This window comes from Algoriphagus boritolerans DSM 17298 = JCM 18970, assembly GCF_900108085.1.
In the GTDB taxonomy this organism is placed as follows: Bacteria; Bacteroidota; Bacteroidia; order Cytophagales; family Cyclobacteriaceae; genus Algoriphagus; species Algoriphagus boritolerans.
Genome location: NZ_FNVR01000028.1, coordinates 1 through 55605, shown reverse-complemented (window position 1 = coordinate 55605; position 55605 = coordinate 1). Strand labels below are relative to the sequence as shown.

48 protein-coding genes and 1 pseudogene are annotated in these 55605 nt (G+C 43.1%); 32 read left to right on the top strand and 17 right to left on the bottom strand.

What is annotated here, in order from left to right:
- A pseudogene (locus C4S61_RS17900) lies at positions 1–209 on the bottom strand (IS5/IS1182 family transposase); the annotation flags it as partial.
- A gap of 196 nt (positions 210–405) precedes the next feature.
- Positions 406–546 carry a hypothetical protein gene (locus tag C4S61_RS21910; RefSeq protein ID WP_160111269.1) on the bottom strand — a complete coding sequence of 47 codons (141 nt, stop codon included), beginning with the start codon at positions 544–546 and terminating at the stop codon, positions 406–408.
- A gap of 272 nt (positions 547–818) precedes the next feature.
- On the opposite strand from C4S61_RS21910, the gene C4S61_RS17895 reads away from it, so the two are divergent.
- The 4 genes from C4S61_RS17895 to C4S61_RS17880 all read left to right on the top strand — a co-directional run bounded on the left by C4S61_RS17895 (position 819) and on the right by C4S61_RS17880 (position 3151).
- The gene (locus C4S61_RS17895) at positions 819–1265 is read left to right on the top strand and encodes a DUF4440 domain-containing protein (RefSeq protein ID WP_103926168.1); all 447 of its coding nucleotides are present in this window, start codon (positions 819–821) and stop codon (positions 1263–1265) included.
- 67 nt (positions 1266–1332) lie between these two features.
- Positions 1333–1707, top strand: a complete 375-nt coding sequence (locus C4S61_RS17890; protein WP_103926167.1) for a hypothetical protein — start codon at positions 1333–1335, stop codon at positions 1705–1707.
- A 112-nt stretch (positions 1708–1819) separates the two neighbouring features.
- Entirely contained in the window at positions 1820–2524 is a 705-nt protein-coding gene (locus tag C4S61_RS17885; RefSeq protein ID WP_103926166.1) for an NUDIX hydrolase, read from the top strand.
- 3 nt (positions 2525–2527) lie between these two features.
- Complete coding sequence (locus C4S61_RS17880; protein WP_103926165.1) at positions 2528–3151, top strand: carboxylesterase family protein; 624 nt, start codon at positions 2528–2530, stop codon at positions 3149–3151.
- An 80-nt stretch (positions 3152–3231) separates the two neighbouring features.
- Here the strand turns inward: C4S61_RS17880 and scpA are convergent, their stop codons facing one another.
- The gene (gene scpA, locus C4S61_RS17875) at positions 3232–5355 is read right to left on the bottom strand and encodes a methylmalonyl-CoA mutase (RefSeq protein ID WP_103926164.1); all 2124 of its coding nucleotides are present in this window, start codon (positions 5353–5355) and stop codon (positions 3232–3234) included.
- A complete protein-coding gene (locus C4S61_RS17870) occupies positions 5352–6746 on the bottom strand; it encodes a methylmalonyl-CoA mutase family protein (RefSeq protein WP_103926163.1) in 1395 nt (464 codons plus the stop codon). The genes scpA and C4S61_RS17870 overlap by 4 nt, the downstream gene beginning before the upstream one ends.
- A 366-nt stretch (positions 6747–7112) precedes the next feature.
- Here C4S61_RS17870 and dnaA point away from each other — a divergent pair, with 366 nt between their 5' ends.
- Entirely contained in the window at positions 7113–8528 is a 1416-nt protein-coding gene (gene dnaA / locus C4S61_RS17865; protein ID WP_103926162.1) for a chromosomal replication initiator protein DnaA, read from the top strand.
- A gap of 53 nt (positions 8529–8581) precedes the next feature.
- Here dnaA and C4S61_RS17860 read toward each other — a convergent pair whose 3' ends face one another.
- Positions 8582–9121 carry a hypothetical protein gene (locus C4S61_RS17860; RefSeq protein ID WP_103926161.1) on the bottom strand — a complete coding sequence of 180 codons (540 nt, stop codon included), beginning with the start codon at positions 9119–9121 and terminating at the stop codon, positions 8582–8584.
- A 439-nt stretch (positions 9122–9560) separates the two neighbouring features.
- On the opposite strand from C4S61_RS17860, the gene purN reads away from it, so the two are divergent.
- From purN to C4S61_RS17820, 8 genes are all read left to right on the top strand, one after another.
- Entirely contained in the window at positions 9561–10118 is a 558-nt protein-coding gene (gene purN / locus C4S61_RS17855) for a phosphoribosylglycinamide formyltransferase (protein WP_103926160.1), read from the top strand.
- A gap of 365 nt (positions 10119–10483) precedes the next feature.
- A complete protein-coding gene (locus C4S61_RS17850; RefSeq protein ID WP_103926159.1) occupies positions 10484–11284 on the top strand; it encodes a hypothetical protein in 801 nt (266 codons plus the stop codon).
- Positions 11285–11473: 189 nt separating this feature from the next.
- Positions 11474–13000 (top strand): bifunctional phosphoribosylaminoimidazolecarboxamide formyltransferase/IMP cyclohydrolase, encoded by a 1527-nt coding sequence (gene purH / locus C4S61_RS17845; protein ID WP_103926158.1) that lies wholly within the window; start codon positions 11474–11476, stop codon positions 12998–13000.
- A 336-nt stretch (positions 13001–13336) separates the two neighbouring features.
- Positions 13337–14830 (top strand): cysteine--tRNA ligase, encoded by a 1494-nt coding sequence (gene cysS, locus C4S61_RS17840; RefSeq protein WP_103926157.1) that lies wholly within the window; start codon positions 13337–13339, stop codon positions 14828–14830.
- Positions 14820–15800, top strand: a complete 981-nt coding sequence (locus C4S61_RS17835; protein WP_103926156.1) for a M28 family peptidase — start codon at positions 14820–14822, stop codon at positions 15798–15800. Before cysS ends, C4S61_RS17835 begins: the two co-directional genes overlap by 11 nt.
- 74 nt (positions 15801–15874) lie before the next feature.
- Positions 15875–16906, top strand: a complete 1032-nt coding sequence (locus C4S61_RS17830) for a LacI family DNA-binding transcriptional regulator (RefSeq protein WP_103926155.1) — start codon at positions 15875–15877, stop codon at positions 16904–16906.
- A 101-nt stretch (positions 16907–17007) separates the two neighbouring features.
- A complete protein-coding gene (locus tag C4S61_RS17825; RefSeq protein ID WP_103926154.1) occupies positions 17008–18153 on the top strand; it encodes a galactokinase in 1146 nt (381 codons plus the stop codon).
- A 116-nt stretch (positions 18154–18269) separates the two neighbouring features.
- A complete protein-coding gene (locus tag C4S61_RS17820; protein WP_103926153.1) occupies positions 18270–21719 on the top strand; it encodes a ThuA domain-containing protein in 3450 nt (1149 codons plus the stop codon).
- Between the two features lie 431 nt (positions 21720–22150).
- Here the strand turns inward: C4S61_RS17820 and C4S61_RS17815 are convergent, their stop codons facing one another.
- Together C4S61_RS17815 and C4S61_RS17810 are read right to left on the bottom strand one after the other, a co-directional pair.
- A complete protein-coding gene (locus tag C4S61_RS17815) occupies positions 22151–22894 on the bottom strand; it encodes an NIPSNAP family protein (protein ID WP_103926152.1) in 744 nt (247 codons plus the stop codon).
- Positions 22895–23065: 171 nt separating this feature from the next.
- Entirely contained in the window at positions 23066–23425 is a 360-nt protein-coding gene (locus C4S61_RS17810) for a transmembrane 220 family protein (protein WP_103926151.1), read from the bottom strand.
- Between the two features lie 135 nt (positions 23426–23560).
- Here C4S61_RS17810 and C4S61_RS17805 point away from each other — a divergent pair, with 135 nt between their 5' ends.
- The 3 genes from C4S61_RS17805 (at position 23561) to C4S61_RS17795 (ending at position 24928) form a co-directional block, all read left to right on the top strand.
- Entirely contained in the window at positions 23561–24115 is a 555-nt protein-coding gene (locus C4S61_RS17805) for a GNAT family N-acetyltransferase (RefSeq protein WP_103926171.1), read from the top strand.
- A gap of 176 nt (positions 24116–24291) precedes the next feature.
- Positions 24292–24576 carry a nucleotidyltransferase family protein gene (locus C4S61_RS17800; RefSeq protein WP_200820616.1) on the top strand — a complete coding sequence of 95 codons (285 nt, stop codon included), beginning with the start codon at positions 24292–24294 and terminating at the stop codon, positions 24574–24576.
- Position 24577: 1 nt separating this feature from the next.
- Positions 24578–24928, top strand: a complete 351-nt coding sequence (locus C4S61_RS17795; RefSeq protein ID WP_103926149.1) for a HepT-like ribonuclease domain-containing protein — start codon at positions 24578–24580, stop codon at positions 24926–24928.
- A 15-nt stretch (positions 24929–24943) separates the two neighbouring features.
- Here the strand turns inward: C4S61_RS17795 and C4S61_RS17790 are convergent, their stop codons facing one another.
- Entirely contained in the window at positions 24944–26383 is a 1440-nt protein-coding gene (locus C4S61_RS17790) for an arylsulfatase (protein ID WP_103926148.1), read from the bottom strand.
- Between the two features lie 498 nt (positions 26384–26881).
- Here C4S61_RS17790 and C4S61_RS17785 point away from each other — a divergent pair, with 498 nt between their 5' ends.
- The 3 genes from C4S61_RS17785 to C4S61_RS17770 all read left to right on the top strand — a co-directional run bounded on the left by C4S61_RS17785 (position 26882) and on the right by C4S61_RS17770 (position 29918).
- Complete coding sequence (locus tag C4S61_RS17785) at positions 26882–27106, top strand: hypothetical protein (RefSeq protein WP_103926147.1); 225 nt, start codon at positions 26882–26884, stop codon at positions 27104–27106.
- A gap of 2 nt (positions 27107–27108) precedes the next feature.
- Positions 27109–27720 (top strand): hypothetical protein, encoded by a 612-nt coding sequence (locus C4S61_RS17780; RefSeq protein ID WP_103926146.1) that lies wholly within the window; start codon positions 27109–27111, stop codon positions 27718–27720.
- 878 nt (positions 27721–28598) lie between these two features.
- Positions 28599–29918, top strand: coding sequence for a Gfo/Idh/MocA family protein (locus tag C4S61_RS17770; RefSeq protein WP_103926144.1), 1320 nt, complete (start codon positions 28599–28601; stop codon positions 29916–29918).
- Between the two features lie 418 nt (positions 29919–30336).
- Here C4S61_RS17770 and C4S61_RS17765 read toward each other — a convergent pair whose 3' ends face one another.
- Entirely contained in the window at positions 30337–31344 is a 1008-nt protein-coding gene (locus C4S61_RS17765) for an SMP-30/gluconolactonase/LRE family protein (protein WP_103926143.1), read from the bottom strand.
- 86 nt (positions 31345–31430) lie between these two features.
- On the opposite strand from C4S61_RS17765, the gene C4S61_RS17760 reads away from it, so the two are divergent.
- Positions 31431–31964 (top strand): DUF4143 domain-containing protein, encoded by a 534-nt coding sequence (locus tag C4S61_RS17760; protein WP_103926142.1) that lies wholly within the window; start codon positions 31431–31433, stop codon positions 31962–31964.
- Between the two features lies 1 nt (position 31965).
- Here the strand turns inward: C4S61_RS17760 and C4S61_RS17755 are convergent, their stop codons facing one another.
- The 3 genes from C4S61_RS17755 to C4S61_RS17745 form a co-directional block, all read right to left on the bottom strand.
- The gene (locus C4S61_RS17755; protein WP_103926141.1) at positions 31966–33207 is read right to left on the bottom strand and encodes a TIM barrel protein; all 1242 of its coding nucleotides are present in this window, start codon (positions 33205–33207) and stop codon (positions 31966–31968) included.
- A gap of 118 nt (positions 33208–33325) precedes the next feature.
- A complete protein-coding gene (locus C4S61_RS17750) occupies positions 33326–33508 on the bottom strand; it encodes a hypothetical protein (RefSeq protein ID WP_103926140.1) in 183 nt (60 codons plus the stop codon).
- Complete coding sequence (locus C4S61_RS17745; RefSeq protein ID WP_103926139.1) at positions 33505–34908, bottom strand: purine-cytosine permease family protein; 1404 nt, start codon at positions 34906–34908, stop codon at positions 33505–33507. The genes C4S61_RS17750 and C4S61_RS17745 overlap by 4 nt, the downstream gene beginning before the upstream one ends.
- Positions 34909–35175: 267 nt before the next feature.
- On the opposite strand from C4S61_RS17745, the gene C4S61_RS17740 reads away from it, so the two are divergent.
- The 6 genes from C4S61_RS17740 (at position 35176) to C4S61_RS17715 (ending at position 42624) form a co-directional block, all read left to right on the top strand.
- The gene (locus tag C4S61_RS17740; protein WP_235010086.1) at positions 35176–37296 is read left to right on the top strand and encodes a bifunctional aldolase/short-chain dehydrogenase; all 2121 of its coding nucleotides are present in this window, start codon (positions 35176–35178) and stop codon (positions 37294–37296) included.
- A 44-nt stretch (positions 37297–37340) separates the two neighbouring features.
- Positions 37341–38378 (top strand): GntR family transcriptional regulator, encoded by a 1038-nt coding sequence (locus tag C4S61_RS17735; protein ID WP_103926138.1) that lies wholly within the window; start codon positions 37341–37343, stop codon positions 38376–38378.
- Between the two features lie 230 nt (positions 38379–38608).
- Positions 38609–39943, top strand: coding sequence for an FGGY-family carbohydrate kinase (locus C4S61_RS17730; protein WP_103926137.1), 1335 nt, complete (start codon positions 38609–38611; stop codon positions 39941–39943).
- Between the two features lie 10 nt (positions 39944–39953).
- Positions 39954–40712, top strand: a complete 759-nt coding sequence (locus C4S61_RS17725; RefSeq protein WP_103926169.1) for a (Fe-S)-binding protein — start codon at positions 39954–39956, stop codon at positions 40710–40712.
- A complete protein-coding gene (locus tag C4S61_RS17720; RefSeq protein ID WP_103926136.1) occupies positions 40709–42067 on the top strand; it encodes a lactate utilization protein B in 1359 nt (452 codons plus the stop codon). The genes C4S61_RS17725 and C4S61_RS17720 overlap by 4 nt, the downstream gene beginning before the upstream one ends.
- On the top strand, positions 42064–42624 hold the full coding sequence (locus tag C4S61_RS17715) for a LutC/YkgG family protein (RefSeq protein WP_103926135.1): 561 nt from the start codon (positions 42064–42066) through the stop codon (positions 42622–42624). The genes C4S61_RS17720 and C4S61_RS17715 overlap by 4 nt, the downstream gene beginning before the upstream one ends.
- A gap of 2 nt (positions 42625–42626) precedes the next feature.
- On the opposite strand, the gene C4S61_RS17710 is transcribed toward C4S61_RS17715, so the two are convergent.
- Positions 42627–43007 (bottom strand): VOC family protein, encoded by a 381-nt coding sequence (locus C4S61_RS17710; protein WP_103926134.1) that lies wholly within the window; start codon positions 43005–43007, stop codon positions 42627–42629.
- Between the two features lie 113 nt (positions 43008–43120).
- Entirely contained in the window at positions 43121–44161 is a 1041-nt protein-coding gene (locus C4S61_RS17705) for a 6-bladed beta-propeller (RefSeq protein ID WP_103926133.1), read from the bottom strand.
- 149 nt (positions 44162–44310) lie between these two features.
- Here C4S61_RS17705 and C4S61_RS17700 point away from each other — a divergent pair, with 149 nt between their 5' ends.
- From C4S61_RS17700 to trhA, 6 genes are all read left to right on the top strand, one after another.
- Positions 44311–45138, top strand: coding sequence for a sugar phosphate isomerase/epimerase family protein (locus C4S61_RS17700; RefSeq protein ID WP_103926132.1), 828 nt, complete (start codon positions 44311–44313; stop codon positions 45136–45138).
- A gap of 121 nt (positions 45139–45259) precedes the next feature.
- On the top strand, positions 45260–45853 hold the full coding sequence (locus C4S61_RS17695; protein WP_103926131.1) for a DUF2911 domain-containing protein: 594 nt from the start codon (positions 45260–45262) through the stop codon (positions 45851–45853).
- 103 nt (positions 45854–45956) lie between these two features.
- Positions 45957–46811 (top strand): sulfurtransferase, encoded by an 855-nt coding sequence (locus tag C4S61_RS17690; RefSeq protein ID WP_103926130.1) that lies wholly within the window; start codon positions 45957–45959, stop codon positions 46809–46811.
- Positions 46812–46910: 99 nt separating this feature from the next.
- The gene (locus C4S61_RS17685; protein ID WP_103926129.1) at positions 46911–48014 is read left to right on the top strand and encodes an acyltransferase family protein; all 1104 of its coding nucleotides are present in this window, start codon (positions 46911–46913) and stop codon (positions 48012–48014) included.
- A 310-nt stretch (positions 48015–48324) separates the two neighbouring features.
- Positions 48325–52143: an AlbA family DNA-binding domain-containing protein gene (locus tag C4S61_RS17680; RefSeq protein ID WP_103926128.1), complete on the top strand. Its 3819-nt coding sequence runs from the start codon at positions 48325–48327 to the stop codon at positions 52141–52143.
- A gap of 46 nt (positions 52144–52189) precedes the next feature.
- On the top strand, positions 52190–52822 hold the full coding sequence (gene trhA / locus C4S61_RS17675; RefSeq protein WP_103926127.1) for a PAQR family membrane homeostasis protein TrhA: 633 nt from the start codon (positions 52190–52192) through the stop codon (positions 52820–52822).
- 94 nt (positions 52823–52916) lie between these two features.
- Here trhA and C4S61_RS17670 read toward each other — a convergent pair whose 3' ends face one another.
- The 3 genes from C4S61_RS17670 to C4S61_RS21905 form a co-directional block, all read right to left on the bottom strand.
- Positions 52917–53942, bottom strand: a complete 1026-nt coding sequence (locus C4S61_RS17670; protein ID WP_103926126.1) for a proline iminopeptidase-family hydrolase — start codon at positions 53940–53942, stop codon at positions 52917–52919.
- A gap of 158 nt (positions 53943–54100) precedes the next feature.
- Positions 54101–54577 (bottom strand): hypothetical protein, encoded by a 477-nt coding sequence (locus tag C4S61_RS17665; RefSeq protein ID WP_146064436.1) that lies wholly within the window; start codon positions 54575–54577, stop codon positions 54101–54103.
- Positions 54562–55605: hypothetical protein (locus C4S61_RS21905; protein WP_200820615.1), on the bottom strand; the 1044-nt coding region annotated here is incomplete at its 5' end. The genes C4S61_RS21905 and C4S61_RS17665, both read right to left, overlap by 16 nt.

Genomic DNA, 55605 nt, shown 5'->3' with positions numbered 1-55605 from the left:
ATGGTTTTAAGCAACAGGTACTTAAACATCCGAACAGGGCTTTGAGCCATACGTCCGTTATTAGTACAGTATTTATTAACCAGCTCTTGGTAAACAAAACTAAAATCTATGATGTCATTAATCTTTCGAAGAAGATTGTCCTTTGGCACTATCAAATCATAAATGGAGCCATACTCACTGAACTTAATCTTTTGTTGATGTAACAGCATGAAATTGAGTATTTTATACACAAAAAGATACAAAAAAAGGTGTAGAAAAGTAATTTTCTTACACCTTTTTTTACTAACAATTAACCATTAAAGGACTTTTTCAGTGGCCTCTCTGAGACGGGTGGTTTTTTTATATTACTCGAATAGGAGAATCAGTGGCAATCTGCGTGTTTTTCTGCGTTGATCTGCGGGAGATCTAGCATATCCACTCCAAAAAGTTATCCTTTGACACCGCATTCCACTTCGCATCAGGATAGGCCTTGGCAAAAGCAGCAGGTACCTTTGGCTTTCCAATCTGATTTAGGATCTTTTTTGCAACAAACCGTGGAATCTCCATATTACTGAACCTCAATTTTGACGAATTATTCAAGGAATAAATCCCTTTGACCGGCGCGATTTACATTAATTACGTCAATCAAGCAGCTTAATTTACATTTATTGCGACGGTAAACCATCCTAATTGACATTTTATGAGTAGGCAATCGCTAAAGTCAAAAAGTTGAACACTTCTACTTTCTCATTTTTGGGATTATGAAACGACGGTAAACCAATCATAAAAGGATTACTTGAATTTTCATTAACTTTCTTCCTTATCAATCCTCAAAAAAAATGAGAACCCTAATCCTCTTTCTTTTTTTGATTCCTTCTTTAGCATTTACTCAAGTAAGTGATGACCAAAAAGAATCAGCTCAAAAGATCACCCAATTAATCAGCCATTACTCGGAAGCCAGAGAAGCCCAAGACACCGTTTTACTCAAACGTATTTTGACCGAAGACATTGACCAATTGGTCTCAAGCGGAGAATGGAGAAATGGCTTGGAGGAGTCAATAAAAGGAATGCAAAACAGCACCCAATCCAATCCGGGTAGTCGTAGGCTTAAAGTAGAAAAAATCAAGTTTCTATCGGAAGAAATTGCCCTGGCGGACTGCCGCTACATTATTACTTCACCTGATGGGACCGAAAGAAACATGTGGAGTAGTTTTGTTTTGATTGAAAAAGCAGGAAAATGGAAAATCGCTGCAATTCGAAACATGAATCCTGCTTCTTCACGTTAATTTCCTGCTAATATTTTGAAGCGTTTCAAGTCTCGGATTCGTTAATGTATCAAAACAAAAAACGCTTATGAAGTGGATCAGCATCATCGTTTTAGCGGGACTAATGTCTTCCTGTCAACTCTTTGGAGAGGAAGGCAAAAGCTATCGCCTCGATGAATTGGAGCAACTGGAGAAAGATATCATCCAGCTATCGGAATCGGTTTCCTGCACCAATTCCGCAGAATGGAACTCAACTGCCATGGGCAGTAAGGCCTGCGGTGGACCCACTCGATATATTGCTTATCATCGCAGTGTGGAGTCATCTTTTTTAGATTTAGTAGCGCAATACACCACTTTACAGCAAGCGTACAATGAAAAATTCAATGTGGTGTCGGATTGCATGTTGATCGTTGCCCCAAAGTCAGTCACTTGCGAAGGCGGTAAACCTATCCTGGTGTACTGAATAAAAATATTTTCGTAGACTCGTGAACTTGATATTCTATTGTTTCAATTTGAGACAATTCTAATTGCTTCTACCGAAAATTCCTACTTACTTCGAACAGAATAACCCCAAAATGGCATTACCCGACACATCGCAATACATTCCCCATCTCGCTTACGATTCGGTCGTTTTCGGTTTTTCTAAAGGCAAACTAAAAATTCTACTCATGGAATACCATGCCACAGGATGGTATGCGCTTCCCGGTGGGTTTGTAAGAAAAGCCGAAAACCTGGAAGATGCCGTCAAAAGAGGCTTATTTGAACGGACTGGTCTGAAGGAAATCTATTTGAAGCAGTTTCACACTTTTGGTGACAGGTCACGTTACCAGCCCAAGGTGATGAAAACTATCCTCGAGGCCAACGGCCACGCTATTCCAGAAAACTATTGGATGCTTGATCGTTTTTTTTCCGTTGCCTACTACGCACTCATCGACCATGAAAAAGTAACATTGACCCCTGACAACCTCTCGGATTCCATTGCTTGGTATGAAATAGATCGATTGCCTAAACTGATTTTCGATCATGATAAAATTGTCCAAAAAGCCCTTCAAACCCTTAGGGAAAACTTGGATCGCAACTTGATCGGGGGAAATCTACTTCCTGATCGATTTACTATGAATGAGCTGCAAGCTGTGTATGAGGCAATTTTAGGAGAAAAGCTGCGAAGAACCAGCTTTCAGCGCAAGATGCTCAGTTTGGATATCCTCGACCGGCACGAAAAACTCTATACCGGAAAAAGTCACAAAGCCCCTTTTCTTTACAGCTTTAAATTAACCTAACCCATGTTCAAAAGTCCGTCTGGAGTGAGACAGGCTTTTGAGGAGGGTAAATTCGCTGATGTCCCCCTGCTGACAGGATGGAATGCTGATGATCAGGTATCCGGAAATCAAGCCACATCTCCGGCTGAATTTATTGCCAATGCCAAAAAACAATACGGAGGCCGCGCCGGAGAGTACTTGAAGCTTTTCCCTGCAGGAAATGAAGCAGAACTACAGGAGACCTTGAAAACTATCGGAGTCCTTGGCTTTGGCTTTCAAAATTATACTTGGGCTCGAATGCAAACCGAAAAAGGTCAAAATGATGCTTACCTCTATTACTTCACACGAGTTCCTCCCGGTGAGCCAAATTATGGAGCCTTTCATTCGGCAGAATTCAGCTGTGCACTCCATACGCTGAGAAAATGGAACAGACCTTTTGAGCAGGCTGATTATGATTTGGAAAAAACCATGTCTGACTACTGGGTAAACTTTGTGAAAACAGGAAACCCAAACGGCGATGGTCTACCTGAATGGCCGGTATTTGATCCGGCAAACCCACTTGTCCTTGAACTCGGCGCGGAAGTCAAAACACGGGCTTTACCTTATTGGGAGCAAATGAAGCTTATGGAAGAATTGCAAAAAAAATGATTCCTGAACTGATACAGGAAGATGATATGGCTTGCATCAACTAATTAGAATTCCCTGATTCATTTGATTAATTCATTTGATTAAAAGTCTCGCATCAGCCTTTCCAAAATCTGAATAGCAGCCTCCGAAAGCACAGTGCCCGGGCCGAAAACAGCCGAAACACCTGCTTCAAATAGAAAATCATAATCCTTCTGAGGAATCACTCCTCCTGCCACTACCATGATATCCGGACGACCGAGTTCTCGCAAAGCATTAATCAACTGAGGCACCAACGTCTTATGCCCGGCGGCAAGAGAAGATGCCCCTACAATGTGAACATCGTTTTCTATTGCCTGCTCGGCCACTTCCTGTGGTGTCTGAAATAATGGCCCGATATCCACATCAAAGCCCAAATCTGCGAAACCCGTAGCGATAACTTTCGCACCGCGGTCATGTCCATCCTGCCCCATTTTCGCCACCAAAATACGGGGGCGACGGCCCTCCAACTCGGCGAAGCGGTCTGATAATTCCTGAGCTTTTTTGAATGAATCCTGATTTTTCACTTCTGCTGCATATACTCCTGAGATGGCTTGGGTTTGGGCTTTGTGGCGTCCAAAGACTCGCTCCATCGCATCGGAGATTTCTCCCAAAGTAGCCCTTTTTCGCGCTGCTTCCACCGCCAAAGCCAGTAAATTGACTCCGCCTAACTTTGCAGCTTCTGTGATCGCTTCTAAGCTTTTATCTACTTCTTCCTGATTTCGTTTTGATTTCACTTGCTGCAATCGAGCAATTTGAGAATCTCTGACGGCTTGATTGTCCACATCACGGACTTCGATCTCACTCTTTTCATTTACCTGATAGCGATTTACCCCGACGATGATATCCCGCCCGCTGTCAATTCTAGCCTGCTTTTTTGCTGCCGCTTCTTCGATTCTAAGTTTTGGAAGTCCTGTTTCGATGGCTTTTGCCATTCCACCCAGTCCTTCCACTTCCTCGATCAGCGTCCAGGCTCTTTGCACCAGCTGATCTGTCAAATACTCAACATAATAAGAACCACCCCATGGATCTACCACTTGTGTGATCCCTGTCTCTTCCTGCAGTACCAATTGGGTGTTTCTGGCGATTCGAGCTGAAAAATCCGTAGGCAGGGCTATCGCCTCATCCAGGGAATTGGTGTGGAGCGATTGGGTATGACCCATAGCCGCAGCCAAAGCCTCGATGGCTGTCCGAGTGACATTGTTAAACGGATCCTGCTCGGTCAGCGACCAACCGGAAGTCTGGCAGTGAGTTCGTAAAGCAAGTGACTTGGGATCTTTTGGATTAAACTGCTTGACAATCTTTGCCCAGAGTAGCCTTCCTGCACGCATTTTGGCGATTTCCATGAAATAGTTCATTCCAATAGCCCAGAAAAAAGAAAGTCTTGGCGCAAAATCATCAATATCCAAACCTGCTTTAATTCCGGTTCTAAGGTATTCAAGACCATCCGCGAGGGTATAGGCCAACTCCAAATCCGCCGTAGCTCCAGCCTCTTGCATGTGATAGCCTGAGATCGATATGGAATTGAACTTGGGCATCTTTTGGGAGGTGAATTCAAAAATATCCGCGATCAACTTCATACTGGGCTGAGGAGGATAGATATAGGTATTACGCACCATAAACTCCTTCAAAATGTCATTTTGGATCGTGCCTGATAGTTGCTCCGGCTTCACTCCCTGCTCCTCGGCTGCCACGATGAAAAATGCCAAAATAGGAATTACAGCACCATTCATAGTCATGGAAACTGACATCTGATCCAATGGAATCTGGTCAAAAAGGATCTTCATATCCTCTACTGTATCGATGGCAACTCCGGCCTTTCCCACATCACCCTGCACGCGGGGATGGTCGGAATCATAGCCTCGGTGCGTCGCCAAATCAAATGCAACGGAAAGCCCCTTTTGTCCTCCGGCAAGATTTTTTCGGTAGAAGGCATTGGACTCCTCGGCGGTAGAAAAACCAGCATATTGACGAATCGTCCAAGGACGCTGTACGTACATCGTGCTATAAGGGCCGCGAAGAAATGGGGGAATTCCGGCTGCGTAGGCAAGGTGATGCAGTTTTTCAATTTCCCCCGAGTCAAATCGATCAGGAATTGGTATCTGCTCAGGAGACTCCCAAATCGTTTGTTTTATCTGGTCTTTTGGACCGTAGACGCTGGTTTTCCAAAATTTAAAGTCAGGTCTCATGCTTGGTTTTGATTTTGAAGCTCTACCAAATAGGAAACCCTGCTTGGTTTCAATTCCTTCATTTCTTCTTCGAAAGGAATAAAATCCAGGTCATTTTTTAGGCTTGAAGAAGCAGAAAATCTATTCACTCCAATCTTGGTAGCTTTTCCGATCAGCACCTCATTTTGTTTTTTCATCCGAGCTTCCCTTACTTTATCCTGGATTTGATTTTTTTCAAATGCAGCCTTCCAGCCTCCCTTTTCTTCCAAAACCTGAATTCCCTCCTTAGTTTTTTTCATAATTTCAGAAACTAAAAAATCCAAGTAATACGATCCTGCTGTGGGATCAGCGACTTTGTCTAAGTAGGATTCATGGATCAAGATCGAAGAAACGTTTCTAGCGATCCGAAGCTCCAATTCATTTGCTTTATCCTGCTGAATCGGCACAACCCATAGTCCATTTGCACCGCCCATTACCGCCGCCATTGCCTCATAGGTTTGGCGGATGAGATTGGTATTCGCGTCCAAAGTGGATTTGGACCAATCGGATGTCTTGGAGAGAATAAAACTATCCCGAGGACTTCGGTCAATTCCATATTGAAAAGCAAGCTCGGAAGCAAAAAACCGAATGGCTTTTAATTTGGCGATTTCAGGAAAATGCAAATCACCTACCGCCGTGAAAATTCCGCTTTTCTCAAAAATAACTTTAGGTTCAATCCCAGATTGATCAATCAATTCGATGATCTCTCCAAACCCAAAAATCAATTCATCGAGTCCAGAGGCGCCAGCTTCGGCATATCGACTAAAGTTAAATTGAAAGGAATGAAAATTTTTCGATTTAGGACTTGAAGCAATGACAGCTTTCAAAATTTGAATTGCCTGGTCCAAACTTTTCTCCCCACTAAAAAGAAGATCCATCGGCGACCAGAGCATACCTCCATTGATCTCCATTTCATTTATGCCCGTACTTTCAGTCCAAGTAAGAAAGGACTTCATAGCAAGCAAGGGATCTCCGAGCGGCTTGACCAAAATAGAGATGTATTCAGCTTGAACACCTTTTAAAAGGTGGTCCAGTTTTTCATTTCCATCCAAATACAGAATTAACCCACTTGCTCCGTTTTCCAAAGCATTCAGCACCTCTTTATTGGATGTTTTAGGGTAAACTGCAGAAAAATTCACCCAATTTCTGGAAGGAAAGCCTGAAAAATCAGAAGCCTTTTCAAAACAATTCTTCGGAATTTCAGGAAGATGAGCCAAATCTTCCTTGGTATAAAAAGGCTCGATTTCAATTTCCTCCCAAAGCTTGGTAGTCAAACTTTGTTTAAAATCCTTCCCTTTCAAATCCTTTTTTGCCTGATTTATCCAAGCCGCTTTATTGGTAGGTGAAAAGTCTTCAAAAAGATCGCTGTTCATTTTTGGGTTTATTAAATCCTCATTTGGGATAGGGCCAAAAATAAGAAATGACCGGTAAATTGTCAGTTAGAAATTGATTTCAATATTAATTGCCAACCATTAATTCTAAACCGCTAACTATCAATTACTAAACAGAAATTCTGTATTTTATCAAAACATCATCTGAAAATTCAGGTAAAAAAAATAACAGTGAGTCATTCAATTTGGAATGAAATTTTCGCAGAATATTATTCTGTTACCGACAATAATTCTTTAAAAATTGACTTTTTCAAGCCCATTTGGATTTTTTATTTAAGTTAATTTTCCACAAATTTGACCCCCTTGCAACTGTCAAGGATCCCAGGATTATAATCTAATCATTTCTAAATGAGTTTGGAAGCTAGCGCCGTATGGAATGAGTGTTTGCGTGTGATAGAACAACACGTCAACGAGCAGAGCTTTTCGACTTGGTTTAAGCCAATCAACCCGATCAAGCTGGAAGGTTCCAGTTTGACAATTCAGGTTCCTAGCCAATTTTTTTACGAATGGTTGGAGGATAACTACGTGCAAGTGCTAAAACTTGCCATCAAAAACACCTTGGGTCAAAATGGCCGATTGGAGTATGCTGTAGTAATAGACAAAGGCAATTCCAACAATCAGCCCTATGTGGTTTCTTTTCCGCAGGGGAATGCATCCGGCAAAAAAAACAATCCTCAGGCAGAAGTAAAAACACCCTTTGAGATGCAGTCACTGAATGCGGACATGCTGACGCAAAGCAACCTCAATCCATCCTATTCCTTTAGCACCTACATTGAGGGAGATTGCAACAGACTCGCACGATCTGCAGGATTCGCTGTGGCTACCAAGCCCGGCATTACTTCTTTTAATCCGCTGATGGTCTACGGAGGTGTAGGCTTGGGAAAAACTCACCTCGTTCAGGCAATCGGAAATGAAATAAAGAATGGTCCTGATGACAAATTTGTGCTTTATGTATCGTCTGAAAAATTTGTAAATCAATTTATGGATTCCATCAAAGACGGTAACGTAAAGAGCTTCACCAATTTCTACATGCAAGTGGATGTCCTGATCATCGATGACATTCAGTTTTTGGCCGGCAAAGACCGGACACAGGAGATGTTTTTCCACATCTTCAACCACCTGCATCAGAACAAAAAGCAGATTATCATGACCTCAGACTGTCCTCCCAGGGATCTGAAAGGACTTGAGGAGCGATTGCTTTCCCGATTCAAATGGGGGCTGACAGCAGACTTGCAAATGCCCGATTTCGAAACCCGGGTGGCTATCGTTCGCCGCAAAATGCAATCTGAGGGAATCTTCATTCCGGATGACGTGGTGGAATATTTGGCTTACTCAGTGGACACCAATGTCCGGGAACTGGAAGGAATTCTGATTTCCCTGATCGCTCACGCTTCTCTGAATCGTGTCGAGATCAACCTCGAGCTGGCCAAAACAGTGATCAAAAACTTCATCAAAGACATCGAAACGGAAGTCGGCATTGATTTTATCCAAAAAGCCGTTTCAGAATACTTCGGGATTCAGCTGGAAGATCTGAAAGCCAAAACCCGTAAAAAAGAGATCGTAATCGCCCGTCAGGTAGCAATGTATTTTTCAAAAGAATTCACCAACCATTCACTCAAGTCGATCGGTTATCATTTTGGTGGTCGGGATCACAGTACAGTGATCCATGCCGTGCAGACAGTGAACGACATGATTGAAACTGACTCCGGATTTAAGCATTCGGTCGGTGAACTCAAGAAGAAATTCAAAATGAGATCTTATTGATCTGGATCTTTCTCCCTTTTTAAATAAGTTCAAACGCGGGGTCTGCTACCGACCTAGTCCTTCCCACTCCCCTTAAACTGATCTTCTTTATAAGCAAAAAGCACATTGAAGGTCGTCAAGGAACCGTAGCATCGCGTAATGTATTGCTGTAGGTTCACCCGATCCTCATCGTCAAGTTTGGGGTGATTGTTGATATTTTGCTCGAGCACCCGGAGCTTTTCCCTCACCATGACGATCTTGTGAAAGAAGGTCTCCACCGGTATTTCCTTGGTTTGAAGATTTTTATCGGATGGTTCAATCACCAGTGTCCCTCCCATCCATTTCCCTCCCAAAGGAACCAAAGGTGCACGTTCTGAGGTAGCAATCAATGCTTCGCGTATCGCACGCTCCACATCTTTCATGGTAAGCATAGGAAAGTCGGGAACTTTTGCCTCCACGACCGAGAAGCCTTCGTAATCCCGAGCAAGGGTTTTGACTTCCTCTGTATTGGAAAAATAAATTTTAAAATACGTCTCATCCACAGAGACTATGACTCCGGTTCCAAATTTAGGATGACCGATTCGGCTGCCCACTCCTAGTTCGCTTGCTGACATGACTTTTTAAAAAAGGTTGATTTCCTGCCAAAATAAAAAGAAAGCTCGGAATCTATGAGGTGTTGAATTCAAACTTTAAACAGAAAAAAGAATCTGTAACTTTTCCTGACCTCAAGCATGACACTTTGCCCTGAATGAAACAAATTTTTCCGGAATTGAGGGCAATTTTTCGCAGCTCAAATTACTGGGAGGCATTAAGCGGGTACCGATGATTTTAAGCATCCCGCTGGTGACCATTTCCCGAATCTGGAACGGTTCACCGGATGTGCTTTCAGTTCTAGACACCAGTCCCCAAAATCTTGTTTCAAATCTCCTGGATCTTACTTCAGACCAGTTGCCTCAAATTTTTTGTCTCTTGATCCAAAATTCTTGATACTTGCACCTTGATACTAGATACCCACATCTTGTTACTCGCTTCTAGCCTCTTTTCTCTTAAAAAATGATCAAACTAGCCATCCTCGCCTCCGGTAGCGGCTCCAATGCCGAAAAGATCATGGAACATTTTCAAGGTTCCACCAAAGCTGAAATTGCCTTGATTGCTTCCAACAAGGCCAATGCCTTTGTGTTGGAGCGTGCCAAAAAGTTTGGGGTTCCTACTTTTACTTTCACACGAAAAGAAATGGATGCGGGAGTGCTTTTGGCCAAACTTCAGGAAGAAAAAATCGATTGGGTGATTTTGGCTGGCTTTTTACTCAAAATCCCGGAAGATCTTATTCGGGCATTTCCAGACCGAATGGTCAATATCCACCCGGCACTTTTACCGAAATATGGAGGAAAAGGCATGTACGGACACCATGTCCACGAAGCCGTAAAAGCCGCAGGAGATACGGAAACCGGCATTACCATCCACTTAGTCAATGAGCATTATGATGAGGGGAAAATCATCTTCCAAGCCGCGACAAAAGTAACCCAAGACGACACTCCTGATACAATCGCCCAAAAAGTCCATGTTTTGGAACATCGGTATTTCCCAGAGGTCATTGCTGGTTTGATTTGATCTCCAAGGCCATCGCTTTCAGCGTTCTGACCTTTGGAATTGCTAAGCTGTAATTTTTAGCAGTCCGATCAGGGGACTTAGGTTTGTTTGTTTCAACTAAGCAGAATTCTTCTTAAACTGATTTCTCGGGAGTCTCCCGGGTTAGATTTATCTACTAAAGTAATTTTTTAAATCGTCTAACTTTTAATCTTAATTCCCAGAAAGGTCAATTAAAATCTAAGAATTTTCACTTTTTATCAAAAAATACCCTGTAGAGGGTATTGCTATAAGTTTCGGTAGATATTATTTTAGTGAAAATTTTAATTGTCCAGCGGGACTAAATCAAAAATAGATCTTTTAAACGCGGTTTTTCAGTATATAAAATAATGTCTCAGCTTTTTATAGTCCTTTTAGGCCTGCTCGTACTGGGCATTGCTCTCTACATCTCTTTGCGAAAGAAAACATCGAGAAAACCCGTGGAACCGGAAGAGTTAAAGCAATCCTTAGAGCCTGAAAAAGATGAAGTTACTGAAGTCGGAGAAACAAAACCTACCTACATCCTGGAGGAAGCAATCCACCTTGCCCTGGAAGACGGAAAGCTATCCAAGGGAGAAGAGGTCATGCTCAGGAAGAAGGCTATGCTTGTAGGTAAAGATCCCGACATACTGATTCAACAACTTCGCGAAGATCTTTTCGGTTTAGAAGAAGACGAATGCAAAGAAGTTGACCCCGATTTCAATCCTGGACTCATTTTCGAGAAGTACGTGGTGCAGAAGTTTAATCCACAATTTTTTCGTCTGGATCATTGGGCAGGAGAAAGGTTTATTGCAGATCGCTATACCAGTACAGTTCTCAATCCCGATATTCAGGTGACGATCAATACCGCAGCAGGCAGTTTTCCTCTGGCTATAGAATGTAAATGGCGTAGCCGACAGAAAGGGGATTACATCTGGTTTGCGGAGGATAGTCAGCTTAAAGAATATCAGCGATTTGCGAAAGAGACCGGAAGGCCAACCTTTATCGTGCTTGGCCTAGGCGGTCATCCAGGAGGCCCTGAAGATGTTTACCTTATTCCTGTCAATGCCTTCAGGCGCGGAACCCAACACCACGCAAGCCTCACCCATTACCGTAAGCCCAACCCTGAACAGGGCTTTTTCTACGATGTGGAAAGCGGAGGGTTGATGTGATTCCATTTAAGAAAAAGGCATTCTTTTTAGGTGATCGATTATCAGAATGATTAGCTTGTCTCGCTCAAAAAATCCACAACCTTCGGTATAAATTCACCTTGTTGGGCAAATCGCGAATCTTACTTTTCCTACCTCCTCATTTTTCCTACCTTTGTGCCATCCAAAGATTTCATCCAAATCCATTCCTAAATGGCCATCAAAAAAATACAATCTGCCCTCATATCTGTCTATTACAAGGACAACCTCGAGCCTATCATCGCCTTGTTAAAACAACATGGCGTAAAGCTCTACTCTACGGGAGGAACCCAGAAATTTATCGAAGAGCAAGGCGCTGAAGTCATCCCTGTTGAAGAATTGACCAGCTATCCTTCCATTTTCGGAGGAAGAGTGAAGACCCTCCACCCGAAAATCTTCGGGGGAATTCTCCAACGAAGGGACCACGACGGGGATCGAGGACAGGCAATTGAATATGATATTCCTGCTATAGATCTCGTCATTGTCGATTTGTATCCGTTCGAAGAAACTGTAGCTTCTGGCGCGTCTGAGACGGATATTATTGAGAAAATCGACATTGGAGGAATCTCCCTCATTCGTGCAGCCGCGAAAAATTTCAAAGACGTGGTCATCATCGCTTCCAGAGCACAATACGGCGAACTTGAGGCCAAGCTTTCTGAGCAAGACGGAGGCACCACTATGGAGGACCGAAGGTATTTTGCTGCTCAGGCTTTCCAAATTTCTTCCAATTACGACACGCATATTTTCAACTATTTCAACAAAAAAGAGAATATTCCTGCTCTGAAAGTTTCAGAAACCAAAGCCAAAGCCCTCCGATATGGAGAAAACCCACACCAAGCGGCACATTTTTTTGGGGATATGGAGGCACTTTTTGACCAATTGAACGGTAAGGAACTTTCCTACAACAACCTGGTGGACGTGGATGCAGCCGTAAATCTGATCGCTGAATTTCAAGGAAATACAGCTTTTGCAATTCTAAAACACACCAATGCCTGCGGTGTCGCTTTAGCTCCGACCGTACAGGAAGCTTACAAAAAAGCATTTGAAGCGGACACTACTTCAGCTTTTGGAGGAGTTTTAGTCACCAATCAAACGGTGGATTTGGCAGCTGCAGAAGAAATGCATTCCCTGTTTTTTGAGGTATTGATCGCGCCACAGTATACAGAGGACGCCTTGAATCTACTGAAAGGCAAGAAAAACAGAATTCTTCTTCGTCAGAAAATGGACCTGCCAGGCACCAAAATGATCAAAACCTTGCTGAATGGGATCATCGAGCAGGACAAAGATTTGGCTACTGAGACCAAGGATGACTTCAAAGTAGTAACCAAAGTTTCCCCTACTGAGAAAGAATTGGACGCTTTGGTTTTTGCAGCCAAAGTCTGTAAACACACCAAGTCTAACACGATCATCCTGAGCAACGACACCCAACTCTTCTCCAGTGGTGTGGGACAAACTTCCAGAGTGGATGCCTTACGCCAGGCCATTGCTAAAGCAAGGGAATTTGGTTTTGACTTGAAAGGTGCCGTCATGGCCTCGGACGCCTTCTTCCCATTCCCCGATTGCGTAGAAATCGCATATAAAGCAGGAATTACAGCTGTCGTCCAGCCAGGCGGATCGATCAAAGATCAAGACAGTATTGCCTTCTGCGATGCGCACGGCATGAGCATGGTGATGACTGGCGTGAGACATTTTAAGCATTGAAAAAAAAGCAAGGCACTAGAAACAAGATGCTAGACTTAAGACCTCCGGTTCGAATTGGAATCGGAGGTTTTCCGTTTTTTTAACATTAAGAAATTCATGGAATTAAGAAGAAATGGACAGGACTTCTACAGAAATCCTCTTCAATGACCTTTGTTTCTCAGCGTTTAGAAAAATTTGGACTTTTGCAAAGTTAGAAATAGCGCCTTTGGAAAACTTAAGTTCTCCTCTGCTTGAATTCTTTTCATTTCCCCGCCTGAATCCTCTAATTTGCACCCTTAAATCAAAATCGGATTAATCCCATACTTGGTACCTTGTACTTCGTATTCCGTACATTCTATGAAATCGCATCAACTCAAACTCTATAATACACTTTCCCGACAAAAGGAAGATTTTGCACCACTCAGTCCTCCGTTTGTCGGAATGTACGTCTGCGGACCGACTGTTTATGGGGATGCTCACTTAGGCCACGGCCGACCTGCTATTACATTTGACACGGTGAATCGCTATTTGACTCATTTGGGTTATCGGGTTCGCTATGTTCGGAACATCACCGATGTAGGGCACCTTCAAGGCGATGCAGATGAAGGGGAAGATAAAATAGCTAAAAAGGCCAAGTTGGAAAAGTTGGAACCGATGGAAGTAGCCCAACAGTATACAGACACCTACCATCGGGACATGGCTTTGCTCAATACCTGGAAGCCGAACATCGAACCCCGCGCTACAGGTCATATTCCCGAGCAAATCGCCTTGGTCGAAGCCATTTTGAATGAAGGTTTGGCCTATGAAGTGAATGGTTCGGTCTATTTCGATGTGTTGAAATACAATAAAAGCTACCAATATGGAAAACTTTCCGGGCGAGTTCTGGACGAACTGATGAGTGGAAGCCGGGATTTGGACGGACAGGGAGAAAAACGAAATGCTGTAGATTTCGCCCTTTGGAAAAATGCCTCGCCAGAGCACCTGATGAAATGGGATTCTCCTTGGGGCGTGGGTTTTCCGGGCTGGCACCTCGAGTGTACAGCTATGAGTTCAAAATATCTGGGAACCCAGTTTGACATTCACGGTGGGGGTATGGACCTGATGTTCCCGCATCATGAGTGCGAAATCGCACAGGCCAACGCCTGCAATCACCACGATCCCGCCAAATACTGGATGCACAATAACATGATCACGATCAACGGTCAGAAGATGGGCAAATCATTGGGGAATTTCATCAACCTGCAGGAGCTTTTCACCGGAAACCATAAACTTCTGGAGCAAGCCTACAGCCCTATGACGATCCGATACTTCATGTTGACGGCTCATTATCGGTCTACCTTGGACTTCTCCAATGATGCACTAAAAGCTGCGAAAAAAGGATACAAGAAGCTTATCAATGGACTCCGGATCGCCAGAGCAATTGCGTTTGTGCCAAATCCGGAAGCTGAACAAGATCAGGAGCAAATCCAACAGGTCGAGCAAAGCATTGCTGCGGCCTATCGTGCGATGGATGACGATTTCAACACTGCGCAGGCGATCGGTCACTTGTTTAATTTATTGAAAAAGATCAACTCCATCTTCACCGGACAGCTTCAGTCAGCTGCACTGGGAGAGGAAGTCTTTTCAAAAATGAAAGAAACTTTCATCACTTTCGTAGTGGACATTTTGGGTTTGATCGAAGAAAAAGGCGAAGTACAAAACGCCATGCTGGATTTGTTGTTAAAACTCTATTCGGAAGCAAAAACAGCAAGAAATTATGCCAAGGTGGATGAAATCCGTGCGAGCCTCAAAGAAATGGGGTTCGTAGTCAAAGACATGAAGGATAAAATTGATTGGGCATATGAAGAATAGATTATGGCTGATTACATTGCTTATTTTCACCTGGGCGTGTAATGGCGAAAAAGCCACAGAAACAGTCGTAGAAGAGGTAATCAGTAAGCCCTACCCCACTTTCAATGCAGATTCAGCCTATGCTTTTGTCCAAAAACAAGTGAACTTCGGTCCTCGTGTCCCTGGAACCAAAGGCCATTCAGACACCAAAGCCTGGATGATTTCGAAGCTCCAAAGCTTTGGATGGAGCGTGCAAACGCAGGATTTTCAGGCAAAAACCTACGATGGTTTGACTTGGGACCTGAGCAACATCATCGCCTCCTACAATCCACAAGCTACTAAAAGAATCCTCCTCGCAGCACATTGGGATACTCGCAGAATTGCCGACAAAGACACGGAGCGACTGAACGAACCGATCGATGGGGCAAACGACGGAGGATCCGGCGTTGGGGTTTTGCTGGAAATTGCACGAACGATCTCCTCGCAAGAACTAAAACCAGATGTGGGTATTGACATCATTCTCTTTGACGGAGAGGATGATGGAGAACCAGAAAACACCAAGATCAGAAATAACGCGCAGGAGTTTTGGTGGTGCCACGGTTCCCGGTATTGGTCCAAAAACAAGCACATTCCTAATTATTCGGCCTTCTATGGGATTTTGGTGGATTTGGTCGGGGGGAAAAATGCCAAATTCTATCGGGAGGGGTACTCCAGACAGTATGCCGCCGGCATTGTGAGTAAAGTATGGGGAAATGCTTCCAAGATCGGTCATTCGGACTTTTTTATCCAAAAAGATGCCCCTGAGATACTCGACGATCATGCCTTTGTCAATGTCAATGCAGGAATCCCGATGATTGACATCATCGAGTTTTCGCCTGACTTCGGATTCAGCCATTATCATCATACCCACCAGGATAATATGGATCTCATAGACGTCCGAACCCTAAGGGCTGTTGGGGAGACGGTTTTATTTACAGTTTATCAAGAATAGCGTTTTTTATAAAGTTTTTTGCAAATTGTACCAGTGCAGACGATTGCAGATTACAAATTAGGAAAAACAACAGTATGAAGAGAGGCCATCAGATTACCATGAAGGAGATCGCCAAGAAACTTGGCGTGTCTGTTTCTACCATTTCACGAGCGCTCAAGGACTCACCGGAACTCCATCCTGAGACCAAGCGCAAGATTGTGGAAATGGCCAAGGAGATGAATTACCAGCCTAATTTGCTGGCGCAAAGTCTTCGAATCAGCCGATCTAAAACACTTGGAGTTATTGTACCGGAAATCACCTCCCACTTTTTTGCCTCCTGCATCAGCGGCATTCAGGATTATGCCAATAAGCGGGGTTACAATGTGATGATTTGTCAGTCAAACGAGTCCATCGATCAGGAAAAAGCAAACATCCGAACACTCGTCTCGAGCCAAGTAGACGGACTATTGATTTCGCTTAGCCGTGAGACCAACAAGTTTGACCATCTCTATGAACTCTATAACCGGGAGATCAATTTCGTTCTTTTCGACCGGGTACACGAAGAGATACCTGTTTCTAAGGTCACCTTCAATGATGTAGGAGGAGCCTATCAGGTCACCCATCATTTATTGGAGGGGAATAACCGCCGCATCGTCTATGTCTCAGGACCAGAAGACCTATATATTTCCAAAAAGCGAAAAGAAGGCTATCTCAAAGCTTTAGCTGAATATGGGATTGAAAATGACCCTTTGTTGATTAAAATATCAGATTTGACCTTGGAAGATAATGTCAGAGTGGCCCGGGAAATCACCGAAATGGATCCACGACCTGATGCTGTTTTTTGCATGATCGATCCCGTCGCAGTGGATGTATTGACTGAATGGAAATCCATGGGCATCAAAATCCCGGAGGATATGGCCTTGGCTGGGTTCACCAACAATCCCACATCTGCTGTTATCGAGCCGCCCCTTACCACCGTGGCCCAACCCGGCTATGAAATGGGTAAACTCGCCGTAACTCACCTATTGGATCAATTGGATGGCTTGGCTTCGGAAGATCCGATTTCCATTGTACTGGAGACTACTTTGGTACCGAGAAAGTCCTCCCAGCATTTTCAGGTGAAATGAATTGATAATTGTAAGTAGTAAAAAGTAAGGGGTCAGTAGTTAACTATCACTACTTACAAAGTAAAGCTTACCACACACTTCCGCACAAACAAATCCCACCCATGCTTGATAACATCACCCAAACTTTCCAGTCCCACTTTTCCACTACTCCCCTCATTGCTTTTGCTCCAGGTAGGATCAATCTGATCGGAGAGCATACAGATTACCAGGAGGGATTTGTGTTTCCTGCCGCTGTAGAAAAGGGAATTTGGGTTGCAATTCAAACAAACGACTTAGACGTCTGCCAGCTTTATTCTTTGGACTTTGATCAGGAATTCAAATTTGAATTAGATGCATTCTCTCCGAAAAAAGGACATTGGGCAACCTATGTTATGGGAATGGTCGCTTTGCTGAAGCAGGCTGGGTATTCCATTTCGGGATTTGATATGGTCATTGGGGGAAATATCCCTGTAGGTTCGGGACTTTCCTCCTCAGCCGCATTGTCTGTTGCCATTGGAACTGCGATTTCGGGACTTTTCGATTTTAAGATTTCCAAAAAATCCATTGCACTTTACGCACAAAAATCCGAGCATCTTTTTGCAGGTGTAAAATGCGGAATAATGGACCCGTATGCTTCTGCATTTGGAAAAAAAGATAGGGCACTGCTTCTCGACTGTCGATCCAATACTCACGTGGAAATCCCTGTTGAGCTTGGAGATTATTCGCTGATTTTGGTCAATTCCAAGGTAAAGCACTCCCTTGCAGATTCAGCTTATAACCAACGAAGGGAAGCATGCGAAGAAAGTGTACGTATTCTTCAGGAGAGTTTCCCCGGTATAGTTACCCTTCGGGATATTCCTGACACTGAATTGGGAAAAATAGGAAGTATCCTCCCCGCAGCGCTTTTCCCCAAAGCTAAACATGTCATCACAGAATGCGGTCGCGTTCATGATGCTGCAAAGGCACTAAAAACAGGTGATTTAACCGGTTTTGGAATTCTCCTAAAAGCATCCCATCAAAGTTTGAGTAACGATTTTGAAGTTAGTTGTACCGAATTGGATTTCCTGGCAGAAAAATCATGGGATCTGAAGGGAGTCCTTGGTTCCCGAATGATGGGAGGAGGTTTCGGTGGCTGCACTATTAATCTAGTCAAAAACTCAGAATTAGATTCCTTCAAATCCCAAATTGGCGATTCCTATTTAGACAAGTTTGGAATCAAAACGGAATTTATTCCGGTCAGGATCAGTGACGGTGCCCAGCTTGTTTGACATCTGCCACCTTTCGTCGATAGAATCAGGCTGTTGGTCTATTAAAAACCCCTATTTTCAGGCCTTTAGCCCGCATTTCGCGGAATTTCCCTAATTTCCCCAAAATTTCAAAACCTATGCATTTACCCAAAAACCTACGTAGTTTATTGCTACTGGTATTATTGTTATTGATCGGAATGGGCCTTTCGTCTTGTAGTAAAAAGCGAGAAGGTGATCCAAAAGTCCTGATTTTCAGTAAAACAGCCGGATTCTACCACGAATCAATTCCTGACGGAATTGCCGCAATTCAAAAATTGGGAGCTGAAAATGGCTTCCAGGTCGATACTACCAAAAATGCGGAAAACATCAACGAAGAAAATCTGGCGCAATATGCCGCCGTAATCTTCCTCAGCACTACCGGAGATGTATTAAACAACTACCAGGAGGCAGACTTCGAGCGATACATTCAGTCAGGAGGAGGATACCTTGGAATTCATGCCGCAGCAGACACAGAGTATGATTGGAGCTGGTACAATAAATTGGTCGGAGGCTATTTCTCAGATCATCCGGGCATCAACGACCCACATCCCAATGTGCAGCCAGGAAAAATCACAAAAACAGGCGAAAAACATCCTTCAGTAGACTTTTTGCCTGAAAACTGGGAAAGAACGGACGAATGGTATAGCTACAAGGATGTAAATCCCGATACAAAAAAACTTCTGATGCTGGACGAAGCTTCCTATCAAGGTGGAATGGATATGGGTGAACACCCGATTGCTTGGTATCATGAGTACGATGGAGGACGCGCTTATTATACAGGGGGTGGACATACCAAAGAATCATATCAGGAAGCTGAATTTCTTCAGCATTTATTAGCTGGAATCCAATATGCAATTGGAGGAAACGAGCAGTTAGATTACTCCAAAGCAAAATCAAAACGAGTTCCGGAGGAAAACCGATTCACGAAGACTAATCTCTCAATCGGGCAATTCACGGAGCCTACAGAAATGACCATCCTTCCTGATCTGGATATTCTAGTTGCCCAGCGAAGGGGTGAAATTTTACTCTATGATAACGAAACTCAAGAGTTAAAAGAAGTGGCCAAACTGGATGTCTATTGGAAAGCTGAAGTGCCCGGAGTTAATGCGGAGGAAGGACTGATGGGCATACAAAAAGATCCAAACTACGCAACCAACAATTTTGTATTTGCATTTTATGCTCCCACCGGAGACAAAGAAGTCAACAGACTTTCCCGATTTGTTTTCAAAGATGGAGTTTGGGATATGAATTCCGAAAAAGTGATTTTGGAGCTTTATTCTCAGCGTAATATCTGCTGCCATACCGGTGGATCAATTGCATTTGATAAAGAAGGAAACTTGTTTCTTTCCACCGGGGATAACTCTACCCCTTTTAATCAAAACGAATCCGAATATGTCCTAGCAGGCTTTGCACCAGTGGATAGTCGTGATGGCAGAAAACAATGGGATGCCAGAAGAAGCTCAGGTAATTCCAATGACCTGAGAGGAAAAATCCTTCGAATCAAGGTAGCAGAAGATGGTTCATATACCATTCCAGCAGGCAACTTATACCCCGCAGGTACTGAAGGTACGCGTCCCGAAATTTTTGTTCAGGGAAACAGAAACCCTTACAGAATCTCTGTGGATCAAAAAACAGGCTTTCTTTATTGGGGTGAAGTTGGACCTGATGCCGCCAACGACTCACTTGATACGAGGGGTCCAAAAGGTTATGACGAAGTCAATCAAGCAAGAAAAGCAGGTAACTTCGGTTGGCCTTACTCCATTGGAAATAATTACATGTATCGTGAGTTCAATTACGAAACAGGTAGTGCCGGACCTGCTTTTGACCCGGAAAAACCAGTCAACAATTCTCCTAACAACACCGGCTTGAAAGAGCTGCCAGCTGTGCAGCCGGCATTTATTTGGTATCCATATAGTGCTTCTGAAGAATTTCCACAGTTGGGAACAGGTGGAAGAAATGCCATGGCAGGTCCTGTCTACTACTCAGACCTGTTCCCTGCAGAAACCCGCTTCCCTGACTATTATGATGGAAAACTTTTCATCTATGACTGGATCAGAGGTTGGATCAAAGCAGTGACGATGAATGAGAATGGTGATTTTGAAAAAATGGAGGCTTTCATGCCGAGTACAAAATTCAACGCCATGATCGATATGGAAATGGGCCCCGACGGCAAAATCTACATTTTGGAATATGGAAATGGGTGGTTTAGCAAAAATACAGATTCAGGACTATCCCGAATTGACTTCAACGGGGGAAATCGAGCACCTGTCGTAGCTAAACTTGCTGTGGATAAGACCTCTGGAAGTAATCCGCTTACGGTCACCTTCACTGCGACTGCAAGTGACCCGGAAAAAGATCCATTGTCCTACACTTGGAATCTTGGAAATGGTGAGACCCGGACAACTCAGGAGCCGACCCTGACGCATACGTTCAATTCAGTGGGTGATTTCGAAGTAGTAGTGACGGCTAATGACCCGGCTGGCCTTTCTGGGGCAAGCACTCCTGTTTCAGTTTATTCAGGAAATACCGCACCGAAGATCCAGATAGCCATTGACGGCAATCAGTCTTTCTATTTCCCAGGTAAAAAAGTAGCCTATACTGTCGCCGTCTCCGATCAGGAAGAACCTGCAGCCAGCTCTGATCTTTCTTCGCTTTATGTTTCTGCAGATTACATTTCAGGTGTGGATATGGCAGAAGCGGATATGGGACACAAGGTAATGAGCGAAGCCATGACAGGGAAATCGCTTGTACAATCTTTGACTTGCAAGACTTGTCATAAGGAAGACGAGGCTTCAATCGGTCCAGCCTACACCGCTGTAGCCAAAAAATACAGAGAGCGAGACAGAAACTACCTTTTGAATAAAATCAAAAACGGTGGCGGAGGAGTATGGGGCGAAACGGCCATGCCCGCTAATCCTGACCTGAATACTACGGATGCAAATGCACTAGTCACTTACATCTTATCGCTAAGAAACGAGGCTAAGCCGAGTTTGCCAGCAAAAGGATCCGTAGACCCGACATTAGGCAAAGCTCCTTCACCTACCGGCGCATTGATCATTTCAGCCACTTATACCGACAAGGGTGGTGAAAATATCAAGCCTTTGACAGGAGCAAATTCAGTGATGTTGACTTCAAACTCATTCGATTTGAGTCAAACGACAGACTATTCAGATTATACCAAAATGGTGTTTGACGGCAGACCGCTACTGATGGTACCAAGTAAAGCAGGTTCTTTTGCAATTCCTGCTGTTGATATGTCAGAAATTGGCTCAGTAACCCTCATGACAGCTTCCATGGAACCAATCACTCTTCCAATAAACTTTGAAATCAGACTGGACAGTCCAACTGGAGAGGTAATCGCACAGGGAGTACATGTACCGGGAGAAGGGTTCAAAGCCCCGGATGCTCCGATCCGAATGCACCAAGCTACTATTCCTGTCACTGGAACTGCCGACGGCAAAAAGCACAAGCTATACTTTGTCAGCGATCCAAAAGGAGCGGAACTGGGCACATTTATTCTGATGGGAATTACTTTCAATGCGAAGTAATCACTAAAAACATTCCAATACCTTGACCTGTGTCCTCACAGGCCAGTAATATCAAAGCCAGCCTGGATAATTCCGGGCTGGCTTTTGACTTTAGTATAGAAGGTAAATTAAGAGAAGTTACAAACCGCCGGTCCAAACTCCTCATTACAGGAAAAAAGGAAGGCAGAACAACCTAAAAAGAAAAGATACTTTTCATAATTGGAACGTCTTTGATTTAGTGATGATACGACAGGATAGGTAAATAGCTACAATACCGCAAAAAGCCACCCTGATCAATTCAGAGTGACCTTAAATGGTTGTTTCTTTAGAAAACCTATGGACTTTGTTCAATAACAAATATCGAACACCGAATATCGAAGTATGTATACTAACTTCCAGACTTCCTTACTTCCTAACTTCCAGACCTCCTAACTTCCTAACTTCCAGACCTCTTACTTCATCGGGGAAAAAGGCAAAGCCTTGTAAAATACCGCGTCGATCTTCTCCACGATTTTACCATCGGCCTCCGAAGCATCACGTGCTTGGATCCAATCCGGATCAGCGACAAATCGCTTGAAGGCATCATTGTAAGCTTCCTTGGAATTATGACCCAGGATGTAGACCAACTTGGGCTGGGCACCGTCCTTTTCCACTGTCAACCAGTACGGGTAGTTTCTCAGACCTTGCCTGGCAAATAGCTCCCGGGTATGGTCACGGAATCGGGTTTGGATGTTTTCGATTCTTCCAGGCAAGCAGTGGTAAGTCCGCATTTGAAATATGGCGCTTTTTTTAGGTTTTTTATGATCGTTCAGGTTATTGGCCCAAACCATAAAAGTTTGATCCACCTTTTGAACCAAAGGCCCATTAGCTTCTGAGGCATTTTTGGCGGTGATCCACTTTGGATCATTCGCAAATTTATTCCAAAGCACATCACGGGATGCCTCATCCGGATAACCCAGTATGAATGTCAATTGATGATCCGGATGTTCTTCATTTATAAAATAGGCAACGTTTTCGATTCCGTTTTTCTTGAACAGTTTTAAGGTGTGATCCTGAAATCGCTTAATTAAATCAGGCATTTTACCTTCAGCCGCAGTATAGGTCCGCATTTCGAAATACTTGGATTTGATACCTTGCTGGGCAACTAGACTAGCTGAGATCAGCATTGCCAAGATAAGTGAGCTTAGTTTTTTCATTAGGTTAATGGGTTTGATTAGAAGTGAAATACAATAGAAATAGGGTTGAAATAAGGTTGAAAAAAACTCATAGATCTTTAAACATTTAATTTTTTGAGCTTTAACAAAAGCTATATCTTGTTTTATTTGATTAAACCTTCGAGGTTTTTAAAACCTCAAAGGTTAGATATTTTACTTCCAAGCTTTATACAACGCCGGACTCAAAGCCAAAGCAATGGTCAAAAGCCCGAACGTCTCCCGATTCTCCTCCATCTGTGGGGTTTTCATGGTGAGATCCTTTTGGGCAATTTCATCAGCTATCCAATCCCCTACTCCACCCGGGAACATGTAAAAGGCTCCCAGAACACATAAGACAACGACGAAGGTCAATGGAATTTTTGGGAAAATGCCACGAATCCCAAATAAGCAAAAAATCATGGCTACGGCATAGATGCTCACCCAGACTTCAGGATCAGGATCATTGAATTGCCAATAAGCAAAAAGTGCGAAAAGCACCAGCCAAAGACCGAAATAATACTTGTTGAACTTCATCGATTTATTATGTTGGGTTTCCTAAAACTAATCAATTTCAAAATCATTCACCCGGTCCTGGGATAAATGGTCGATTGGAAGTTTTTCAATAAAAAATTCCGGTATTTTCGGCACCAAAAATCCCCACTATTTTTTATGGCAATTCACTTCAAATGGACAGAGACCGAAGCCGAGCTTCGGGGAATTCTCGATCTTCAAAAGGTAAATCTTCTCAGTGAGATTTCCGAAGAGGAAAAGGCAGAGCAAGGTTTTGTGACTGTTCGGCACAGCTTGGATCAATTGAAGCTGATGCATTCCCTCGAACCGCATGTCATAACCAAAGACGGGGAAAAAGTAATCGGATATATCCTTGCGATGACTAAGGAATCTAGAGATTTGGTACCGGTCTTGATTCCGATGTTTGAGCAGTTTGATCGCTTGAATTTTGGGGAAAAACTTCTGTCAGACTACGACTACCTGGTAATCGGACAGATTTGCATTGACAAAAGTTATCGGGGCCAGGGGATTTTTGACAAAATGTACGAACTCTACCGAAGCACATTTGCCAGCCGATATGATTTTGCTGTAACGGAAATTGCGCTTTCCAACTTTCGGTCACTCAAAGCCCATCAACGGGTTGGATTTAAAGTGATCCACGAGTTTGATGATACCACCCAAAACTGGGCTATTGTTTTACTTGATTGGAGGTAAGCTTCGAGCAGGTCAGAGAAGGATAGTGTGGTCAAATGGGAATTGTAATTTCCTCCTACTTATAGGGTAATAAGTAAAATGATTGGGTAAGTAAAACGGGGGTCCCTGGATCCCCGTTTTTTAGTTTAAGGAGTATTTTTTCTAATTTAATCGAATCTTTATAAAGGATGACAAAAATGGCAATCTCACAAAATCAAAAAAATATTATTAAAAAAACCATCCAAAAGTTTCAGCCGACTCTGATTGGAATTTTTGGTTCCTACGCGCGTGGGGAACAGAATGAGTCCTCCGATTTAGATATTTTAATTGATTTTGATAAAACTATCAATTTACTGGAATTGATAGGTCTTGAACAGGAACTGACTGATTTACTAGGGCTTAAAGTTGATTTGATCACTTTAAAATCTGTTCACCCTTCGCTAAAACGTTATATTGACTCTGATCTGATCCGAATTTTGTGAGATGAAAAAAGATCCAAACATCTATTTGGAACATATTTTAGCATGTATTCGAAGGATCTTGACCTACACAGTAAACTTGAAAGAAGATGATTTCCTGAAAAACCCGTTGGTTCAGGATGCTGTAATTCGAAACCTCGAAATAATAGGAGAAGCGACAAAAAAGCTTAATACTGAATTCCGTCAAAAGTATCCTGAAATTGAGTGGAAGAAGATAGCAGGCATGAGGGACAAGTTGATTCATGATTATATCGGAGTGGACCTCTGGGCAGTCTGGGCTGTGATTGATCATATAATCCCGAGACTTGAACAACAAATCAGATCTATAATTGACCAGACAAAGAGTACTTCTTAAAGATTAATTTTGAAGTTATTCTTGGAAAAGCCTAAATACCGGATTAGGCCGATGTGCTTTCCTGATCAACTCCTCAAATTCCGCCACCTTTTCAGGATATTCTGTCGAAAGATTTTGAGTTTCTCCGGGATCTGAGGTTAGATTATAGAGTTCAGTTGTCGTTTTCTCAGGATCTTTTATCTGATATTTTACCAATTTCCATCCATCTTTTTGCACCGCTTGTCTTCCGCCTAATTCATGGAATTCCCAGTACAGATGATCATGCACTTTCTGTTCACCTTTTCCCAAGATCGTCGGCAACATAGAAATTCCATCAATTTGAGTAGGAGCATCTTTTCCGATTAATTCCGAAAAAGTCGGTAACCAGTCCCAGAAAGCAGAAACATGGTTTGATGTGCTGCCTGCATTAACTTTTCCCGGCCATTTGACAATCGTAGGAACCCGAATCCCTCCTTCGTAAAGATCGCGTTTGTACCCACGGAAAATCCCATTGCTGTCAAAAAAGTCAGGATCGGCTCCTCCTTCCCGATGCGGACCGTTGTCCGAGATGAAAATGATCAACGTATTCTCGCTCAGTCCCAACCCTTCCAATTTGGCAACTACCTCTCCCACAAACCGATCAATTCGCTCCACCATAGCGGCATGGGTAGCATGAGGAAAAGGTTGGGATTGGTAGGCGGGAATATTCATTTCCGGACCATAATCGGCTCCCTTGGAGCCTAGGTACGGGATTTCATCACCAAACTTACTTCGATATTTCTGAAAGATCTCATCATCCGGCGCGGCCAGTTCCGCATGCGGCATCACGATGGGCATAAATAGAAAGAAGGGCTTGGACTGATTCTGATCAATGAACTCCAAGGTTTTCTCCTGAATCACATCCGGAGCATAGGTCACTTTGTTTATCCAGTCATTACCGGGCAGGTTTACTTTTTGACCATTTTCCCATAGATATGCGGGATAGTAACGGTGGGCATAGCGCTGGCATAAGTAGCCAAAGAACTGATCAAACCCCTGGTTCAACGGATCACCGGAAGTTTCATTCATTCCCAAGCCCCATTTGCCAAAAGCTCCGGTAACATAACCCGCTTCCTGAAACACTTTACTCAGCGTCATCAGTGTATCTGTCAGCGGAAATTGGCCTTCGGGCTGAACTTCGCTATTGCCCCGAATCGGAGTATGCCCGGTATGTAATCCAGTGAGTAGCACAGAGCGTGAAGGGGCACAAACGGTCGAACCCGCATAATGATGTGAGAAAAACATTCCATCTGTGGCTAGCTGATCAATATTTGGAGTCTCCGTGTACTGCTGACCAAGAAAACCCACATCCCCGTATCCCAAATCATCTGCGAGGATAAGGATGACATTGGGAGGTAAATCAGTCGTTTTTTCTTCTGCATTTTCACAGGAAAAACACCCAAAAAGAATTAGAATTATAAGGAAGCGAACAGACATGGTCTTGGAATTTTTTAGAAATTAGGAAAGTCAAGCCAAAACACCAGCCTGCCTCATTGATTTTTCAATAAAAAAAATCCTCACAGGAGTCATTTTTTGTAGCGACAAAACTTTGAACTTTTTTAAAACGATCAACTTGGCGCAATGACCAAAAAATTAGATTGATTGACTAGTTGAATTATTGGGGTAGGCAGATAATATGATTAATTGAAACCCTTTGATCCAGAGGAGGATAATTTTTGAAAAAAAAGAATTTATTCTTTGGTTTTAAAAAAAAAAAAAAATGTAACTATAACCATCTTAAATTCTTAAATCTGATTATCCGCAATCCTGCCAGTAATTAAGAAATATGCTTTAGAAGTTGCGGCTAATCGTCCACAGACGACGGTCGACGGTCCACAGCATGTGCTATGGAACTTCAAACGATAGTTAATAAGGTTACTGGTAAGAAAGCGGATATACATATTCTTTAAACAAACTTTTGAAGAGGTCAATAAAATGAAAAATATTTCGGAAATCATTTTTCAAGTTCTTCCTTTACCAGCCTTGGCAAGTACTTTCGGAGAGAGAGACGGAACAATCGACACTTCTCAAATCCGTATTGAATCACAAAATGAAAGACAAATAACCCTTGGTGTCGGTAAATTAAAACAAGGAGTATATTTATTCAGCTATCAGAACTCCTTAAATGAAATTATTCATCTGCGATTTATTAAAAACTAATTATGAAAAAGTTAATTATTGTAATAATTCTAGCAATTGCTTCTTTTTCATGTATCAAGGAGGATCAAGACCCTGAATTTCTCCCATTTAATGGAAACGGGAACATAACAGCCTTTTTAAATGGTGCTAAATGGGAATCCCCGATAAAGTTTACCCTCACTGACTCTTTAGTATGCAATTCAAACAGAATAACGATTCCACAGTCATTTTATCTCAGAGGATTGGATGATACCGAATATATATGGAAACACCTGTCAGTTGGTTACATTCAACCAACTTTTGACAAGCAGTCTGCTTCTTTCTTGATAAGAAATTATCTAGCCTCGACTAATGGAAATACACCAGCCCCTCAATATTTCACCAGTGTATCATTTGACGCTCTTTCTTCCAGATATGAATTGGACACTAGTAAAGTTGGTGATTTTCTACAATTGACTCATTATGACAGTAAAAAGAAGGAAATTTATGGGGAATTTCAACTTTCTTTTATTCTAACATATAGAGGCACTAGTGAACCCAACGCGCCTGATCGTATAGAATTTACCCAAGGTAAATTTGTAGCCAAGGCACCGGAAGAATGGTTTCAGTGGGATAAAAAATGTGATCCTAAATGAAGGTGAATTAGACCTAAAACAGAAACGGGAAGAAATTCTTGCGAAAATCTTCCCGTTTAATGATTTGAAAACCATAGTCCTCAATTCACTTCAAGCTACAGTTATTGTGGCTATTCCCAGTTGCCCAGGTCAAAACCGATTGTCTGAAGTAGCTCCGAAGAGCATGTCCCAGTTTTCAGATACCTTGTTGTATTTCTGCGGTTGCCCGTCTCAAACTTTTCTTGCGAAAAGCTCCTTCACACCCGGTATCCTGATATTGTCCGAAGACTCCATCTTGGGCCGATCTTAAATGCACTTCTGCGGTGGTCCGTCTCAAACTCCTGCGTTTAAGCAGTCGTTCCTTTGTGCCCGATGATATGCGCCATCATCCCGAAGGATTTTAGCACTGATTAATCCGTTTTTTGCATTTCTGGAGTTGCCTCTCTCAAAAGGTAAATTGCTTGTCCTTTCCTTCATGCCCGGAAATCTGAATCACTCCGAAGAGAAACCCAAACTCAGCTCATCGTTTTTGGCACTTCTGCGGTTACCCGTCTCAGAAATTTCTCCGAAGAAAAATCCCCCTTTGCGCCCGATCTCAACCTTTCAAACAACGGCCCGAAATCTTATTTTCGGCCTTTTATCTCTTACTTGATGATTTAAAGTTGCCTCATTTACAGACAGATTCCAATTTTTTTTTGAGTTTTTTCCCCACAATTTTCCCCCAGTTTTATTGCGTAAAAGAACAGATTATCCACAGAAATTTTGGGGTTTATCCACAATAAATTGAATTTTATGGTTCCTTTTAGACTAACCTCAAAATTTAATCTCATTCCTTTCCCTTTAATCTGACTTCAGCTTATTTTCAAAGCTGATCTCCCTATTCCTAAACCCAAAAGTCCATGTCCAACCGAAGAACTTTCATCAAATCATCCGCATTTCTTGCCGGAAGTTTGGCACTCTCCCCTTCCATCCTCTATGCAAAATCCCAAGTAGCGGCAAGCGACAAAATCCGTGTGGCACTTATCGGTTGCAATAATATGGGCTTAGGAATTCTTCGCCATCATATTGCGCTTCCTGAAGTGGAATGTGTCGCGATCTGCGATGTGGATCAAAACATCCTGGACAAGCGAATCGCCGAAGTGGGAACAGCAACAGGAAAGAAACCTCAGCGATTTACTGATTTTAGAAAACTCCTTGAATTAAAAGACCTCGATGCCGTCATCATCGGCACTCCAGATCATTGGCATTGCCTGATCGCTGTGGCAGCCTGCCAAGCCGGAAAAGATGTATACGTAGAAAAACCCATGGCCAATTCTATCGGTGAATGTGATCTCATGGCGCAGGCAGCATCTAAATACAGCAGAATCATGCAAGTAGGGCAACAGCAGCGCGCAGGACAGGCCTTTATCGAATCCCGGGATTTGGTCAAAAGCGGCTATCTCGGTAAAATCCGCAAAGTGAATATCTGGTCAAATTTCAATTATGGACTTGGGAATGAATTCAAACCAGCAACAGCTATCCCTTCTGGTGTGGACTATGATTTTTGGCTAGGCCCTGCCCCCAAGCGAGAGTTTAATCCGAACCGCTTTCACGGAAGTTGGAGGCACTTTTGGGATTACGGTGGAGGATTGATGTCGGATTGGGGTGTTCATCTATTAGACATGGCAATTTGGGTGGAAGATAATCCAAGTGCCCCGGGTCATGTCATGACCTACGCTTCCAATGTGAATAAAGAGAACCGGGATCGGGACACCTTTGATACAATGAATGTGCTTTTCCCCAAAAAAGACTTCCTGATCAACTATGACATGAATGGTGGACTGCAAACCGGACCTTATGGCAAACCTTATGGAATTGCTTATGTGGGCGATTTAGGCACTCTTGTTGTCAATCGAAGCGGCTATGAAATCTATCCCGAGTGGGACCCCACAGCTGAAGCCAATAAAATTGAAGCGAAAAAACTCGAAGGAACGACCGAATCGCATAACCTCCACGTGGCCAACTTTGTGGAATGCATCAAAACCAGAAACGAACCAAACTGCCCACCTGAGGCAGGTCGAATCGCAGCGCTCCATGCGCACATTCCAAATATCGCCGCGCGGGTTGGGGCAGAAAGCTTGGTTTGGGACGATGCTAAAAGAAAGTTTATCGGGAATAAAGAAGCAAATGAGTTGATCTTTCCGGAGTATCGTAAGCCTTGGGTTTTACCGAAAATCTAGGTTTAGACACAGCTCTCAATGAAAGATTGAATTAGGTTTTGAAAATATCTACGTTTGGCATTTCATTCTGCCTTGGAACAGAATTGTCCATTCAGCTAAACCTGTTACATACCGCTCAATGTTCTGTTTAAGCAAGGTTTTTTTATTCGTTCTTTTGGCTTGACCCAAAAGAACCAAAAGGTCAAGATTTGCCAAAGCTCCAACCGCACGGGGCCGAACGCTGGCTCGCTGGCAAATCCTCCCACCGCGCCCTTCCGATCAATGATTTGTCTAAGAAGTTAAAATTCAAATGTGAAATCACATTTTAAACGCCTTTAACTTGCAAGACTCAAGTAATCTCTTTTTTTAATTTTTCGAATTTCTAAGACTCCAACAACGGGTTATCCCAACATCCCAACTCCCATACCTCCCTACTTCCCTACTTCAAAGCTATCCTCATCAAAAACGCATCTGCCGTCATATACAAGTACTTTTCATCGGAATCAAAGGTGCAATTTGCCGTTCCATTTTCTGTCAGAATGGTACCGAGATGCTTTCCGTCAGGACTAATCACCAAAACTCCACCCGGTCCTGTTGCGAAGAGCGTTCCGCTGGAATGAACTTTTAGTCCGTCCGGTAGCCCCTTTCTGCTTTCACTCTGAAGCGAAGTCGCATCAAAAAGTACTTTTCCTGAAATCACATTTCCTATATCATCCAAGTCAAAGGCATAGTATCTCGCTTTTTCGGGATCAGACTGCGCGATATACAGGTTACTTTGATCGGGACTCAAAGCAATCCCGTTTGGCCGACTTAATGAGTCTATAAGCAAATTCAATTTGCCGTCAGTATCTAATCTAAAAACACCCTGAAAATCCAATTCCTTCTCATCCCAAGGATCCATACCGTAAGGAGGATCAGTGAAAAAGAGTTGCCCTTTAGAATGAAAGACCAGATCATTCGGACTATTGAAACGCTTTCCTTCGTATTCGCTGACCAAGGATTGAAAATCAGGTTTGGGTGCATCAAGAGAAGCCAGCATTTTCCCGATTTGTCGCTCTCCATGTTGACACAAAATCAGCTTTCCTTCCTCATCCAAAGCCAAGCCATTCGCTCCGGGTTCGCGCTTGTCGGTACGATCACCTAAGTAACCCGAAGGACTCAAATAAAGCGATAGACTGTCTTTTTCCGTCCATTTCCAGATTTTGTTAGTAGGCACGTCTGTGAAAATCAAGGCTTGCTGCTCCTCCAACCAAAGCGGACCCTCCGCCCACTCAAAACCCGAAGCCAAGACTTCGATTTTGGCACCCACAGGAATTAGTGCGTTTAGTGCTGAATCGAGTCGCTCGACGGAGCCGATAGTCATGACTTCCTGCTTAACGGATTCCTGAGATTTGGGAGCAGAACAGGCAGCGAGTGCAAGGAGGAATAACCAAATGGAGTTTTTCATGATGGATTGATTATGGTAAAGAGGAAGTTAACCCAATCCGCTCAAAAGTCCGAATCCCTTGACTTCGCTCATTCAAAAAGCCGGACTTGCTGTTCAAGCTTTTGGCAGCAATTGCCCTTCAAACGGGTAGCGAAGCATCACTCAATGAACTGGCACAAATCACAGGAACAAATGTCCACACGGTTAAGCGTTATTTGGAACTTTTGGAGAAATCCTTTGTGATTTTCAGGCTAAATTCCTTTAGTCGAAACCTAAGAAAAGAGCTTGCAAAGAGTCAAAAAATCTACTTCTATGACGTGGGAATACGAAATGCTGTCATCCGTAACTTCAATGAAATGAACCTCAGAGCGGATGTGGAAGGGCTGTGGGAAAACTTCTGCATCTCAGAAAGGCTGAAGTTTAATCAAAACCATCGTCGGTTGGTCAATACTTACTTTTGGAGAACTTATGACCAAAAGGAGATCGACTATATCGAAGAAAAAGACGGACACTTGACCTGCTTCGAATTCAACTATGCGGAAGGAGCTACGGGCAAGTTTCCCACAGAATTTTCCGAAACTTACCCGAATTCAAGCTTTAAGGTAATTACTCCGGGGAATTTTTATGAGATTTACAAGTGAGTTACAACCCACTCGCCTGTGCATTTTTACCCCTCTTGGTGATCAACTTTTCTCTGATCTTCTCACTTCGGTAATAAGCCAAAGGATCTGCCTCTCCCCCACTTTGAATTCTCGCTTCACGGACCAAAGCTCTGACATCAGTCAAAAACGCTTCCTGTAGCACTTCCTGCGCACCAACTACATCGCCTTCATTTTGGCACTGAGTCAATTTTTCACGATCTACTAAAACTGCTTTTGCATAAGCCTGAGAAATAGCTTCCAAAGCCTGAATAAGATCTTCCAAAGGGTCTTTGGTATTGTGACTGGCATCGATCATCCAGGAAATGCTTTCCCATGCCTGTGCCTTTTCCTCTGCCCCGCCGATCAGTTCGCAGAATATCAAAAACAACTGGTATGGTTTGATGCTTCCCGTGCTCAGGTCATCATCCCCGTATTTGCTGTCATTGAAATGGAACCCTGCCAGCATATTCTGATGCATCAGTGTCGCTACGATCTGTTCGATATTGGTATTGGGAAGGTGATGTCCGAGATCAACCAGCACCTTTGCCCTATCTCCCAGCTGTCGGCAAAGCAGTGCCGAAGTGCCCCAATCCGGGATCACGGTATGGTAGAAATTGGGTTCATACGGCTTATACTCCAACAAAAGCTTCCAATCGGCAGGCATTCCTGCGTAAATCTCCTGAAGCGATTCCGTTGTTCCTTGCAAAGCTTTTCGGAAATGCGCCTGTCCCGGAAAATTACTCCCATCTGCCAGCCAAACGGTTAGACCTTTACTACCCAAGCTTTTCCCGATCTCAATCACCTGAAGATTATGTTCTATCGCCTGCTTTCGGATGGTGGCGTTGGCATTACTCAGCGAACCCATCTTATAAGAATGCCGCTGACCGTAGTCCTGAAAAGTATTGCTGTTCATTGCATCAAAGCCAATCCCTAGACTTGTCGCCTTTTGCTTGATCGCCTGTACATCCTGCGGAATATCCCAGGGAATGTGAAGCGAAACCGCATCAGTTCGCTTAGTCAACTTGGCCAGTAGCCCGATGTCTTCCAGCTTTTCCTCCAAGTTTCTGGGTTCACCTCCGATCGAAAACCTCCCAAATCTCGTCCCTCCAGCACCCAAAGCCCAAGATGGAACTGCAATCTGAAAAGCAGCAATTTTGGAAAGCAGGGAGTCAATATGTATTCCTTTCGACCCAAATTGTTCGGAAAGTAGGTCGAGTGATTTTTGGTGAAAAGAGGAGGACATGAGAGGGTTGTTTTGAACTTATTGGTTATTGAGATATTGGTTGAATAAGCAATTACCAAATTCAATGTTCAATTTTCAAGGCGATCCAAATCCTTGGTAATTGAGCATTGATAATTGGTCATTGTCCATTGTTTACTGATCTATTGATCCAAAACGGCGCAGTCACAAACCAAAGCAACATGCCGATTCCCATTGCCCATTTCATCCGATCAAGGTCCACATCCCCCATAAAGTACATCACCGGAGGATAAATAGTTAATAGTAAACCCAAGAGTGAACCAAATTTCAAAATAGTCTTCATACGGCAAATGATTTAGCTAGTGGGTATTTCATTTTGGAAAGCACGATAAATAAGGCAACTGCCACAAACCAGCCGGGAAGGCCAAGAAAGAAGATTTCTATTCCGTAGAAATAATTCAAAGCGAGGCAAAAGCCCAGAGTCAGCACCCAACTCAACAAAGCCGGAAGACTGAAATTTGAATTGGAGCTGAGAGCACCTTCGGATCGAAAGCCCAGCTTTTTGGAAAAGTAAAAATCTGCAAAAATCACGGCTCCCATCGGCATCAACAGCAGTCCATAAAGTGCCACAAAGTCCAGCAATTTCATCACCAGGGCCGGGAAGCAAGCTGCCAAACTGGTGATTACACCCACGATCGCCGTGATTTTCCAGGTAGGAACCTTCGGAAAAATCCCCTGCAGGGCTAATCCTGCCCGATAAATGGTCGGATTGGCAGTGGTCCAGCCTGCAATGATCACACACACTGCCCCGGCAAGCCCGAGCGTCTGATAGGCAATCTGTCCGGGAGCGAATTCCTGAGAACCCGAATTAGCCTGAAGAAATACCGCATATAAGATCCCGGAGGCAATCCATGCTACAAAATGTCCCAGATAAACTCCCACAAAAGTATAAAATCCATAATTCCATGATTTGGCATATCGCAGAATAGTCAAATCCGACATTCCGATATGCATCGCCATATTACAAAACCAGGCAAAAAAGATGATGTGCCAAACCGTGAATTTGGACATTCCTGCCAGCGGAACTCCATTCCAAATCACCTCCTGAGCAGTGGCGATCAAGCTTTCAAATGACCCTACTCCAAGTTGGGCCAAGCCCACGATGGCCGCTGCAATGAAAATCAAAATCATCCAAGGTGACATGATATTTGCAAACTTGGAAACTTGATTATATCCCTGAATTGCCACCAAAGTAATCACCGCACCCATTACTAAAACTGTCAAAATCCAACCTGGGGTTCTTGGCAACCAATCTGTCAACGTTGGCATTTCCAGATTAAATGGAATTCCCACTGCAGTGGCGGACACTGCGATCATTGATCCTGCCAAAAAACAAAACATCAGCGCGTTGACCAGATTGTACCAACGGACGAGATTTTTTCCCGCAATTCGCTCTAATTGATAGTATAATGTCAGCCGTTTGGAAGCAGCAATGGGACCGGTAATTAATCCCCAACTCAGCACAGCAAGCAAATTACCGATTAACAGTCCCAAAACCAGATCTCCGGCAGTTACGCCGTGAGCCACGAACAAGGGACCAATTACAAACTCGGTTCCTGCGGTATGTTCCCCGGCATACATTCCAAGAAAGCTTTTCCCCCCTTTGAGACTGGCCGCTGGAACAGGGGTACGCTCATATTCATTGGTGCCACCAACTATCGTTTTGAAGAATCGATTACTCATTGAATCTTATTTTGGGTTGAATAAAACTAAATGACATTTGCGACCTGTCCTGCCCTGTCTAAAACTTTTTCGGCCCATTAGTCGGCCTTTAATTTGTAAAGCGTGATTTATAAAGTAAATTTTAAACTCAAGATCGCCGAAAATAACCAGCGCGCTTTTACCTACTCAGGAAAAAAATTAAAAACCACATGTCATCCAAGACACTACAGGATACCTATTGAGTCTTTTTCTGAGAAATTCATCTTATCATCAGTAAAACTGTTATCAATGAATACACCAATTATGAATTTTAAGCATGTAAGCTACCTTTGGGACGAAACCAAAGCCACAGCACTAAAAGGAAATGAGGTAGATCTTTTGATCTATCGCTCAAATATACTTGGGGCCGACCTCCGCATTACTAATTATGGTGGGGGAAATACTTCCTGCAAAACCATGGAATTGGATCCTCTGACCAAAGAGTCGGTGGAGGTCATGTGGATCAAAGGTTCTGGAGGTGACATCGGAACCATGACGCGATCTGGTTTGGCTGGTTTATATGTAGAAAAATTGAGATCCCTAAAAGGGATTTATAGAGGACTTAAATTTGAGGATGAGATGGTTGGCCTTTTCAATCACTGCATCTATGATTTGGATTCAAAAGCACCTTCCATCGATACTCCATTGCATGGGTTTTTACCCTTCAAACACATCGATCACCTCCATCCGGATGCGGCAATTGCAATCGCTGCATCCAAAGATGGAGAAAAGATCACCCAAGAACTCTGGAAAGGCACCATCGCTTGGGTTCCTTGGCAACGACCTGGTTTTGACCTGGGATTAAAACTCAAAGAGGCTTTGGACAACAACCCCGGGATTCGAGGAATCATGCTAGGCGGTCACGGGCTTTTCACTTGGGCAGATACTGCATATGAGTGCTATATCAATAGCCTTGAAGTCATCGAAATGGCATCTGCTTACCTTGAAGCAAACTATGGAAAAAAGCGACCTGTCTTCGGTGGTGAAAAAGTCAAGTCTCTTTCTCCTGATCAGCGGAAATCACAAGCTGCCAAACTAGCACCGATTCTTCGGGGACTCGCCTCCTCTGAAAAACGCATGGTAGGTACTTTTAGTGATTCTGACGTGGTTCTCCAATTTGTAAATAGCCACGACCTGACCAAACTCGCACCAATGGGCACCAGTTGTCCGGATCACTTTCTAAGAACCAAGATCAGCCCATTGGTTCTTGAATTGGCAGCAGACGCAGATCTGAGCGATACAGACGGATTAAAAGAAAAAATAGGTGCTTCATTCCAAGCTTACAGGGAAATGTATGCGAACTATTACCAAAAACACAAGCATCCAAACAGCCCTGCCATGCGAGACCCGAATCCAGTCGTGATTCTCTGGCCCGGAGTGGGACTTTTTAGCTTCGCCAAAGACAAACAAACGAGTCGTGTAGCCAGTGAATTCTACATCAATGCCATCAATGTGATGCGAGGTGCCGAGGCAGTTTCGGAATATGTATCACTTCCGCTTCAGGAAGCATTTGACATAGAGTATTGGTTGCTTGAAGAAGCAAAACTCTCCAGAATGCCTAAGGAAAAACCACTTTCCCGAAAAATCGCCCTGATCACCGGGAGTGCTGGAGGAATCGGGAAAGGAATCGCTGAAAAATTTGTACAGGAAGGTGCATGTGTAATTTTAACGGATATAGATCAAGGGCGACTTGACGGAACATTAGCAGAATTTGAAAAGAAATATGGCAAAGATGCTGTTCTTGGTTCAAAACTGGATGTAACCGATAAAGAGACTATTGCAGAGGCAATTCAGGCGACTTGTTTGAAATTTGGAGGAATAGATATAATCGTAAATAATGCTGGAATATCGATCTCCAAAGCCTTTGAAGACCACACTGATCAAGACTGGGCAAGACTTAATGACATTCTGGTTATGGGGCAATACCAAGTTTCCAAAGCTGGAGTTCCCTTAATGAAGCAACAGGGTCTTGGCGGTGACATCATTAACATAGTCAGCAAAAATGCTCTGGTAGCCGGTCCTAAAAATGTGGCATATGGCACGTCAAAGGCTGCACAATTGCACATGTCCAGACTGATGGCCGCTGAACTCGCCGAAGATAAAATCCGCGTAAACGTGGTCAACCCTGATGCGGTCATTGAAAATTCCAATATTTGGGAAGGTGGCTGGGCAGAGAATCGAGCCAAAGCCTATGGCATTGAGGTGAAGGATCTTCCCCAATACTATGCAAACCGAACATTACTTAAAGAAAGTGTCAAAGTCAATGACATTGCTGATGCAGCATTTGCATTTGTGGGAGGACTACTCTCCAAAACAACAGGAAATATGCTCAACGTCGATGGTGGTCTTGCAGCCGCTTTTCCTAGATAGATTTGCATGAACCCTCAAATACCCAACCCAAAACCCAGTAACCTATGCTACTTGACAAATCCGAAAAAATTGCGGTGGACTCACGCACACCAAAATATCTCCAGGTGGTTAATTTGATTCTGGAAGATATCGAAAAAGGAAAACTTAAAATCGGAGACCGGATTCCTTCCATCAACGAAACAAGTTTTGACTTTTTGATATCCAGAGACACGGTAGAGAAGGCCTATAATGAACTTCGTGACAGAGGAATCATTACTTCTGTTAGAGGCAAAGGTTTCTACATCTCTTCTACTAATATGGGAAACAAGGTCAAGGTCCTCCTGCTCTTCAACAAGCTGAGTTCTTACAAGAAAATCATCTACTATTCGATCATTGAGACCCTTGGGGCCAATGCTTCCGTGGACCTTCAGATTCATCATTACAATCGGAATTTGTTTGAAGATTTGTTGGAAACCAATCTGGGTCATTACAATTACTATGTATTGGCACCTCATTTCTTTACTGACCAGGGTCATCCTGAAACTGCCTATGATCTGATCAAGCGAATCCCAAAAGATAAACTTCTCATCATTGACCGAGCTGTAAAAGATCATGAAAATGAATTTCCTGGCGTCTACCAGGACTTTTCCAAAGACATCTTCGAAGTATTGGAATCTGGGATTTCCCATCTGAAAAAATACCAACGATTAATTTTGGTTTTTCCTAAGGGGGATCTTTATCCCGTTGAAATCATGGATGGATTTAAGCGTTTTTGCTTTTTCCATGATTTCAAAAATCTAATTGTAGATGGGGTAGATGACGACGAACCTTTGGATCATGGAGATTGCCATATTGTCTTGGCGGAGTCGGATTTGGTAAACATTGTCAAAAAATCCAAAGAACAAATGTTTAAGCTAGGCAGAGACATCGGGGTAATTTCTTACAATGACACGCCACTCAAAGAAATCCTTGCCGATGGAATTACCACCATCTCAACGGATTTTCACCAAATGGGCAAAACCATTGCAGAGCAAATTTTGGGCACAGAAGACCGCATTCCGATCAAAAATCAGTTTCGGATGACCCTTCGAAAGTCGCTTTGATCTGGATTGAAAGATTGGAAAACTGAAAAATTGGAAGATTAGGCACCTGGGTTCAACTGCTTCGATATTCGGTGTTCGTTATCAAAGAATTGAAAGAAGGGAAGATTGAAAGATTGGGTTGGAAAGTAGCAAAGTTCCCAAGTTGAAAAGTTGCAAGGTTTCCTAAAGCCGCAAGTCTAGACACGCTTTTGGTACTCGTATTTCGTATTTCGTAAATCGTATTTGAATAAATGTCTAAAATCCCCGTCACTGCTGTCTTTGACATAGGAAAAACAAATAAAAAATTCTTCCTTTTTGACGAGAATCTAAAAGAAGTATTCAATACCTACACGCGGCTCGATGCGATTCCCGATGAGGATGGTTTCCCCAGTGAGCCAGTTCTTCCGCTTCGGGAGTGGATGTTAAAAACTTTCAAAGAGGCATTGAGTTCTCCTGATTTTGATATCAAAAAACTCAACTTCTCCGGACATGGAGCTTCTTTTGTCCAGACTGACGATGCAGGAGAACCAGTCACGCCACTGTATGACTACCTGAAACCCTATCCGGAGGACCTACTGGATCGCTTTTATTCCGAAAACGGAGGAAAGGCTGCCTTCTGTCAACAGACCTCTTCGCCTCCCTTAGGGATGCTAAACTCAGGACTTCAATTGTATTTTCTAAAACATGCCAAGCCTGAACTCTTCAAAAATGTAAAGCACTGCCTTCACCTTCCCCAGTATTTGAGTTTAATCTTCACAGGGGAGCTGGTTTCGGATTACACCAGCATAGGTTGCCATACCGGACTATGGGATTTTAAGAGAATGGATTACCATGAATGGGTTAAAAGAGAAGGTATTGAACCGCTTTTACCACCTATCCTTCCGGGAAATACGCTTTTGAAAACCAAATCCGAACTTGGTAGTATTCCCTGCGGAATAGGTGTCCATGATTCTTCGGGAGCGCTCCTGCCCTATCTCAAACGGCAGAATGAATCTTTTGCGCTGCTTTCCACGGGCACTTGGGCCATTAGCATCAACCCGTTCAATAAAACAGCGCTGACCGAATCAGAGCTTTTTAAGGATTGCCTGCAATTCCTCAGTATTTCGGGCCAACCCATCAAGATTTCCAGATTATTTATCGGCGAGGAACACAAAGTCCAGATAGAGGAAATGTATGCGCACTGGAAGCTACCGCTTGGGACTTACAAAAAACTGAAATTTGATGAATCGCTTTATCAGAAAGTAAGTAAAAACAACAAGAAACGAATCGGCTTTCATTATTTGAAACCGGCTGACTATGGATTGGAAAAGGCAGAATCAACGGATTGGAGTAGCTTTTCGGAATTCACCGAAGCCTATTACACCTTCCTTCACGAGCTTACTGATATCCAAGTGGCTTCTACACAACTCGTGCTCAAGGAAGCTCCGGTTTCCCGGCTTTTTGTGGACGGAGGTTTCAATGCCAATTTCATTTTCCTGGAGATGCTTCGCAAAAAACTCCCTGATTTGGAGATTATTCCCAGTGACTTTCCCAATGGATCCGCATTAGGTGCTGCCATGCTGGTAAATATGGATGCTCAAGATTAACTTACTTCCAATGAAAACTAATTCTCCACATGTTGCCCTTTTTATCCCTTGCTATGTGGATCAATTCTATCCAAAAGTAGGGATTGCCTCTCTTGAATTATTGGAAAAACTAGGCTGCAAAGTAAGCTATCCGGCAGGCCAAACCTGCTGTGGGCAGCCCCTCGCCAACGCGGGATATGAACGGGACACGGTAGGCGCTACCAGGCATTTTATTGAATTATTCAAGGACTTTGACTACGTGGTAGCACCCTCTGGAAGTTGCGTTTTACATGTCAAAGATCACTCTCCTTCCATTTCAGGTTTGGAAAAAGAACAGGAAGAACTCCATCACAAGATCTTTGAATTGACCGAATTCATCACGGATATCCTGAAAGTAGAAAAGCTGAGGGGTAGCTTTCCGCATCGTGTAGGATATCATGCTTCCTGCCATGGACAGCGGGGACTTCGCCTTGCTTCAAGCTCAGAATTGAATCAAACTCTCTTCAACAAAGCTCAAAAACTTTTGGAGAATCTGGATGGTTTGGAATGGGTGGAACTAAGCAGAACTGACGAATGCTGCGGATTTGGAGGAACTTTTGCAGTCACCGAAGAAGCATTGTCGATCCGAATGGGTAAAGATCGACTAGAGGACCATGTCCTGCATCAAACAGAAATCATCACCGGAGGGGACATGTCCTGTATCATGCATCTGGAAGGAATAGCCACGCGAAATGGCCAAAAAATGAAATTTATGCATGTGGCGGAAATTTTAAACCAGGCGATCTCATGAGTCATCCCGAGAATGCCACGGAATTTCTGAAAGATCAGGCCAAAGCAAAATGGCACGACGAGACACTTTGGTTTGTCCGGGACAAACGGGATCGGATCAGCAAAACCATTCCCGAATGGGAACAACTGCGTGAATTGGCTTCTCAGATCAAAGACAATGTTCTTGCTAATTTGGGTTCCTATCTGGAGGATTTTGAGCGAAACGCACTCCAAAACGGCATAATAATCCATTGGGCTGCTGATGCTGAAGAGCATAATCAGCACGTTTTAAGAATCCTTCGGGAGAAAAACTGCAAAGCAATCGTCAAGAGCAAATCCATCCTGACGGAAGAATGCCATCTAAATCCCTATCTGGAAAAAGAAGGAATCGAAGTTGTAGACACCGATCTCGGTGAGCGCATCGTCCAGTTTTTAAATCAACCGCCCAGTCACATTGTACTTCCTGCCATTCATTTGAAAAAAGGCGAAATCTCCGAACTTTTTCATCAAAAACTCCATACCGAAAAAGGAAACGAAGATCCCACATACCTGACCCAAGCAGCCAGAATTCACCTGCGGGAGAAATTCCTCGGGGCGAAGGTCGCAATCACAGGCGTAAATTTCGGGATAGCCGAGACAGGAGAGTTTGTAGTCTGCACCAACGAAGGAAATGCGGATATGGGCGTTCACCTGGCGGATGTACACATCGCTTGTATGGGAATTGAGAAAATTCTTCCCCGGAGAAAAGACCTGGCTGTATTCCTCAGACTTCTCGCGCGCTCAGCCACCGGTCAGCCGATTACCAACTACAATTCACATTTCAGAAGTCCGTCACCCGGAAAAGAAATCCACATCATCTTGGTCGACAATGGCCGGACGGCACAGCTGTCTCGGGAAAAATTCAAAAACTCGCTAAAGTGTATTCGCTGTGGGGCCTGCATGAACACCTGCCCAATCTACCGAAGAAGCGGTGGATTCAGCTATGGAAGCACCGTTCCGGGGCCGATTGGATCTATTCTTTCACCGGGATTGGATATGAAAAAGCACAGTACACTGCCTTTCGCCTCCACCCTTTGCGGCAGCTGTTCAGATGTCTGCCCTGTGAAAATCAATATTCACGAACAACTTTATGAATGGAGGCAGGAGATCACCAAAACCCACGGTGAATTCGGAAAAGGACTGTCAATGAAACTGGCAAGCGGAATATTCAAAAGTCCTTTGGCGTATAAAATCTCAGGAAGCTTGATGCGTTCGGCACTCAAAGCTTTGCCGGATAGCCTGATTTATCATCCGCTGAATACTTGGGGGAAAAGCAGAAACTTACCGGATACCCCAAATGAGACTTTCCAACAATGGTATAAAAAGAACCGATCATGAGCAGCCGGGAAAAAATATTGTCTGCCATCCGTGGAATTTCAATCCCGCAGAAGTCACTTCCGGATGTCCCTGATTTTCGGCTCTCAGGTGACCTGGAGGAAGGTTTTATTCAATCCATCTTAGGAAATAAAGGTGAAGTCCTTTCAATGGATGAGTTTATAAGATGGCTCCCTTCCATGCATTTTTCAAAAGTGATCTCCCTTTCTTCTCATTTCAAAAATTACTCAACAATTACGCTCCCCGAAGATCCGCATGACTTGGAGGATTTGGGATTGGCAATCCTGGATGGTCAGTTTGCAGTAGCTGAAAATGGTGCGATTTGGCTGGAAGATTCCAATCTGGGACTTCGAGCCTTACCTTTTATCACTGAGCATTTGGTGATTGTACTTGACCGAAATAAGCTGGTTGAAACGATGCATCAGGGATATAATTTGATCGGAGGTGCAAAGTCCGGTTTTGGGCTTTTCATCGCAGGTCCGTCCAAAACCGCCGACATCGAACAATCGCTTGTGATCGGCGCTCATGGGGCAAAGAGCCTCCGAGTGGTTTTGGTTTGAATTTATTTGCTTGAATGAACAGCAATCCTGTTCCCTTCTGAATCCAGAAAAACTCCCATATATCCAATATCTGGAGCAATCATCCGCTTTGGAATCTGCACTTCGCCTCCTGCTTCTTTCACCCGGTTCAGTTCCATATCACAATCTTCTGACGAAAAGTAAATGAGCGTTCCTGCCAGTTTGGAAGTATGATAGAAGTCTTTGTGAAATACTAAGCTTCCTCCTGCACCTCCTTTACTTTCATCCCATGGAAACCAGGCCATCTGAAAATCGCCCATGTCCTGCTTATCCAACTTGCAGTCAAAGACCTTTTGATAAAACTCGATCGCACGGTCCATATTGGACACCGGGATCTCAAACCATCCCACTGTTACAGACTTCATGGTGTGCGGGGTTATTGATTATTGGTTATTTTTAAATGATCAATTTTCAAGGCACTCTGGGATCCGAGCCTCACTTGAAAATTGTTTATTGATTATTGATCATTGATCATTTTTTAAACTCTCGTGAGCTTAATCGGATAGGTCTTCCCCGCATTCCACTGACAGACGTAGATGTTTTCATCTTGATCAATGCACACATCGTGGCAGTGCTTGAATACAGGCTCTTTTTGAACCATCAGTTGAAGAACTCCATTTCGGTATTCCGGAGCGGTACCACCCGGATTTGAGACTACTTTATTGTCTTTATCCAGAATGGTCACAAAACCGGAATTATCCGTCTGCTCCAGATATCTCAATCTAGACCAACAGACTCCAGCATAGAGATTTTCACCATGAATCACCGGGCGACACACAAATGCACCCGGAAGAAAAATCGTCTCGATATATTCTCCATCCATGGTAAATCGCTTGAATGAATTGTGGACCCGGGAGGTACAAAGTAAAGTTGGCGCTTTTCCCCCGCGCTGATCGATCGCGATCCCATGAGCAGTGCTAAACTCTTCGTCCTTATTTCCCCTTCCTCCAAATTTTCGAATGAAATTCCCGTCTTTATCATACTGGAGAAAAAACTGCGAACCATAGCCGTCTGCGATATATAAATCTCCATTAGGCGCAATGGCCGTCTCAGTGGGGACCCAAGGCATTTTTTCAGTATAAATCTCTGAGGTCAAAGGCGATGGGATCTCGGTGACGATTTTGCCATCAAGCGTGGTTTTCACCACTTTTCCACCATTGTCTACTACCCATAAATACTCAGCATCCCCTTCATCTACCAAGGATAATCCATGTGCCCGATCCAGGCCAAGAGTCCAGGTGGTGATCAATTTCCCGGACTGATCGTAAATGATGATGTTATTTTTAGCTTCATCAGTCACCATGATCATTCGGCCTTTCCGGTCCATGACCATTTCGTGGCAGTTGATAACGGGGACCTTTACAGGATCTAGATTGCCCCAAGAGGGATCAATTTTATACCGGAAATCACCATGTCCGAGAATAGTTTCCCGAGCGGCGAAAAGTGAAACATTGGGGTTGATGCTCATAGCTAATCCTAGAAAGGAGGTGTTTTGGATGAATTTTCTTCGTGAGTTCATAGGCGAATTACAGTAGCTTAAGGTACTCTTTTATTAAAGGATTGAAAAATCGAATGATTGGAAAATTGAAAAATTTAGAATCCGAGTCCCTAAAAAGATTAATAAAAAAAGGAATTGCCTAAATTGGATCAACTCAAAATCAACCTACTATGAAGATCAAACACCTGTTGATAGGAATTTTGCTCTTAAGTCCACTTAGCTTAAGCGCACAAGAAATCGCCCTCCAGCTTTACTCACTCCGAAATGAGATGAAAGTTGACCCGGTCAAATATCACGAAATGATTGCCGAATGGGGCATTTCAGCATTGGAAGGTGGTGGCGGATACGGAATGTCTGATGCAGAATATCAAAAACTATTGGCAGACAACAACTTGAAAATCGTCGGTGTCGGAGCAGATTACAATCGATTAAAGACCGATCCTGCCGGAATCATCGCTGATGCCAAAAAGTATGGTGCCAAATATGCTACCTGCTACTGGATTCCTCATGCAGAAGGCCCAATCTCCATGGAAGAAATGAAAGCAGCAACTGACCTCTTTAATCAGACCGGAGAACTGCTTGCTAAAGAAGGAATTACGCTGACCTATCACCCGCATGGGTATGAGTTTCAAAATTCAGGGCAAGGAACTCCCATGGATTATATGCTCGCCAATGCAAAATACTTCCAGTTCAACATGGATGTCTTTTGGGTGAAAATGGGCGGTGGTGATCCATTAGCCATCATGAAAGCACACCCAGGCAAATTCCCGCAGCTCCACCTCAAGGATCGAAAAATCGGAACTCCAGGTTCGCCTGACGGCCGTGGTGATGTGGAAACCAATGTCGTCTTGGGTACCGGCGACATCGACATCGCGGGACTGATTCAGGAAGCAAAAAAGCAGGGCACCAAATACTTGGTTATTGAGGATGAGAGCTCGAGATCAGTGGCTCAAATCCCACAGAGCGTAGCTTTTATCAAAAAGGAATTGGAAAAATAAACACAATCTTCATTCTCCATCAAAAACCTTCCGTAAATCTGACTCCGGAAGGTTTTTTATTTAAACTTCCCTCCGCTTTTTTGGTTAGCTTTCAAACCTAAATCCAAATTCAAACAACAACATGAAAAACACCAAACACCTTTTATTGGCTTTCGCCTTATTTATCACCTCCACATTCGGAGCTTTTGCGCAGCTACAAACTCCAGCTGCCAGCCCGGCTGCCTCCGTATCTCAGGTCGTTGGTTTTACCAAAATCAGCATTGACTATTCATCTCCCGCTGTGAAAGGCAGAAAAATCTTCGGGGAAATTGAGAAATACGGCGTGACTTGGAGAGCGGGAGCAAATGCGCAGACCATAATCGAATTTAGCACACCGGTGAGTGTAGGCGGTAAAAACCTGAGAGCTGGAAAATATTCCATCTTCATGACCCCTGCCCAATCCGGAGAATGGACTGTACATCTAAACAGTAAAGCAGCTTCGGTATTTGCCTATATGAAAGATGGAGCGATCGATGAGGAAGCGATTGCAGCCGATGACGCAGTTTCATTCAAAGTAGCTCCTGCGGCTGGCAACACTGAGCGCCTGCAGTATCACATCTCTGCCGAAAACAACAAAGTGGCTAAAGTGACTATGGCATGGGAAAAAGTGATCATCTCTTTCCTGGTTGACACGCAAGTGGATCAGAAAATGGAAGGCTTTAAGACAGCTTTCTAAACCGTTTTTTCTCCAAATTGAGGACCTGCCTTGAATTCTCGAGGCAGGTTTTTTTGTCTCCGACAAGTCCTTAACTTCGTAGAAACAACCCAGTTTTTTCACCATGCCCACCCAATATTCCCCTCTTATCAAGCCAGAAGAATTAGTCAAATTAATTGCTTATCCTGAACTGGTAATCGTCGATGCGCGCAACAGCCCTAACCCAAAAGCCACTTACTCAAAAGGACATTTGAAGGGTGCAATCTTCGTCGATCCCAATCTGGAACTGGCAGATATCAAAGCTGATTTAGCTGAAGGAGGAAGACATCCCCTACCTGAAGTGCAGAAGTTCTGTCAGGTATTGGGAAAGTTGGGAATCACAGCTAAGAGTCATGTCGTTGTCTATGACGATCAGATGGGCGCTAATTCCGCTGCACGTATGTGGTGGATGCTACGCGCTTTGGGTCATGAAAAAGTCCAGGTACTTGAAGGCGGAATTCAGGCTGCCATTGCCATCGGAATGCCAATTAGTACAGATTGGGAATCGAAAACACCAACTGAGCCTTACCCCAGCAATGACTGGCAATTGATGATCGCCGATATGAAGGAAGTGGAATCTATCGCTTGGGACAAAAACCATTTGATCATCGATGTAAGGTCCGCAGAACGATACCGAGGAGAGTCCGAACCCATTGACTTAATCGCAGGACACATCCCGGGAGCGATCAATGTGCCGTTAACAGAAAATATGGATGAAAAAGGAAACTTCCTTTCCCCAGAAAAGCTTAGGGAAAAATACGAGCGAATTCTAGGAGAAATTCCAAATGAAAAAATTATAGTTCATTGCGGTTCGGGAGTTTCAGCGTGTCACACCTTATTAGCTTTGGACCATGCCGGATTGGGAATCCCCAAATTATATGTCGGTTCTTGGAGTGAATGGAGCCGAAACGATAAGCCTATTGGAAAATCAAAGAATTAAATCGGCATTCCAATGAGCAAAGAAGTATAACCTTTCATCACATTCATCGGGTTTATTTTTGGACACTTTTTAACTTAGAGATACCCCAAAATCCAACCCATGAACTCAACAGCCCCGAATTCTACCAATCGGCTGGTTTCACTCGATGTCTATCGTGGATTGACCATGTTTTTGTTAGTCGCAGAAGCTGCTTTAGTCTACGACGCGCTATTGGAAATCTTTCCAGAGGGAAATGCCCTACATGGTTTTTTTATCCAATTCACACATCATGAATGGAATGGACTTCGATTTTGGGATTTGATCCAGCCCTTTTTCATGTTCATCGTAGGTGTGGCGATGCCTTTTTCGCTCAACAAAAGACTGGCAATTTCCGAGGACCGAAGGCAGGTGACGCTTCATATCCTCAAGCGCTGCTTGTTCCTTTTCCTTTTCGGCACGGGTTTACACTGCATTTATTCGGGAAAATTGGTTTTCGAATTATGGAATGTACTGACTCAGCTTTCCTTCACTGTTTTGGTGACTTATTTTCTTTTGACGAAGGGATGGAAAGTCCAGCTGGGAGTATCCTTGGGACTTTTGGCTTTGACTGAAATTCTGTATCGAGCATACCATCCGGAAGTCCCCTTTGAGCATGGGACAAATTTCGGAAATTACACCGATCAGCTTTTGATGGGAAAAATCAACAATGGCGGATGGGTTGCGATCAATGCCATTCCCACTGCTGCACATACCATTTGGGGCGCGATCTGCGGAAATTTACTGCTATCCAACAGGCCCGACTCTGAAAAAGTCAAAACCTTTGCCATTGCAGGGTTGCTTGGATTGGTGATTGGTTTTGGACTTGATTTAGCGGGAATTACTCCAATTATAAAGCGAATCAGTACCACAGCCTTTGTCTTTGCTTCGGGAGGTTGGGCACTTTTAGCATTAGCTTTCTTTTATTGGCTGGTTGATATCAAAAAACAAAAAGGCTGGGTTTTCCCTTTTCTGATCGTCGGGATGAATTCCATTTTCATCTACCTATTTGCAGAGATTTTGGGAAGGTGGCTATTTAAAACAACAGGGATTTTCACCACAGGATTTCTTAGCTGGTCTGGACTGGAGGAACACGGATTGGCCCTAATTACAGCAATAGTTACTTTATCGGCTTTGTGGGGATTGTGTTACTTCCTTTATCGAAAAGGGATGTTTTTCAGGATTTAGTCATCTTAAATTTCGATTAAAGGGCTCACGTGCTAGGCATTGAACTAGTTTTCGGATTAATTTGAAAAATTCTAACCCCTGACTTAGCCCGCTGGCGATCACAGGTAATTCACCTATTTCCAAATTAGAGAAAATTTAAACGCCTGATTTTACAGGCTTTAAAAAATTGCCCAAAACAATCGGAAAAAAAAATCAACCTCAAGGGCAACAAAAGCTTTTCTCTTCATGATTAATTAGTGTTCTTGTTTTGGGCAGAAATGGCTCCTTCTTTTGTTTGGAACATGTTCCAGACGTTAATCTTTATTCTTCGATGGAAAAACTAACTAAGTTTATTACTTCCAACTGGAAATATCTCAGCAAATCTCCTACTATCGAGCAGGATCAACATCGACTTTTCAAGGTGATTTCTATCCGAGAGACCTACGCGCTGGTCATGGACTGGGAACTCGAGGAGACCTTTCCCTACAAAATCTCAAATTATGCAGAGGGCGATTTTATAATTTTAAAAATCAACCGAAAGACTCCAAATAGAATGGAAATGCAGGATTCCGTCCTGAACTTTTTCTTAGAAGATGAATCCACAACCTTCAAAATTTCGCATATCGAGGGACACTTTTTGCAGTTGGAGGAAATGAAAAGTGGCTTTTCTTTTCTGTGTCAAAGCGGGAAAGCAATTCATAAAAATCGTAAAAAATTAAGCATTCAGGTTAAGGGATTTGATTTGAATCGCAACTTGCCTGAAATAGACGAAGGAGGATTTCAATCGCCTATTTCCGATCCATTGATTCAAATTTTCGATTTTAAGAAGAAAATCAGCGCCAAAGTCACCCAAATCACTGTGGGAGATAGGGAAATCAGATTGACTGTGCATCATCAGGGGCATGATTTTTTTGTCCAAGGTTTCGCTTTTCAAATCCAAGAAAAGCAGGTTAAAGAAGTAGAGTTGGTTTTGGCTTTGGAAAATGGAAAAATCCAGTTGAAGCAAGACCGAGGATTCCTGGTGCAGTCTCGTTATCAAAGGGAAACCCTCGATACTTTTTCTCTGTTGAAAAAAGACATACATCCTGAACACCCCAAGGACATCCTGATTTTCGAGGACGAATTCGGATACACACACTCGCTCTTAGTCCCTGATTTTCTCACCCCGGTACAAGTAGAACAGTTTCAGCCTGGAAGACAATACAAACTCTGGGTCAAGGAGGTCTTTGATAATGGTACGCTGGTGCTTTTCATCAATCACCTGGGATTGAAAAAAAACCACTTGATTACTCCCGAACAGCTTTTTGATGAAATGGGAAAACTTGACTTCTTCGAGCAGTATTTTCCAAGATTGCAAAAGGAGTTTTCAGTCAATCCCTTTTATACCAGTACTGCCTATAAAAATCCATTTGATCTGCTGAAAAAAGAGGAAAACCTTTGGATACTTTCTTTTGGAAATTGCCTGGATTTCTACGTAGATACCTTGATTTTTGTGGATAAGACTGCCGAAGCAGAAGCCTGTCTGGAAGTCTTGATTAATTTGGAAAATTGGCTAATCCAAGCAGAAGATTTTCTCGGAAATTTCAAGGCTGAAAATAAGGCAACCATTTTACAAAAGGCTCAAGATCAAATAGCGATATGCCAACAGAAACTGGAAGTTTTGCTGGAAATTAAACAAGAAAAGGCCGCAGTAATCAAAAAACTGCAAACACTTTGTGAATCATCTGAGATACAAGCCAAAGATACTGTAGACAAAATCCAGCTTTATTTATTTTCCCTGCCCATCGATGACATAGAGCTTGCCAAAATTTTGCTCAATTTGATCATTAAATTACTTCAAAAGCAACCAACCGAACCCTCACTTTATTCCAGAATAGGCAAAACACTCGAAAAGTACATTATTTATTTTCGAAGTCAACTAAACCTTACAGGAAGGGAGGCGTACTGGGCGAAAGACCAACTCAATCAAGTCAAGGAAAAACTCCAGCTGTCGATCCGCATCCTTGCCCTGCAAATTAACTTAGACTCAAAACTTGGAAAAACAGACCATCAAGTCCATCGAAGTAGCAGGATTTGCCGATTTATTTCCCTGATTTACTGGAATCAGGATCAGGCATTTGAATGGCTCAAACGGTCTATTAAAGTAGTCACTGCCGAGCTGACACTCAAAATCCCCCTCGAACGGATCGCAAATTTGGAAGAAAACTACACCTGGTTGGGCTCCTACCTGGAATTACAACTCAAGGCCTGCACGTCCCGCCTCAAACTAAAGTATGTCAACGGCGGTGTGATCCTCCGGGAAATGCGGCATTGGAAGGTATTTGGATCAGCCTATCTACCTCAAGTAAGATTCAACCCGCAGATCGCAAGTCAAAAAATCACCTCCTTTTTCGATGATTCCATTCAAGTGCATGTCTTGGGGAATCCAATAATCCACCTCGAGGATTCAGTGGGTGCCTCCCAACTTGCCAAAAACTGGAAAGATTATTTTCAAGGCAATTCCGATGAAAACGAGTTTCGCTTTCATAAAAAAGGAGAAACCCTCAGTGTCGAATTTAAGACGTATTTGAAATCCAATACCAATTTAGGCTTTGTGAAAATACTGGATTCCCCAAGCTATTTACAAGGCGGACTACATATCTTGCAGGTTTCTAGTGTCCATCTCAAAGGTTTGGATGGATTATTTTTCCCCGGTGATCGGTTCAAGGCGCGATTTCATGCTGCTAAAAATCAAAAGGCACAAATCTCTGTCAAAGAGGATCTAATCAGCCTAATGAAAATCAAAGCCGAAACAACCCGCAAAACGGTCATGAAGGTAATCATGATCAATAATCAATTTGCATATGGAATCTCACAAGAAGGCTTCTATACAAGCTTCAACTTTGAAAACACAGGCTTAATACCTGAAGAAGAAAAATACTACAGCTTTCTACCTCATCCTGACCAATCCCATGGCTTTGATTATGTTCAAGGAATCTTAGCCCATGAGGTAGTAACCAGCTTTGATGAAAAAAAAGCCGTCCGCTCATTTATTGAAAAGCATCTCCTGATTCCCATTTCTTCAGAGGTTTCAAAAGAAGAAGAAAGTATATTTTACAACTATATCCAAGAAGTGATTTGGGGGGTAGAAACCCTGCTTAATTTTCCCAAAATTCCTGACCTTACGAAGCTTTCCTACATTTATCTGGCAAAACTCCTTTCTTCTATTCAAAAGACAGCTAAATCGTTCTACCTGGATGAACTTGCCAATTATTACATTTTCTTGATCCGGATTAAGGAACTGGGGATTGTATCGGCAATTGAATCAACCAAACCCATTTCGGAGGAAACGATTCGCCATTTTCCCAAATCAGCCAAAATCAACAAAATTTATGAGCATGTCGAGTACTTTTCCAAGGCTGAAGCAAAAGAGGAGTTTATCGAAAGAATCAACCAAATTTCTGATCCGGAGGAAAAAGAACTGGTAGAATTTCTCATGGCGATGTGGATTTTGCAAAAACAAAATGCATTCGGACAGAAAATTATGCACCGTATATTTTTAACCAAACTTTCCATTTTCGGAACCGAGGGTAATTTCCAACTGCAAGAAGATGCCTCCAATATGACTCAGGAAACGACCACAATACCCCTAAAATCCAAGCTTAATCTCGGTCGAGAGGATAAAAATCAGGAATTCAAATCCTCTATCATCTTTACAGCAGAAACCAGTTCCGCAAATCCGGAACTTCAACAGCTCACAATCCTAAAAACAATCGCAGGATTTCTTAATGCTAGCGGTGGAAACTTATATATTGGTGTCAATGATGAAGGAAATGTCGTTGGCCTGAGGGAAGATTATGCCTATCTGGGTGAAAAAGCCAACTATGATTCCTATGAGCGTAAACTCAGAAAAATGATTATTGATTTCTTCAATAAAGATATTAGTTCACTAATTGAAATCGAAATGCTCATTCATCAAGATCTGGAATATGCGAAAATCGAGGTTCCTGCCTATGAAAAGCCTGTTTCGCTTCAAAACAAATTCTATCAAAGACAGGGGAATGAGACACGTGAACTGCTGGGATCCGATTTAATCTTGTTTATGGAGCGTAAATTCAAGCCCTCATCAGAACCTCACGAAAAAGAAATACATACATCAAATAAAACTTGAAAAACATCCCTAGAAACAGCATTTTAAAATCCGAGTAAAAATTGATATGCCCAAGCGACTTCAAACCCAAAAAGAAGAACTGGCCAATGCCCTTTCGCATGGGTTTGGATTGGTATTGGCATTAATAGGAATTCCATTTCTGATTCAAAAAATGTTGGAGAACGGTCAAGCTAGTGCCTGGATCGGAGGAATTGCTTTTAGTCTAGGCATGCTGATGGTGTACTCGTTCTCTACCTTTTATCACGCAGCAAAGGATCTAAAGTGGAAAAGCAAACTTCAGGTATTGGATCACATCGCCATCTACTTTCTGATTGCCGGATCCTACACCCCGATGGTGTTGGCGGTACTGAAGCAGGACAAGGCGATAATTTTTCTTTCGATTCTCTGGGGATCCGTGCTGATCGGCACCTTTTTCAAGCTATTCTTTACCGGAAGATTCAAGATTCTTTCGATCATCATTTACCTGACAATGGGCTGGTTGGCGGTCTTTTTTGTTCAGGATATCATTGCCCAAATCAGCCTTGAGACCATGACTTGGATCGGAGTGGGTGGAGTGGCTTACACGATCGGTGTTTATTTCTATGTGAAAAGTGAAAAACTCTACTACCATACCATTTGGCATGGCTTTGTGCTCGCAGGAACCATTGCGCACTTTGTGGCGGTGTACCAGGTCATTTGATTCAAATCTTGGTAACACACTTTTTCAAACGAATAAGAACAAACTCTAAACCCTCCAAGGGTTTTGAAACCCCTGGAGGGTTTGGTCCCAACACTCAAAAAGCTCCGGAATCAACGTCTTTGATAAACTGTATCAATCCCGGAAAAAAGTGATCTGGATCATCGTATTGACTTAAGTGACTACCATTCGGACAAAGTAGAAATCTTCCATTTTGGACTGCTGTGGACATCCATTCCATGTGTTTGGGATCCATCGTATCGTGTGTGCCGCCAATAACCAGGGTCGGAACGCTGATGTTTTTCAATTGATCTTTCACATCCCAACCTTCGAGGCTCGCACCTGGCGTGATACCAAACTCACTGTAGCCCTGCATGTACACATACACATTTGGATTCACCTGTCCCATCATGCGGTTGATCTCTTCCGGCCATTCATTTGGGGGCATACGAAGTACATGCTGTGGATAGTGATGCTCCCCGAGCAATTCCATGTAGCGGGGATTTTCGAAGTCATTGTTCTTTTCGATTTCCATCAGTTCGGCAAAAACTGCCGGGGGCATCTGAGGCCCGAGCACTTCCTTGGCGTATTTTTCATAGTCATCCAAGCTTGCCATCATGTTGGAAATGATCAGGCCTTTAAGCTTGTCCTGATGCTTAAAGGCATATTCCATCCCAAGCATACCACCCCAAGATTGACCATAGAGGTAAAAATTATCTTTGTTCAGTCCCAAAGCAATTCTCACCTGCTCCACTTCATCTACAAATCGCTCAATCGTCCACAGTGTGGAATCCTCCGGCTGATCCGAGTTCGCCGAGCCCAACTGATCATACCAGATAAACTCGATGTTTTCTTGAGGGAGGTAATCCTTGAAATTTGCGTATTGCTCATGCGTCATCCCTGGTCCGCCATGGAGCAGGAGCACTTTCATCGTAGGATTATCCCCTACCCGCTTGGTCCAAACCTTAAATTCTCCCTTTGGCGTTTGGATCGGGATCAGTTGAACTCCATCTTCTAATGCTACAGCAGTCGAATCAACCTGAATCGTTTCAGTTTGGGTGGATGATTGGCAGGAGAAAAGAACAATTGCTGCCGAAAGAAGTAGAAACCAACGATTTTTCATGGGTGATGTGAATTGTTTCAAAACAAGTTAATCCAAAGATCTCAAGGATTCAACTGAAAAATAGAATTGCAAAACCCCTCCAGGAACGGATTGAAAATCAAACTTCAGAAACAAAAAAACTCCAAGCGTTTCGACTTGGAGTTATTTGATTTCTGTGTTCAAATCCCTCTCCTTCCAGAGACGATAATTGGTTCCTGGAATTGAATACAATCTACGGTTTCGAATTTTATCATAGGAATCATACTCTTTACCCCTTCATCAAAATTGTCTTTGAGATAATCAGATGAAATCATTTTATGAATTACAGGAAATACGATCAAACAGCCTTTAAAGGGAGTAATATCAATTTCATCTAAACTTTTGAGAAAATTCCGTTCCAAATCTTCCATGACCGGGCGAAGTTCTCCATCTGTGTTTTCATATTTTGAAATCTTTATCTCATAACTTTTTGAAACGTAGATCAATAATGTGTACCCCATATACTTCTTATTTGTATTGGTTGGCTCAATTTTTAATACAAGATTTTTGATAACACTATTATTGAAATCCTGAATAAAAACACTTTTTGATGTCGTTTGAGCCTTACAGACCAAAACGATGTTTAGTAACAATGATATACTTATAATGGTGCGCATTTTTTCCCTTTTTGTCCTGTCCGATGCATTTTATTTTCATAAAAAATACCAGATGTATTTCCTGTTCCATCGGCTCCATATTTCATAAAATGAGGTACCATCGAAAATTCTACAGTTTCCTTTAAACCTCCCCAAGAAAGGGATTTAGCTTCATTCATGCCGATACCATAAATATTCACTAATGATTGAGCTAATGCATCTAAATATTGACTAGCCATTAATCTATGTTCTGGGGTATCTCCTTGGATATCCTCATCCAAAACAACTGTAAAATATGCGTGTAAAAATTCATGAAATACTGTAGCCATAATATATTCTTTTGAAGCATTTTTAAGAATATTTCGATTTAATTTAATTGTCAGATTCCAAAACCCTCCACTTCCAAAACCATCGTGAGTCCCATCTATGTCGTCAGCTAGATTATCAACATCTATAATGGAAATGTTAACATTTTCTGATTGAGCAAAACAAGATTGTATAATATCTGAAATTTGAGTTTTGAAATCTTGGGTAATCGCTTGTTGCACAGGCCCTCTAATACAGATATTTTGAACATTATTCTCTATTGTAAAGACTTCTTCCTCTTCCTCCTCCTCATCACATTCAACTGTGACCCCCTGAAGATTCCCCTCAGGCTGTTCACATTCTGTATCGGTAGACGGTGGTGTGCCCCCTCCACCTCCCCCTCCTCCAGAATCTCCCGGGGCAGCTGGGGAAAATACCAGTTCGCACTCCACACTTCCTAGAGTAGTTCCAATATTAATCGGTGTCGTGCAACCAAATGTCTCGGAACAACTGAATTGATACCAGGTAGTTTCTATAACATAACAATAAAGTTGAAAATCTGAAGTTCGTGCCGATTTATCAGATTCAGTGACATTTGGATTTTTGGATTCTTTAATCCGATGAGTTTTTACGCCATCTTTAACACGCCATCCGCTGATGAAATCACCATTCCATCTGTAAAACCGATACACCCCAGAGAAATCAGATGGAATCTTTTGATATCCACCCTCTGTAAAGTCTTT

Coding starts and splice junctions, on each gene's coding strand:
- C4S61_RS21910 (WP_160111269.1), bottom strand. CDS start 546: ATGGAGATTCCACGGTTTGTTGCAAAAAAGATCCTAAATCAGATTGGA.
- C4S61_RS17895 (WP_103926168.1), top strand. CDS start 819: ATGAGAACCCTAATCCTCTTTCTTTTTTTGATTCCTTCTTTAGCATTT.
- C4S61_RS17890 (WP_103926167.1), top strand. CDS start 1,333: ATGAAGTGGATCAGCATCATCGTTTTAGCGGGACTAATGTCTTCCTGT.
- C4S61_RS17885 (WP_103926166.1), top strand. CDS start 1,820: ATGGCATTACCCGACACATCGCAATACATTCCCCATCTCGCTTACGAT.
- C4S61_RS17880 (WP_103926165.1), top strand. CDS start 2,528: ATGTTCAAAAGTCCGTCTGGAGTGAGACAGGCTTTTGAGGAGGGTAAA.
- scpA (WP_103926164.1), bottom strand. CDS start 5,355: ATGAGACCTGACTTTAAATTTTGGAAAACCAGCGTCTACGGTCCAAAA.
- C4S61_RS17870 (WP_103926163.1), bottom strand. CDS start 6,746: ATGAACAGCGATCTTTTTGAAGACTTTTCACCTACCAATAAAGCGGCT.
- dnaA (WP_103926162.1), top strand. CDS start 7,113: ATGAGTTTGGAAGCTAGCGCCGTATGGAATGAGTGTTTGCGTGTGATA.
- C4S61_RS17860 (WP_103926161.1), bottom strand. CDS start 9,121: ATGTCAGCAAGCGAACTAGGAGTGGGCAGCCGAATCGGTCATCCTAAA.
- purN (WP_103926160.1), top strand. CDS start 9,561: ATGATCAAACTAGCCATCCTCGCCTCCGGTAGCGGCTCCAATGCCGAA.
- C4S61_RS17850 (WP_103926159.1), top strand. CDS start 10,484: ATGTCTCAGCTTTTTATAGTCCTTTTAGGCCTGCTCGTACTGGGCATT.
- purH (WP_103926158.1), top strand. CDS start 11,474: ATGGCCATCAAAAAAATACAATCTGCCCTCATATCTGTCTATTACAAG.
- cysS (WP_103926157.1), top strand. CDS start 13,337: ATGAAATCGCATCAACTCAAACTCTATAATACACTTTCCCGACAAAAG.
- C4S61_RS17835 (WP_103926156.1), top strand. CDS start 14,820: ATGAAGAATAGATTATGGCTGATTACATTGCTTATTTTCACCTGGGCG.
- C4S61_RS17830 (WP_103926155.1), top strand. CDS start 15,875: ATGAAGAGAGGCCATCAGATTACCATGAAGGAGATCGCCAAGAAACTT.
- C4S61_RS17825 (WP_103926154.1), top strand. CDS start 17,008: ATGCTTGATAACATCACCCAAACTTTCCAGTCCCACTTTTCCACTACT.
- C4S61_RS17820 (WP_103926153.1), top strand. CDS start 18,270: ATGCATTTACCCAAAAACCTACGTAGTTTATTGCTACTGGTATTATTG.
- C4S61_RS17815 (WP_103926152.1), bottom strand. CDS start 22,894: ATGAAAAAACTAAGCTCACTTATCTTGGCAATGCTGATCTCAGCTAGT.
- C4S61_RS17810 (WP_103926151.1), bottom strand. CDS start 23,425: ATGAAGTTCAACAAGTATTATTTCGGTCTTTGGCTGGTGCTTTTCGCA.
- C4S61_RS17805 (WP_103926171.1), top strand. CDS start 23,561: ATGGCAATTCACTTCAAATGGACAGAGACCGAAGCCGAGCTTCGGGGA.
- C4S61_RS17800 (WP_200820616.1), top strand. CDS start 24,292: ATGGCAATCTCACAAAATCAAAAAAATATTATTAAAAAAACCATCCAA.
- C4S61_RS17795 (WP_103926149.1), top strand. CDS start 24,578: ATGAAAAAAGATCCAAACATCTATTTGGAACATATTTTAGCATGTATT.
- C4S61_RS17790 (WP_103926148.1), bottom strand. CDS start 26,383: ATGTCTGTTCGCTTCCTTATAATTCTAATTCTTTTTGGGTGTTTTTCC.
- C4S61_RS17785 (WP_103926147.1), top strand. CDS start 26,882: ATGAAAAATATTTCGGAAATCATTTTTCAAGTTCTTCCTTTACCAGCC.
- C4S61_RS17780 (WP_103926146.1), top strand. CDS start 27,109: ATGAAAAAGTTAATTATTGTAATAATTCTAGCAATTGCTTCTTTTTCA.
- C4S61_RS17770 (WP_103926144.1), top strand. CDS start 28,599: ATGTCCAACCGAAGAACTTTCATCAAATCATCCGCATTTCTTGCCGGA.
- C4S61_RS17765 (WP_103926143.1), bottom strand. CDS start 31,344: ATGAAAAACTCCATTTGGTTATTCCTCCTTGCACTCGCTGCCTGTTCT.
- C4S61_RS17755 (WP_103926141.1), bottom strand. CDS start 33,207: ATGTCCTCCTCTTTTCACCAAAAATCACTCGACCTACTTTCCGAACAA.
- C4S61_RS17750 (WP_103926140.1), bottom strand. CDS start 33,508: ATGAAGACTATTTTGAAATTTGGTTCACTCTTGGGTTTACTATTAACT.
- C4S61_RS17745 (WP_103926139.1), bottom strand. CDS start 34,908: ATGAGTAATCGATTCTTCAAAACGATAGTTGGTGGCACCAATGAATAT.
- C4S61_RS17740 (WP_235010086.1), top strand. CDS start 35,176: ATGAATACACCAATTATGAATTTTAAGCATGTAAGCTACCTTTGGGAC.
- C4S61_RS17735 (WP_103926138.1), top strand. CDS start 37,341: ATGCTACTTGACAAATCCGAAAAAATTGCGGTGGACTCACGCACACCA.
- C4S61_RS17730 (WP_103926137.1), top strand. CDS start 38,609: ATGTCTAAAATCCCCGTCACTGCTGTCTTTGACATAGGAAAAACAAAT.
- C4S61_RS17725 (WP_103926169.1), top strand. CDS start 39,954: ATGAAAACTAATTCTCCACATGTTGCCCTTTTTATCCCTTGCTATGTG.
- C4S61_RS17720 (WP_103926136.1), top strand. CDS start 40,709: ATGAGTCATCCCGAGAATGCCACGGAATTTCTGAAAGATCAGGCCAAA.
- C4S61_RS17715 (WP_103926135.1), top strand. CDS start 42,064: ATGAGCAGCCGGGAAAAAATATTGTCTGCCATCCGTGGAATTTCAATC.
- C4S61_RS17710 (WP_103926134.1), bottom strand. CDS start 43,007: ATGAAGTCTGTAACAGTGGGATGGTTTGAGATCCCGGTGTCCAATATG.
- C4S61_RS17705 (WP_103926133.1), bottom strand. CDS start 44,161: ATGAACTCACGAAGAAAATTCATCCAAAACACCTCCTTTCTAGGATTA.
- C4S61_RS17700 (WP_103926132.1), top strand. CDS start 44,311: ATGAAGATCAAACACCTGTTGATAGGAATTTTGCTCTTAAGTCCACTT.
- C4S61_RS17695 (WP_103926131.1), top strand. CDS start 45,260: ATGAAAAACACCAAACACCTTTTATTGGCTTTCGCCTTATTTATCACC.
- C4S61_RS17690 (WP_103926130.1), top strand. CDS start 45,957: ATGCCCACCCAATATTCCCCTCTTATCAAGCCAGAAGAATTAGTCAAA.
- C4S61_RS17685 (WP_103926129.1), top strand. CDS start 46,911: ATGAACTCAACAGCCCCGAATTCTACCAATCGGCTGGTTTCACTCGAT.
- C4S61_RS17680 (WP_103926128.1), top strand. CDS start 48,325: ATGGAAAAACTAACTAAGTTTATTACTTCCAACTGGAAATATCTCAGC.
- trhA (WP_103926127.1), top strand. CDS start 52,190: ATGCCCAAGCGACTTCAAACCCAAAAAGAAGAACTGGCCAATGCCCTT.
- C4S61_RS17670 (WP_103926126.1), bottom strand. CDS start 53,942: ATGAAAAATCGTTGGTTTCTACTTCTTTCGGCAGCAATTGTTCTTTTC.
- C4S61_RS17665 (WP_146064436.1), bottom strand. CDS start 54,577: ATGCGCACCATTATAAGTATATCATTGTTACTAAACATCGTTTTGGTC.